Source organism: Deltaproteobacteria bacterium, from assembly GCA_016208165.1.
In the GTDB taxonomy this organism is placed as follows: domain Bacteria; phylum Desulfobacterota; class Desulfarculia; order JACQYL01; family JACQYL01; genus JACQYL01.
This window is the reverse complement of record JACQYL010000015.1, coordinates 1-51,812: the sequence shown is the minus strand read 5'-3', so window position 1 is coordinate 51,812 and position 51,812 is coordinate 1. Positions and strand designations below refer to the sequence as shown.

The 51,812-nt window shown below is 55.3% G+C and carries 40 protein-coding genes and 1 pseudogene; 24 read left to right on the top strand and 17 right to left on the bottom strand.

Annotated elements, in window-relative coordinates; all coding sequences use genetic code 11:
- The 11 genes and pseudogenes from HY788_03250 to HY788_03200 all read right to left on the bottom strand — a co-directional run.
- Positions 1–576, bottom strand: a 576-nt coding sequence (locus HY788_03250; protein ID MBI4773192.1) for a threonine--tRNA ligase, incomplete at its 3' end; no start/stop codon positions are given.
- Positions 577–1,125: 549 nt separating this feature from the next.
- Entirely contained in the window at positions 1,126–2,001 is an 876-nt protein-coding gene (locus tag HY788_03245) for an alpha/beta hydrolase (protein MBI4773191.1), read from the bottom strand.
- Positions 2,002–2,010: 9 nt separating this feature from the next.
- Positions 2,011–2,631, bottom strand: a complete 621-nt coding sequence (locus HY788_03240; protein MBI4773190.1) for a formylmethanofuran dehydrogenase subunit E family protein — start codon at positions 2,629–2,631, stop codon at positions 2,011–2,013.
- A gap of 241 nt (positions 2,632–2,872) precedes the next feature.
- On the bottom strand, positions 2,873–6,811 hold the full coding sequence (locus HY788_03235; protein MBI4773189.1) for an efflux RND transporter permease subunit: 3,939 nt from the start codon (positions 6,809–6,811) through the stop codon (positions 2,873–2,875).
- Between the two features lie 9 nt (positions 6,812–6,820).
- Entirely contained in the window at positions 6,821–7,849 is a 1,029-nt protein-coding gene (locus HY788_03230; GenBank protein ID MBI4773188.1) for an efflux RND transporter periplasmic adaptor subunit, read from the bottom strand.
- Positions 7,846–8,850, bottom strand: coding sequence for a hypothetical protein (locus HY788_03225; GenBank protein ID MBI4773187.1), 1,005 nt, complete (start codon positions 8,848–8,850; stop codon positions 7,846–7,848). The genes HY788_03230 and HY788_03225 overlap by 4 nt, the downstream gene beginning before the upstream one ends.
- Entirely contained in the window at positions 8,847–9,542 is a 696-nt protein-coding gene (locus tag HY788_03220) for an ABC transporter ATP-binding protein (GenBank protein ID MBI4773186.1), read from the bottom strand. Before HY788_03220 ends, HY788_03225 begins: the two co-directional genes overlap by 4 nt.
- Positions 9,539–10,675, bottom strand: a complete 1,137-nt coding sequence (locus tag HY788_03215; protein MBI4773185.1) for an FtsX-like permease family protein — start codon at positions 10,673–10,675, stop codon at positions 9,539–9,541. Before HY788_03215 ends, HY788_03220 begins: the two co-directional genes overlap by 4 nt.
- Before the next feature lie 187 nt (positions 10,676–10,862).
- Positions 10,863–11,135, bottom strand: a pseudogene (locus tag HY788_03210) (hypothetical protein).
- Positions 11,136–11,714: 579 nt separating this feature from the next.
- Positions 11,715–12,539 carry a hypothetical protein gene (locus HY788_03205; GenBank protein ID MBI4773184.1) on the bottom strand — a complete coding sequence of 275 codons (825 nt, stop codon included), beginning with the start codon at positions 12,537–12,539 and terminating at the stop codon, positions 11,715–11,717.
- A 141-nt stretch (positions 12,540–12,680) separates the two neighbouring features.
- Complete coding sequence (locus HY788_03200) at positions 12,681–14,189, bottom strand: multicopper oxidase family protein (protein ID MBI4773183.1); 1,509 nt, start codon at positions 14,187–14,189, stop codon at positions 12,681–12,683.
- A gap of 757 nt (positions 14,190–14,946) precedes the next feature.
- Between HY788_03200 and HY788_03195 the strand changes: the two genes are divergently transcribed.
- The 9 genes from HY788_03195 (at position 14,947) to HY788_03155 (ending at position 27,240) form a co-directional block, all read left to right on the top strand.
- The gene (locus tag HY788_03195) at positions 14,947–16,698 is read left to right on the top strand and encodes a hypothetical protein (GenBank protein ID MBI4773182.1); all 1,752 of its coding nucleotides are present in this window, start codon (positions 14,947–14,949) and stop codon (positions 16,696–16,698) included.
- A 514-nt stretch (positions 16,699–17,212) separates the two neighbouring features.
- Positions 17,213–17,848, top strand: coding sequence for a class I SAM-dependent methyltransferase (locus HY788_03190; protein MBI4773181.1), 636 nt, complete (start codon positions 17,213–17,215; stop codon positions 17,846–17,848).
- 216 nt (positions 17,849–18,064) lie between these two features.
- A complete protein-coding gene (locus tag HY788_03185) occupies positions 18,065–18,718 on the top strand; it encodes a dTMP kinase (protein MBI4773180.1) in 654 nt (217 codons plus the stop codon).
- A 180-nt stretch (positions 18,719–18,898) separates the two neighbouring features.
- Complete coding sequence (gene holB / locus HY788_03180; GenBank protein MBI4773179.1) at positions 18,899–19,897, top strand: DNA polymerase III subunit delta'; 999 nt, start codon at positions 18,899–18,901, stop codon at positions 19,895–19,897.
- 21 nt (positions 19,898–19,918) lie between these two features.
- Positions 19,919–20,749 carry a stage 0 sporulation family protein gene (locus HY788_03175; GenBank protein MBI4773178.1) on the top strand — a complete coding sequence of 277 codons (831 nt, stop codon included), beginning with the start codon at positions 19,919–19,921 and terminating at the stop codon, positions 20,747–20,749.
- A gap of 11 nt (positions 20,750–20,760) precedes the next feature.
- Positions 20,761–22,668 carry a methionine--tRNA ligase gene (gene metG / locus HY788_03170; protein ID MBI4773177.1) on the top strand — a complete coding sequence of 636 codons (1,908 nt, stop codon included), beginning with the start codon at positions 20,761–20,763 and terminating at the stop codon, positions 22,666–22,668.
- A gap of 158 nt (positions 22,669–22,826) precedes the next feature.
- Positions 22,827–25,418, top strand: a complete 2,592-nt coding sequence (gene clpB / locus HY788_03165; protein MBI4773176.1) for an ATP-dependent chaperone ClpB — start codon at positions 22,827–22,829, stop codon at positions 25,416–25,418.
- Positions 25,419–25,705: 287 nt separating this feature from the next.
- Positions 25,706–27,037, top strand: a complete 1,332-nt coding sequence (locus tag HY788_03160; protein MBI4773175.1) for a phenylacetate--CoA ligase family protein — start codon at positions 25,706–25,708, stop codon at positions 27,035–27,037.
- Positions 27,038–27,060: 23 nt separating this feature from the next.
- Positions 27,061–27,240, top strand: a complete 180-nt coding sequence (locus HY788_03155; GenBank protein MBI4773174.1) for a hypothetical protein — start codon at positions 27,061–27,063, stop codon at positions 27,238–27,240.
- A 509-nt stretch (positions 27,241–27,749) separates the two neighbouring features.
- On the opposite strand, the gene HY788_03150 is transcribed toward HY788_03155, so the two are convergent.
- Positions 27,750–28,706, bottom strand: a complete 957-nt coding sequence (locus HY788_03150) for a hypothetical protein (GenBank protein ID MBI4773173.1) — start codon at positions 28,704–28,706, stop codon at positions 27,750–27,752.
- A 364-nt stretch (positions 28,707–29,070) separates the two neighbouring features.
- Between HY788_03150 and HY788_03145 the strand changes: the two genes are divergently transcribed.
- Together HY788_03145 and HY788_03140 are read left to right on the top strand one after the other, a co-directional pair.
- Positions 29,071–29,760, top strand: a complete 690-nt coding sequence (locus tag HY788_03145; protein MBI4773172.1) for a DUF4388 domain-containing protein — start codon at positions 29,071–29,073, stop codon at positions 29,758–29,760.
- A gap of 244 nt (positions 29,761–30,004) precedes the next feature.
- Complete coding sequence (locus HY788_03140; GenBank protein ID MBI4773171.1) at positions 30,005–30,859, top strand: thioredoxin domain-containing protein; 855 nt, start codon at positions 30,005–30,007, stop codon at positions 30,857–30,859.
- 102 nt (positions 30,860–30,961) lie between these two features.
- On the opposite strand, the gene HY788_03135 is transcribed toward HY788_03140, so the two are convergent.
- Both HY788_03135 and murJ read right to left on the bottom strand, forming a co-directional pair.
- Positions 30,962–31,630, bottom strand: coding sequence for a CDP-alcohol phosphatidyltransferase family protein (locus tag HY788_03135; protein ID MBI4773170.1), 669 nt, complete (start codon positions 31,628–31,630; stop codon positions 30,962–30,964).
- Between the two features lie 54 nt (positions 31,631–31,684).
- Positions 31,685–33,286 carry a murein biosynthesis integral membrane protein MurJ gene (gene murJ, locus HY788_03130; protein ID MBI4773169.1) on the bottom strand — a complete coding sequence of 534 codons (1,602 nt, stop codon included), beginning with the start codon at positions 33,284–33,286 and terminating at the stop codon, positions 31,685–31,687.
- Between the two features lie 305 nt (positions 33,287–33,591).
- Between murJ and HY788_03125 the strand changes: the two genes are divergently transcribed.
- On the top strand, positions 33,592–34,008 hold the full coding sequence (locus HY788_03125) for a DUF1178 family protein (protein ID MBI4773168.1): 417 nt from the start codon (positions 33,592–33,594) through the stop codon (positions 34,006–34,008).
- A 384-nt stretch (positions 34,009–34,392) separates the two neighbouring features.
- Here the strand turns inward: HY788_03125 and hisD are convergent, their stop codons facing one another.
- On the bottom strand, positions 34,393–35,700 hold the full coding sequence (gene hisD, locus HY788_03120; protein ID MBI4773167.1) for a histidinol dehydrogenase: 1,308 nt from the start codon (positions 35,698–35,700) through the stop codon (positions 34,393–34,395).
- A gap of 125 nt (positions 35,701–35,825) precedes the next feature.
- Between hisD and HY788_03115 the strand changes: the two genes are divergently transcribed.
- The 11 genes from HY788_03115 (at position 35,826) to HY788_03065 (ending at position 47,615) form a co-directional block, all read left to right on the top strand.
- The gene (locus tag HY788_03115; GenBank protein MBI4773166.1) at positions 35,826–36,221 is read left to right on the top strand and encodes a hypothetical protein; all 396 of its coding nucleotides are present in this window, start codon (positions 35,826–35,828) and stop codon (positions 36,219–36,221) included.
- A gap of 297 nt (positions 36,222–36,518) precedes the next feature.
- Positions 36,519–37,403, top strand: a complete 885-nt coding sequence (locus HY788_03110; protein ID MBI4773165.1) for a hypothetical protein — start codon at positions 36,519–36,521, stop codon at positions 37,401–37,403.
- Between the two features lie 98 nt (positions 37,404–37,501).
- Positions 37,502–38,266, top strand: coding sequence for an outer membrane lipoprotein-sorting protein (locus HY788_03105; GenBank protein ID MBI4773164.1), 765 nt, complete (start codon positions 37,502–37,504; stop codon positions 38,264–38,266).
- 78 nt (positions 38,267–38,344) lie between these two features.
- Positions 38,345–39,505 (top strand): ABC transporter permease, encoded by a 1,161-nt coding sequence (locus HY788_03100; GenBank protein MBI4773163.1) that lies wholly within the window; start codon positions 38,345–38,347, stop codon positions 39,503–39,505.
- Between the two features lie 53 nt (positions 39,506–39,558).
- Entirely contained in the window at positions 39,559–40,782 is a 1,224-nt protein-coding gene (locus HY788_03095; GenBank protein ID MBI4773162.1) for an ABC transporter permease, read from the top strand.
- A 27-nt stretch (positions 40,783–40,809) separates the two neighbouring features.
- Positions 40,810–41,499, top strand: a complete 690-nt coding sequence (locus HY788_03090) for an ABC transporter ATP-binding protein (protein MBI4773161.1) — start codon at positions 40,810–40,812, stop codon at positions 41,497–41,499.
- Between the two features lie 3 nt (positions 41,500–41,502).
- Positions 41,503–42,882, top strand: a complete 1,380-nt coding sequence (locus tag HY788_03085; GenBank protein MBI4773160.1) for a hypothetical protein — start codon at positions 41,503–41,505, stop codon at positions 42,880–42,882.
- 318 nt (positions 42,883–43,200) lie between these two features.
- Positions 43,201–45,141: a PD40 domain-containing protein gene (locus HY788_03080; GenBank protein ID MBI4773159.1), complete on the top strand. Its 1,941-nt coding sequence runs from the start codon at positions 43,201–43,203 to the stop codon at positions 45,139–45,141.
- 197 nt (positions 45,142–45,338) lie between these two features.
- Positions 45,339–45,620 (top strand): hypothetical protein, encoded by a 282-nt coding sequence (locus HY788_03075; GenBank protein ID MBI4773158.1) that lies wholly within the window; start codon positions 45,339–45,341, stop codon positions 45,618–45,620.
- 342 nt (positions 45,621–45,962) lie between these two features.
- Complete coding sequence (locus tag HY788_03070; protein MBI4773157.1) at positions 45,963–46,385, top strand: hypothetical protein; 423 nt, start codon at positions 45,963–45,965, stop codon at positions 46,383–46,385.
- A gap of 348 nt (positions 46,386–46,733) precedes the next feature.
- Entirely contained in the window at positions 46,734–47,615 is an 882-nt protein-coding gene (locus HY788_03065) for an Mrp/NBP35 family ATP-binding protein (GenBank protein ID MBI4773156.1), read from the top strand.
- Here the strand turns inward: HY788_03065 and HY788_03060 are convergent.
- Complete coding sequence (locus HY788_03060) at positions 47,600–49,216, bottom strand: IS1634 family transposase (GenBank protein MBI4773155.1); 1,617 nt, start codon at positions 49,214–49,216, stop codon at positions 47,600–47,602. The two genes, HY788_03065 and HY788_03060, sit on opposite strands and share 16 nt — an antisense overlap.
- Positions 49,217–50,066: 850 nt before the next feature.
- On the opposite strand from HY788_03060, the gene HY788_03055 reads away from it, so the two are divergent.
- Positions 50,067–50,633, top strand: coding sequence for a hypothetical protein (locus HY788_03055; GenBank protein MBI4773154.1), 567 nt, complete (start codon positions 50,067–50,069; stop codon positions 50,631–50,633).
- Between the two features lie 71 nt (positions 50,634–50,704).
- On the opposite strand, the gene HY788_03050 is transcribed toward HY788_03055, so the two are convergent.
- A partial coding sequence (locus HY788_03050; protein MBI4773153.1) for an SUMF1/EgtB/PvdO family nonheme iron enzyme occupies positions 50,705–51,812 on the bottom strand: 1,108 nt, incomplete at its 5' end.

Sequence of the window (51,812 nt, the reverse complement as noted above, 5' to 3'; positions counted from 1 at the left end):
GAATGCGGTTCCATAGATTCGCTGAAGCCGTTGACGGTTTTCGTCCCCTCGCCAGTAAGCCCCGGCCACACTCATAATTTTGAACGCCCGGATCATGCGGGCATTGGGAATATGCGGTCCGCGACACAGGTCTACGAAATCGCCCTGCCGATACACGGACACGTCGTCTTGATCCAAATCCTTCAGCAGTTCGACTTTGTAGGGCTCGCCACGTTCCTCGAAAAGTCGAATAGCGTCCTCCCGTTTCATCTCCGTGCGTTCAAAACGGGCCCCTTTTTTGATGATCTTCTTCATCCGCGCCTCGATCCGCGGAAGGTCTTCGGGTGTGAAGGACTGCTCGTAATCGAAGTCGTAGTAAAACCCGTTCTCGATAGAAGGACCTATGGTGACCTTTACACCGGGGAAAAGCGCCTGAACCGCCTCAGCCATTACATGGGCGGCGCTATGGCGCAGTATGCCCAGCCCTTCGTCCGAATCGATCAAAACGGGAGTCAGTCTGGTATCCTGTTCGAGGCGCCGCGTCAAGTCGACCGGCCGACCGCCGTTTTCCTTCACGGCCACCACTGTGGAGAGCATATCGGCATCGAGGTTCCGCAGCACTTCTTCGGCTGAAACCCCCGGATCCACTTTCCGTGTAGTCTCGCCAACGGTTACCGTAATTTTGTCCACAGGTTCGAACCTCGAAATATGCTTATGGAGAACAAAATAACGGGAGAGGAGAGGTTTGCTCCCGGCCCGAAATCAAGAAACGCGATACGGGGCGCTTGACGTTTCCGAGCCAAATTAAAAAGGCATCCTTTGTCTCGCCTGAACCACCCTTTGGTCTATGGATTCTCCAGGTCAGACAATACCAGACGCCTTAACTGTCTAGAGCCTCACAATCAACACTTTTCCCGCGATAGAAACGGGCCTGGCCGCGTTTTTCTTCTCCACGTTCATTTAATTTCAGTTGAAGCGTGTCATTTCCTTACTGCAGAATGCGGCACCCCGCTATCCCCTTTGGGGGCCCCCTATATGGGCTGAAGCTCCGCTAAGGATCATAAATTTATAAATAATAACCTTTAGGAAGGCAAGAAAAAAATAAACGGAGTCGCTCAAAAGCAACCATATTTGTCCGCACTCGCTTCATCTCGTTGATCGATTGCTTCTCAGGGAAACAATAAACGAACGAATCCGCCTCCAATATTCAGGATGATCCACACGCACCATTCCTCCGTGGGATACGGTCCCGGGCAGTTCAAAGAACTCCGCCCTGCCATCCAACTTGTCGTAGAGTATTTCTTCCGCAACGAACGGCACCACCCGATCACCCCTTGAATGCATGATCAGTATGGGAAACGAGGCGTTCTCGAGGAATCCGGCTGTATTGAAGTTACCATGGAAAAACCATCTTCTTCGCCCTTTCAAAAAGCTAGGTAACAGGTCTTCCACGGAGGGAAGCGTTGATTCGAGTATCAGTCCGTCCGGCGAAAAGACTTGCGAAGCATGGGCGCTGACGGGGCCACCGAGGGAATATCCCCAAAATACCAATGGCAGGTCATCTTCCTTAGCGCGATCCAACAGATAACGGACCGCCGCTTCCCCATCCAAGTAGAATCCCTGCTCCGTGGGATTCCCCGGATTCCGCCCGTATCCGCGGTAATCGAAAAACAGGATATGAGCGGGAACTCCCTTGTAGAAGCGTTCGAAAGCATCTCCCAGAAGGGATACGTTTCCCCCGCCGCCTTTGAAATACACCATGCGAGCCAGGGGAGCGGGATGTTCCATGAACCAACCCGCCAGCGGCACGTGATCCCGAGTGCGGAAGCTCACTTCCTCCAAGTGAGGATAGGGCGGCAAGGGCCGGAGTTCCCGACGGGCGGCATACCTGGGATAGATGAGCACTTCGTCCAGCTTGAAGCACGCGGCGAGAGTCAGCAAGGCCAACAAGGTCAATGGAAACACCAACGCCAGGATCCATGCTGTCCGTTTGATATACTTATGGAACCTCTTCAAGGCCATAGAGCCGACTCACTGTAAAGGCTCCTGTTCCTCTGATGCGCAGTAGTAGGGGCCTTCCGCGCAGGCACGACAGACCGTTCCGTGGTTCACCGGGTAGGATTCTCCGCATGCCGGGCACACACCGACAGCTCCTTTCTTGACGCCCCAGGCCTGGTCGAATACCCGCACGTTTCGATAGGAGAGCATCTCTCTTCCTGCGTGCAGTATGGCAGGCAACAACACATCGAGAGGCAGCTCCTTTTTGGGCGCCCGCTTCAGAAACCAATTGAACACATCCCGAAAGCCTTCGAGCTTGTTCAAATCGACCCAAACGCGAATACCCTTGCCGCTGTCTTTGTTGTATAGGGTTACTGCAAACCGTCCGTAGTCCACCACCTTAAGCCAGTTGTTTCCCATTGTGCACGGAGTGAAAATCTGCACGGCGTCCGGCAGGCAGTAGGGCGTTTCCACAACCGCGTTATATAGTATCGAGTCACCGACCAACTCCTGGGCCAAATCGATCATCAGGCCTCCGATGAGAATGCCGGGAGCCACACTTCCGTGAAAACCTTCGATCTTATCCAAAGCCTCTGAGAGCGTTAGTCCGCTTAGAACCGTTTCTTCAAAATCGTGTAGATACGTAAGCCGCATTGCGCGGTTCCCCTGTTGTTGAAGGGTTTTCCAATGATCCGGGATTCGAAGCCGAAGCAATCGGACCGCTGAGCCCACTGTTTGGAATGGCGCTGGAAAGGGGGGCTCCGGTCACCACCTGACGGAAATTAAAATAGGCGCAGCCATCCAACATTGCAAGAGCTTTATCGGGAAGGCCTTTCCGGGCTTCGGACCGCAGGTTCATCTGTTTTCGCAGCAGCAAACGTACGCACAGGGCGTATCAAACGCTGCTCATCAGATGCTTTTCCGCTTCTTTCTTGAGGATCTTTCGTTCCTGCAGGGCGCAATACAGCACGGGCACAACCAGAATCGTGATCACCCCGAATACCATTCCCCCGAAGGATGGGATGGCCATTGGCACCATAATGTCCGACCCGCGCCCAGTGGATGTCAGCACGGGCAACAAGGCCAGTACGGTGGTTGCCGTGGTCATAAGGCACGGTCGCACGCGTCTGCCCCCGGCCTCGATGGTTGCTTCGCGAACAGCCTGAACGGTGTCCGGCCGCTTCGCGGCGAAGGTGTCGTCCAGATAGGTGGCCATGATCACGCCGTCGTCCGACGCAATTCCGAAGAGGGCGAGGAACCCCACCCATACGGCCACGCTCAGGTTGATGGGATGAACCTGGAAAAGATCCCGCATGTTGTTCCCTAGAATCGTGAAATCCAGGAACCAACTCTGTCCGTAGAGCCAGAGCATGATGAAACCACTGGCCCAAGCCACTCCGATGCTTGTAAACACCAGGGAGGCGGTGATCAGATTGTTGAAATGCAGGTAAAGGATGATGAGGATGACGAACAGGGACAAGGGCAGAATCACCATTAGCTTTTTCTGTGCCCGCACCTGGTTCTCGAAGGATCCCACGAAAGTGTGGCTGACGCCGGCCGGAATGACGAACTCTCCCCTCTCTATCTCATAAGTCAGGTAGGTTCGAGCTTGATCCACCGCCTCCACTTCAGAGTATTCCGGTTTCTTTTCGAACAATACATATCCCGTCAGAAACGTATCCTCGTTCTTGATCATCTGGGGGCCGCGCACGTACTCGATTTTCGTCAGCTGCTTGAGCGGGATCTGGGCGCCGATCGGCGTCGGGACCACAACCTCGCCCAACAGGTCGATTCGATCGCGAAGCTCTCTCAGATATCGGATCCGCACCGGGTAGCGTTCCCGGCCTTCCACGGTGGTCGTGGCCTTCTTGCCGCCGATGGCGGTTTCGATCACGTCCTGAATGTCCTGGATTGAAACACCGTACTGGGCCGCGGCTTTCCGGTCGATGTGGATTTCCAGGTAGGGCTTTCCGATGATTCGTTCCGCGATCACCGTCTGAGGATCGATCGCCGGAACCTGGCGGAGAAGCTTCTCGATCTGGAATCCCACTTCCTGGATGGTTTCCAAGTCGGGGCCGCTCACCTTGACGCCCATGCTGGCGCTGATGCCGCTTTGCAGCATGACGATGCGAGCGGATATCGGCTGGAGCCTCGGTGCTGCTGTTACACCGGGCAGGCGGCCGGCTTCGGAGACGGCGATCCAAATGTCGTCGGGTCGGCGGATGCCCGTCCAGGCCGCCCGGCCCGGGTTGAGGTCGGGCAGTAATGCCGGACGCCAGAGGCGGAAGGGACGTCCCGAGGGATCCGGAATCAAGCGCGCCTCCTTATCGCGGATGAAACGGCCGGGGACTACGTACGGAAATCCATCCGCCGCGTAAGCCAAGGCGCCGTCCGGTTTGCGGAAAAGATCAACTTGCTCCGGATCGTACTGGTAGGTGCCGATTCGGCCGGCATCGTCCCGTAAGTATTCCGGGACGAAATTGACCACGGTCTCTATCATGGACACCGGCGCCGGATCCAAAGGACTGTCCGCTCGTCCCAACTTTCCCACCACGCACTCCACTTCCGGTATAGCTTGAATCCGTATGTCCTGCTTTCTCAGGACGTCCATCACCTCGCCGATGGATGCGTGCGGCAAGGTGACAGGCATATACAGGTACGAACCCTCGTCGAGCGGGGGCATGAACTCTTTTTTCAATCCCGGCAAGGCATGTGAGACCTTGGAGACGTATGGATTGCTCCGGATCGAATTGGGAAGCCAGCCGAAAAGACCGTTAAAGCCAAGCCAAATCAACGCGCCTAACAGGAGCATCGCCACTGGAGCCGACAGAAAGGCCTTCTTATGGTTCAGGCACCATCCGAGTATGCGCGTGTAGAAATAGTGAAAGAGTTGAAACAAGGTCAGGATGGCGCCCAGAAGCAATACGATGAAAATCAGATTCCGCCGGAAGCCTTCGCCCAGGCCGAGGGGCATCCAGGCTTTACCCAGCAGCAAAACCACTGCGGCTGTGGCGAGGATCGAGGTGACGAGAGGGACCCATGGGCCAAATCCCGGAGGAAGCTTGGGCTTGATCAGGTAAAAAGCCCCGACCGCCGCCACGATCACGCCCAGGGTCGTGCTCACCCAGATGGCCAGCACCAGGCCCAGGTACATGATTCCCTCGTAGAACAACCAGGCCTTCTTCCACCTGTTCATGAGATTGCTGCGAAGGAGATAGGCCAGCGGCGGGATGATCGTCAACGCCACCAATATGGAAGCGACGAGTGCGAAGGTTTTGGTGAAGGCAAGAGGGCGGAAGAGCTTCCCCTCGGCCGCTTCCATGGTGAATACGGGCAGAAAACTGACGATGGTCGTGGCCGCTGCGGTGACCACCGAGCTGCCCACTTCGCTTGCAGCCCCGAAAATGACCGACAATAGATTCCTGTTCGGCGTTGCATGTTCCAGATGCCGTGTAACGTTCTCTATAATGATGATGCCCATGTCCACCATGGTGCCGATGGCGATGGCGATGCCGGACAGGGCCACAATGTTTGCGTCGACACCAAATACCTTCATGGCCACGAAAGCCGTCAGGACCGCCAGAGGAAGCAGGCCGGCAATCAGCAGTGAGCTGGACAGGTGGAGCAGCATGACGATCACGACCAGAATCGTCACCAGTATTTCCAGACCGATCGCATCCTGCAGGGTGTTCAGTGTTTCGACGATCAGGCCTGAGCGGTCATAGAACGGAACGATCTGCAGCTTGCTGATCCGTCCGTCGGCCAGTGTCTTCTGCGGCAATCCGGGTGAAATTTCATCGATTTTGGCCCGTATGTTCTTGATCGTCTGTAGAGGGTTCTGTCCGTATCGGGCCACGACCACCCCGCCGACCACCTCGGCCCCGCCCTTATCCAGGGCGCCTCTCCGCACCGCAGGTCCGAGTGTTACCTGGGCCACGTTGCTGAGCAGGACAGGTACTCCATTGTTCAGGGTGATGACGGTCTCGTTCAGATCCTGGAGCGACTTGACGAAGGCCACGCCCCTGATCATATACTCGACTTGGTTCATTTCGACCGTGTTGGCGCTGACGTCTTGATTGGACTTCTGCACGGCCTGAACCACGTCCATGAGGCCGATGTCATATGCCCTCATCAAGTCGGGGTCCACGTCCACCTGGTATTCCTGGACGTACCCGCCGATCGACCCCACTTCACTGACACCGTCGGCGGAGAGAAGAGCATACCGGACGTACCAGTCCTGTAAGCTGCGCAACTCCTGCAGATCCCAGCCTCCCGTCGGACGGCCCTGTTCATCCCGCCCCTCCAAGGTATACCAGAACACTTGTCCCAGTTCGGTGGCGTCGGGGCCCAAGGTCGGTTTCACTCCGGCCGGCAGAGCGTTCGGTGGAAGGCTGTTCAATTTCTCGAGGACACGGGAACGGCTCCAATAGAAATCGACATTCTCGTCGAAAATAATGTAGACGGTCGAGAAGCCGAACATCGAAAAACAGCGCACCGTCTTCGCGTTCGGAACACCCATCAAGGCCACGGCCAGGGGATAGGTCACCTGGTCTTCCACATCCCGGGGCGAGCGTCCCATCCATTCGGTGAACACGATCTGCTGGTTTTCCCCAATATCCGGAATGGCGTCGGACGGTATGGGCGACCTTGGAAAACCGCCCAGGCTCCAGTTGAAGGGCGCCACCATAAGTCCCCACACCACGGCAAGGATCGCAAGCAGCAGAATGATCACCGGCCGGGTCAGACAAAACCGAATGATCCTGTCGATCCAGTTGCGGGCAACCAGTTCTGTTTGTTCCGGGCTCTCGGATTCTTGGCCGGGTGGTCTGGACATGGAAGTCTGCTATTCTCCGAAAGGCCTCTTTTGTGCCGCAGCCGGGTTCATCATACTGGGACGGGCCTGAATCTGAAGAGCGCTGTCGATCTTGAACGCGCCCTTCGCCACCACCATCTCTCCAGGCTCCAGGCCGGAGAAAACGATGTAATAATCTTCGGCACGGGGTCCGAGTACGACTTCCCGGCCTTCGTACGTCCGATCGAGGCCCGGCACGGCCACATAGACCACCGCCCGCTCGCCGGTAATCAGGGGGGCGGAAGACGGGATCACCGTGGGCGCCAGGCTGAGGGGAGCGTTTACGTCCGCTACACCGCCTCGACCGGTCACCACGGTTTTGATGTCGGCGCGGACGATCATGCCGGGAATGAGAAGGTTTTGCGTATCTTCGAAGATGGCGCCCACGTTGAAGGTCCTGGTATAGGCATCGTTCACCAGACCAATAAAAGCGATCGAGCCTTTAAAGGTGACGCCGGGATAGGCGTCCGTCACGAACGTCACCTCTTGGCCGAGCCGGATCTTGGGGAAATCCGATTCATAAACGAACAGCCGCGCCATCAGCCCCTTGGGGTCTCCAGCCACGAAGCTGTCCGGGCTGGCCACGACCTGACCGAACGTTTTCACCCTGACGGATACGAACTTCTTTTCCACCGGCGCCAGTTCCACTTCGGCCATCACGTCTGCCGCTTCGGTCAGTTCGATCCTGGGCGGCTCGCCGTCGTGATCATGGTCGCCCTTGGGCACTGCAAAAAGCTCCATTCCGCACACCGGGCATAAGCCCGGACTTTCCCGCGGTGGAATGCACATCATGGGACAGGCATAGAGGACGTTCTCGTTACCTGGTTGCAGTCCGGACATTTTCGCCAGTTCCTCCGGCGTGGGGGCGGTCAGCTCGGGCCTCGTATCCCCACGAATCCAATACCCTCCCAGGAATGTCAGGACCAAGCAGAGAGCGCCCGCCGCCTTGACGTGCCTCTTAAAAAAAGGACGGATCGTATTCCACGTGTCGGATCTTGCTGTTTTTTGCTGGTCCATCATAAAGACCCTTCCAGGTGAAAATCGGAAAAGATCATCGGGTATAGGGCGATCAGCATGAATGCCAGATAACTCAACATGGCCGCCCAGCACCATCGGACTTGGATCTTGGCAATAATCGATTTGAGCGAATCGATGTCCCGATAGCGGTTCATCAGGCCGACGCTGATCCCGAAAATGCTTCCGGTGAGCAAGGTGATATACATGGGATATCCGATATAGTGGTACTCCTTCTGCAGCACGCAGAAAGGGCAATGATGGGTCGGCAGTTCGTAATAATAAAGAGATATAAATGAAATCAGGGCCACCAGGGCGAATACGAAGAACCAAACGCTCATTCTCGAGAAGGCCTTGGCCCCTTTACCCGTCCAGAGGTAGTACCCTCCCACCCGGATGGTTAGAAGAAAACTGGCAAAAAGGATGATCTGGGATGCTATGCTGGGAATGCCGGCCAGTTCGCCGGTTATGGTCTCACTGCTTTCGCTGAACAGGGTTCCGCAGCAGGAGGTGATCACGTCCGCCCTCATACCGCTGAAATACCGTAACTGTAAATACGTTTCGAGCAACAGCATCCCCGTCAGGAACATCAAGAACTTGTATTTCGGCCGTATGAGCGGATAGTCTTCCGCCTGGTTATCTATGTGATTCATGGACAACCAGACCCCGCACGACACCACGTTGGCGATCTTGACCAGCAGCGCTGGATACCCGTGGGGGTCAACGTTGAGTGTTCCGGCCGCGCACATGGCCCCGATGAATATCTCGTGGAGGACATCCGAGGTATAGATGAAGAGGAAGAAGGAAAAGAGCTGGAAGCCCATCAGGTAAGCCAGCACCGTGGAAATCAGGTACGTCTTGCGCTCCAGGGACACTTGCAGCTCGCTTCCGGATCGGATGTCCCAGCGCCGGATGATACGCCAGCCGATGGCGGACGAATACACGGCGAAAAGGCTTAGCAGCAGCGATCCCAGAATCAAAGCGATGATGGCCGGGTTGAGAATCATTTCAGAAATTTCCGGTCGACGAGCCGGCCGTCCCTCATCTCCACCAGGTGATCCACCACATCCGATTCGCACACGATGGGGTCGTGGCTGGTGATGATGGCGGGCTTACCTTCGGTTTTCAGGGCCCAAAGGATTTCCAGAATGTTCCGGGCCAACTCTGAATCCAGATGAGCCGTAGGCTCGTCAGCGATGATGATTTCCGGGTCGTTGATCAGAGCCCTCGCAATGGCCACCCTCTGCTGCTCTCCTCCTGACAGGTGCTCCACTTTCTGATTGGCCTTGCCCGCGATCTTCAATCGCTCGAGATTCCTAATCGCTGCTTCTTTCACTTCCTTATAGGGCCGTCCCGTGGGGTAAGCCGGTATCATCACATTGTCCAGAACGGTCATTCCCTTGATCAAATTGAAATTCTGAAAAATGAAGCCGTACGTTTGCCTTCGGATCGCGGATAGAAACCGTTCGGGCAGGCTGGTGGTCTCACGATCCTTCAGCCGGATTCGTCCGGAAGTAGGACGGGCCATACAGCCGATGAGGGAAAGAAGGGTGGTTTTGCCCGAACCGCTGGGACCTTTCAACACCGTGATCATGTCGCCCGGAATGGTCAGGGTGATGTTCCTGAGGGCCGTGAACTCGTTCTGACGGCCCGCGTTGAACGTCTTGGTGACATCGTTGACTTCGACAAGGGGATTCATGCCTGCCTCATAACGGCGTCCGGATCCCCCGAAGCTGCACTCCATGTCGGGAAGATCGTGATCAGCGAATAGGGAACTACCGTCAAAAAGAATAGGGTGGCGATCTGAAACGCATTCACTGTCGGTTTCAGGGTGAATTTAGGGTACAGGGCTCCCCATCCCTTCAGAGCGTGCTCGAACAGCGTTGCGTCGGCGAAGAAGACATGCAAATAGGCCAGGATGACTCCCACGAGGAACGAGGTCAGGGAAATCACCGTCCCTTCCCAGAATTTCATGATCAATACGTCCGAAGTATCCCAGCCCAGGGCCTTGAGAATCCCGATCTCGGCCTTCTCCTGCGCGGAAAGACCGGTGGCTTTGTCCCAGGCGAAAATGAAGAACGCCAGAATGGACATGCTCAGAATGACAATGATGTATCCGCTTCGCAGGTCGAACAACGCGGCGTACGTCCGGACGATCTCGCTGCGGGATATGGTTCGGGTGTCCGGAAGTATCTGAGCGATCTTTTCCGCGATGATCGGTGACTCGGTCTCGTTCCGGATGGTCAGGGCCAGATCGGTGGCCACGCCGTCCGGTGTCCCAAACAGCTTCCGAAACGTTGCTTCGGACATTACAATCAGATCCGAAGACACCAACTCGGATTCCGGGTCGATGGCATCGGCAATTTTCATGACCAGAACATCTCCGTTATACGCCTTGAAAAAGAGCCCCTCCGGGCTCATGGATTCCCAAGTGCGCTTGACGCCGGCTCCCACAATCACTTCATCGTCCGCGTATTGGAAGTCAGGCTTGGCGATGATCGTGTAATTCGCCCCTGCGGCCTGATGGTAATAGTAACCCCATAGACGGCTCTCCACATTGCGTACCCCAAGGATGTGATCGATGGCATCCATGTAGGACACGGGGATCATCTCATGCCGACCGGCCGCCATGCGCTGGACCACCATCTGCGGCGCGTCCTGCAAGATCGTTTCAGCTTCCATGCGTATGGCCTGGCTGAAAAAGATGACCGAAGAAAGGACGAATACGACAAGGGTGTAGACCAGAAACAGGGAGAAGTTCTTGCCCTTTCGCCTCAATAACGAAGACAAGGTGAAATTAATATAGTTGCGATTTCGCTCGACCCAGTGCATGGTTTTCGCCGCTACGGAGTGTTACAGGTTAGCGCCCTCATGGAAATGGCCTTTCGTCCAAAATGCCGCGCGGCTCGGTTTGCTTAACATGCCCGGGCGAAGGGTGCATGCTCGGCGTCTCGATCTCACCGGCGCTTTGAACACGAACAGAAACCTCCGATTCCGGGAGGGTGCGGGTCAGGTGTGCCGGAGGCGGAAGGATCGAACCCGACGGGAAGTGCTCGAACGAAAAGGGATGATCCTGAAAAGGGGCGTGCAGATCCGCCTGAGTGATGTTTCTCGTGTACCGCGCTTCAGTGAAAAGGCATAGGTCGGTCAGTTTCAATTCCCGCACCAAACGCCGGGCCGCGGTCGTTACTGCCTCGTGGCCGGTTTGGAATAGCGGGTGAACGAACACCAATCCGACAAACGTCAGGATAAGGCCGCTCGTGACCATCAGAAATACGTCCGCTTTACGCATGAAGGCAGCGTCCTGAATCAACGGCCGACGTTTTCGACGGGATCCGACGGGCTGGAAGTGGGAAAAGAACCGTGGATAAGAATCGTGGTGTGCTCGATGGCCTCAATTGCCAGTTGTTCCTTCATTTCATTGCCTTCGATGAACGGTTTCGATACTCCACATGCGATCGACGTCTAAAACGGTTTGGCTTCCATCTTCTTTTCCGACGGTCTTGCCGTCCCTTCCGCCGGCCAAGCGAATGCGTTCCGTTCTGTAGTCACGGGACCTTCCCCTCATCAAAATAAGGGGCCTTGCTCTAAAACCGCGCTTCACTCGCCGGTTGGGACCCTTCCAAACAGACATCCCGCGTGCGCCGTGCCCGATATCCCGAGAGAAACCGGCGATCCGGGAAACGGGAAAGCCTTGAAGTCCGGAGCGGGACAGACGATGAAGGCGATAGAGAAACGCCTGTTCGCTGTTCCCAAGGTAGCTTGCTACCGCTTTGAAACACATGGTCCGGCGTATGCCGGACCCCTTGTCGTCGCTGCCGGGCCTAATCGGTTTATTTTCGGTCTAGCTGCATTTCCATCTTACACCGAATTATTGACGGGGCATCATATCCAGGTCAGCCTGGAGTTTCTCGATCTCTTTGCTCTTTTCTTGAAGCGCCTTGCGGTCGAGATTTTGCTGGCCCAAAAGATCGGTCATTTCTTTTTGCTTCTGTTCGAGCGTTTTGCGCAGTTCAGCCTTCTTCCCCTCTATGTCGGGAGAAGTCTGCGGATAGTTCTGGTAGTAATCGCGCGGCATGGATTCCATGCCATATCCGGGACCCATCCCGTAACCGCCGTACATACGCGGGTCGTAGCCCCAACGCGACGAGCCGGGGCCCGCCATCGATCCGCGGCCGAACCCGCCGCCCCATCCCCCCCAACGACCCCATCCGGGGGCCCCATAGCCGTAGCCGTAGCCAGGGGGGCCATAGGCGGAAGCGCTTCCGCCGGGCCGAGGTTTAAGGCGTTCTTCGAGTTCCTTTTCCTCCAGCTTGGCTCGAAGCTCGGAAAGCTTCTTCTGCTGAGCCATGACCTTGTCTTTATCCGGCTTTTCAACAGCCAGAAGTTCCTCCAGCTTCCGGGCCTGTTCATCCAGTTCCTTCACCATCCCAAGGGTTTCCTTGTCCATGTCCTCAGACTCATACCCCTCCATGGATGGATATCCATAGCCTTGACCGTATGGGCCGTACATATACCCGCCGGACCCCCAATATCCGGGTCCCATCATACCGCCCGAGCCCCACGCAGGACCCATCATGCCGCCCATGCCCATCATTCCGCGGCCCATCATCATCTGGGCATCGGCCAGGGTCCCAACGAGTATCAAGCCCATAATTGCAGCCAACCCAATTATCATACGTGTACCAAGCCTCATGGTTGTCTCCTCGAAGAAGGTGAGATTTTATGGTTGTACCGGCCGTTTCCAATTCCAATGAACTCGAGACGGGTGACGGCCGGCAACGTCTCCGTTACCAACGTTACATATGCAACATGACGGCAGATTCCTCAGTCCCTACTATCCCAGAACCAGCGCCAGGTTCGCCATCCCGGCCTCCATGTGATACAGGTTGTGGCAATGATGTATCCAATTGCCCGGATTGTCCGCCACGTACTCGATTTCGATATACTGCATCGGGTCGACGATGACTGTATCCTTCATGATCCAGAGTTCCGGTGGAAGCGCCGGGTTGACGATCTTGAAAAAGTGCCCATGCAGATGCATGGGGTGCGGCATCATGCTATGATTTCGGTAACCGAAACGCACCCTTTCGCCGAGACGGGCCGATAATTTCTCGCTGTTGGGATACATCATACCATTGATGGTCCAGTACGGCGAATGCATGCCGCCGGAAAGCATCTGGGGATAAAGACGGTGTACCGGACCCGGCCGCGGGCCTAAGGGATAAGGCGCCTGCATATCCCAGACCGTGATCATGCGGCGGCCGGGACCGAAATCGGGCGGCATCGGTCCTCTATCTCGAATGCCCTTGTAGATGAAGGGGATCCGGACCCGGCTTTCGCCGTAGCCCCTTTCCATAGCGGCCAGCACCCAATGGCCGGGATTGTTGGCGATCACCTCCACGTCGTACCGCTCCCCCATGGCGATCCGCAGGATATCCGTCGCGATGGGTTGCACCGGACGGCTGTCCGTGTGGGTGATGACCATCGGGTGTCCCGACAACTGCAGGTAGTAGATCGTAGCTGAGGAAGGGTTCAGGATGCGGAGTTTGATACGATCCCCTTTATTGACAACGATGGGCTTGATCGCCGCCCCGATGTTCCCGTTCACCGCGTAGCCGTCGTATATGGGTTCCAGCAGAGGCATCATGCCGCCCATGCCCATCGTGCCGCCCATGGCCATCGTGCCTCCCATGCCCATCATATCGCAGCCCATGCCCATCATGTCACCCATGCCCATCATTCCTCCGCCCATGCCCATGCCCATACCCATACCCATCGGCGGGCGGCGGGGAACCGGGGCCGTAGCTCCATCGTCCCTCATCACCACGTCATCCAGAACCACAATTTCTTCCTGGTCGTAACCTCGCTTCTCCTTCCGGGGATCGATGATCAGTCCGCCGATCAATCCCTGGTCCAATTGATACATGACGTGGGAATGGTACATGAACGTTCCGGCCGGTTCCGCCGTGAATTCGTATAAAAACTCGCCTCCCGGAGGCACCGGGTCCTGGGTGACGTTAGGAACGCCGTCCATTCCATTCGGCACCGGAAGACCGTGCCAGTGCACGGTGGTTTCCATGGGCAACCGATTGATCAATTTGACCCGAATGACGTCTCCTTCGGGCACCCGGATCAATGGGCCGGGCGCTTGTCCGTTGTAAGTCCAAGCCTTGAATTCGGGGCCGCCGCCGACTTTGACTTTCTCGATGGAAGCGACAAATTCGAATTCATGCACCTTCCTGTCCGCTGCTGCGAATGCTCGCTGAACCGGAAGCGAAGGCAGACCACTCGCCGCTGCTGCACCTAATGCGGCCTTCAAGAACGCTCGACGAGAGATAGGCATATAGTTCCCCTAAGAAAGAGCCTTTCTGGTTCTGCACAAAATAATGTTTCTGATCCCGTTGTGGTGTTTGTCAATGGATCACGTCATGGATCAGAGTTACTAATCACCAGTTGTCAGAATTAAGTATAGAAGATAAGGGTGTTACCAGAGTAGGATTTTCCGCAACAGGCTTTTCTATCGAAATTATACACGAACTCTTATCGCGAAGACCAACAATTTGTTGGAGTCAAACATATAACCAACGGATATTTTATACGATTTGGGCAATCTTTCTGGTCGCACCGTTACCAACCCGCGAATCGGTTTGGCCGTTCTTTGTACAAGGCCTGATCCGGCGGACGCTGTGGGTGAGGAAAAACATGCTTTTCCCGCCCGACGTGGCCTGCCACGCATCGGAGATCCGGGCGGGTCTTCGTCCACACCCGAATGTCAGAACTGAAACCAATCGAGCCGAGCAAGCAGGAGGCTCCGGCCCGGAGCGCCCTGCTGTTTTCCGAAAAAAGTGAGGCTCCGCCTCGAGCGGCCAAGGGCGCGGGCATGCTCGGGTGTCCGATTAGCTCGCCGATTGGGATAAAAACCGACGGTCGGCCGAGCCGGATCGAGCCCACCGAGGGGCTTGTTTTGCCCGTACGCACGATCTAACCTTGATTTTTCCCAAGGATCTGGTGGATAATAGACTAAAGGGGTGTCTTCCTTCCAACGTTTTCCTTCCTGTTTTTCCCCTCCCCTATCCCTCTTTCTCGCGAGGAGCCTATGTATGAATGATAGGTTGATCATCTTTTTCTGCGCTTTCGTATGCCTTTGCCTTCCTGCCTCCCTTTCTTTTGCACAGGGGTGCGTGTCCATGCAGGGCGCAGGGGGTCCCTTCCCCCTAAGTTGGTCGGGGGCGACGACTTACGTTTCTGAGACCGCCCTATTTGCCCACTCGAGCAATTGCGCTTTTTGCCACGACCGGCTGATGGACGGCAGAGGCTATGATGTCTCATTCTTTACCGACTGGAGCGGCACCATGATGGCAAATGCGGGGAGGGACCCTCTCTGGCAGGCCAAAGTGCATTCCGAGATCCTGAGGAGTCCGCACCTGAAGACGGTCATCGAAGAACGGTGCTCTCGGTGCCATATGCCTATGGCGAATGTGCAAGCGGAGATCGACGGCGGCGGAATAACCCTCGTGGGCGGCGGTCTTTTCAGTCCCGGAAACCAATTCCACGCTCTGGCCGTTGACGGCGTGTCCTGCGCCCTGTGCCATCAGATTCAGCCGGGCAACCTTGGAACCAAATCGAGCTTTTCCGGCAGTTTCAGCATAGACCGTTTCGCCGGAAAACCGTACCGTCTCCTCTTCGGTCCGTTTCCGAATCCGGTTGCCGCCGGGATGATGGGCCGATCGGGTTTCTTGCCTGGCTACGAAGTTCATATGGAGGAATCGGCGCTATGCGGCACTTGCCACACGGTTTACGTGCCCGTGATCGACGCGACCGGCGCCGTGGTGGGCGAGTCGCCGGAGCAGACACCCTATCTGGAATGGCGGAACAGTGCGTTCAGCCTCCGGGGGGGCAAGGAGTACAAGTCATGTCAGAGATGCCATTTGCCGAAGAATGGAGCCGGGGCTTTCATCTCGCTCATGCCGCGTCGCCTCTTGCCGAGAATGAATGTGGGCCGACATCACATGAACGGCGGGAACGCGCTCCTTCTCTCCATTTTGAGAGACAACCCGGTCGAAATGGAGGTGAACGCCTCGTGGGACGCCCTCGAGAGGGCTACGTGGAGAACTTTGGAGCAATTGAGGCGCCGAACCGCGGACATCGCCATAGAGGGCCTCAGTGCCGGTGACGGGACTCTCGAAGTCCGGTTGAGGGTCACCAACGAGACCGGGCATAAGTTCCCCACCGGGGTGCCCTTGAGAAGGGCTTGGATCCATCTGACCGTTAAGGACGGATCCGGAAAGGTGGTTTTCGAGTCCGGGAGGCCCCGCCTTGACGGCTCGATCGACGGCAACGATGCAGACAGCGATCTATCCATGCACGAGCCGCATTATGATCTGATCGACAGTCCGGAAAAGGTGCAGATATACGAAGCGATTACGATGGACACCGAAAATAATGTCACCTACACCTTCCTGAGAGGGAAGGAGCATATAAAGGACAACAGGCTGCTGCCGCGAGGCTTCGACAAGGCCGGCGCCAGCCCGGAAATCCAGGTGCACGGCGAGGCTTCGGAGGACTGGAATTTTGTCGGCGGCTCGGACCGCGTCACTTTCAGAGCGAGCACAGCGGGGCTGCCGGGCCCTTTCAGCGTAAGGGCGGAGATTCTCTACTCGTCTATCTCCCATGCCTTCTTAAAGGACCTCAATTCTCTGCAGGGAAAGAGCGGTCTGATCCGCCGCTTCGGAAGACTGTATGAAAAAGCCGACGCCTTCCCGATCGTCATAGGGGTTGCGGAGGAGCAATATTCCGGATTCACCGCCGGGTACCAGGCGGTTTCATCGGCGTCGATGGGGAGGCTTCCCTAGAACATTGGATTCAAGAAGACCGTGTTTTGTAACGCCCGTTCTCGAGGGACGTCTTACGGAAACCCAGATAACGGACAAGCGAGGTTGAGATCCCGAGAAAGGGGGCCGCTTTCCTCACGGAAAACGCCGGCCTGCGAACCGCCATCCGTCTCTGTCACTCCCCGCCTGCAGCGGGTACTCTGTTTCCGGCCCCCTGATCAGATTCGCCATGCCTGCATGGCCCCCTCCGGAAATGAACTCTTCCAACCGGATCCCATGGTAAAAAAAACATTAAGTGTTTCAATGGAAGATTGACAAAAGTCTCGAGAAAGGCAAAAACGAACTTGGTTTTCCTATCTCTTTCTTTCGGGCAATGCGTACGGCGTTTCACATAAGCGGGTGAGCTCCGGCGCACCCCGTCAGCGGGCTCTTCTCTTCGGGGGTCTTCGAGAGGTCCGTTCGGAGACCTTGGACCCGTATGCATGAAAACGAACCGAGCATTTTGTTATTCGGGGAGTCGACTGGAAACGGAAACATGGAAAGGATGAACACGTTCGTTCGAAGCCTATCCGACATCTTGACCGGCGCCAACTATGACCGAACGGCCGAATTATTGGGGTTCGGACGTTCGTTTTACCGAACCGCCGCTGATCTGATTCCAACCAATCCGTATAGTCGTATCCTGGAACTGGGTTGCGGCACAGCCTCGCTGACCCTGGCCATTGCCGATAAGCACGGGGGCAAAGGGTGGTTTCATGGGATGGACCTCCGCCCGTGGAAACTATCCTTTGCCCAGTTAAAAGCCCGAGAGGCGCGGGTTTCTTTTGAACCATACCGCCGCTCGATGAGGACGCTGCCGTTTGAATCGGCTTCCATGGACATGGTGGTGGCCGGCCCGTCTTTTCACCAAGCCTCCCCGGCCCTTCGGAGAAGGGCCCTCAACGAAACGGGCAGGGTGTTAAAGCCGAAGGGCGTTTTTGCTCTTATCGACTGGAGCAAGCCCAGGTTCGGCTTGATGGCGCTGATCCTCTTTCCGCTGCTCATGTTCAAAACATCCGGAGATCATTGGAACAATACCTACCCGATGTTGTGTCGCGACGAAAACCTCCTCTTGATAATGGATACATACGTGAACTCGGTGATCCGATGTCAGGTTTTTAGAAAAGCCTGAAAAACCTGACGTTGTCCCTGCATCATTGGTATTCACGTAGGGGAGCGTTGAGAAATTTAGCGGAGGATGAGCGGCGCTGCCGCGAGAAGCCTTCTATTTCAGGATGTGTTTTTCAGACATCCCGTTTGTGATACAGTTCGATGTATACGGCTGAATGAAAGAGAAGAAAACGTGGGGGCGTAGCGCATATGCGCCCATGAGCCGGAGACAAGACAGGTGTTCATTACCTTCGAAGGTCTGGACGGTGTTGGAAAAACCACCCAAGTCCGGATGTTGCAGCAGGCGTTAATCGGGTTGCAGCATAACGTTCTGGTTACCCGCGAACCGGGGGGCACTCGCATCGGTGCACGGATTCGGTCTTTGTTGCTCGATGAACGGAATTCGGATCTTACACCCACGGCCGAACTGTTTCTGTACCTCGCGGACAGGTCTCAACATCTTGCCGAAGTGATTCTTCCGGCTCTGAAAAGCGGCAAATGGGTGTTGTGCGACAGGTTCGTCGACGCCACCATCGCGTATCAGGGTTATGCCAGAGGCGGGGATATCGGATGGATCTCAGAGTTGAATGCACGCGCCACCGGATCGCTTTCTCCCGATTTGACATTCCTGCTGGATTGCCCGGTGGAGGTCGCTCTGGGACGCATCCGCCATCGAAATAACGCCGCCTCCGGGCGGCTGTCCGAGAAACGGTTCGATATGGAACGGATCGAGTTCCATAGAAAGGTAAGGGAAGGGTATCTGGCGTTGGCCGGCTCCTCGAACGGGAAAGCGCGTTACCGAGTCGTTGATGCCTCACGATCCGCCGAAGCCATACATCGGGTCCTTCTTCTGGAGGTTTTGGACAGGTTGCGAGTGTACGAGCGAAATTAAGGTTAGCAGGCTGTTGAAAAACGCGATCTGCGGTCACGCCAACGGCGTGACGCTTCATCCCTCGTCACTGCGACGTACTCTATGTACGCCTCATTCCTAGGGATTTGCGCGCCTTGCATCTCATCGTTTTTCAACGGCCTTTAACAACCCGGCTTCTTCAACGGGCTGTTAGGGGTGTTCATGTCTTTTCAAGGCATAGTAGGGCACGCTCGCCAGATCGAACTTCTTCGCCGGGCCATACGAAACGGATCTCTACACCACGCACTATTGATCACCGGAATACGCGGGGTAGGGAAGAAGACGATGGCCAGGGCTCTGGCCCGTGGCCTCGTGTGTCAGGATCCGGCCACAGGGGATGCGTGCGGGCAATGCCCGGCCTGCCGGAAATTCGACCGCGGGGTTCATCCGGACGTGTACGAGGTCCTTCCGGACGGCAAGTTTATGAAGATCGAGCAGATTCGTGAGATCAAACGCAAACTCCTGTTCCATCCCGTGCTCGGGGAACACCGGGTCTTTCTCGTGTTCGAAGCTCAACATATGAATCGGGACGCCGCCAACGCGCTGCTCAAAAGCCTCGAGGAACCTCCTCCCGGAAACTACCTGATCCTGACGTCCCCGGACGACCGAGCTCTCCTGCCCACCATTGTTTCACGGTGTCAAAGGATCGACTTGAGTCCGCTACCGGATCGAACGGTGGAGGACTTCCTGGCAGCAAGAACGGACGTCAGGAAATCGGAGGCAGCCGAAATGGCAAAACTCTGCGGAGGCAGCCTGGGGAGAGCCATGGAAGCCAACGCCGCTGAAAAGGACCCCGCAACCTCCTTTTCCCATCGGCGTAACGAGGTGATCCTGCAGTTGCAGCAGTTGAAAAATAATGGTATTAGAACCAACTTGCTTTTGGCAAAGACTTGGAGCAATGAGCAGAGCGAAGCGGATGAATTGTTCGATATCTTCCGATTTTGGCTTCGAGACCAGTTAGTGTCTCAATATCGGGGCTACCGGGTTCAAACTGGTGGCCCACATCACACTTCCGTTGGATCTAAAGGACAGGAACCGCTCCGTCCGGATCGGATCTACAGGATGATGGATGAAGTGGAGCTTGCTTCGAAAGCCCTGCGGCAAAATGCCAACAAAAGGCTGGTCTTTGAAGTGCTGCTGCTCCGGCTGGCCGAAGCGTAACGAGTATCGAGGACGATTGGAATGCCGAAAATTGCAGGGGTGCGTTTTCGCCCCTATGGGAAAACATACGATTTCGACTGCGGGCATTTTGTGCTCAAGCCGGAAGACCGCGTAATCGTCAAGACGGACTTGGGAATGAGTCTTGGAACCGTGGTCGCGGCCCCTCGCAAAGTCGAGGATGACAAGACCCCCCAGAATCTAAAGCCTGTTTTCAGGCTGGCGACCGCGGAAGACATCGAACAGTATGAACAGAATCTTCAGACCGAAAAAGACGCTCATGCTTTCTGCCAGGAATGCATTCGCAATCGCAAGCTGGATATGAATCTGGTTATGGTCGAGATGCTGTTCGACAACTCGAAGATTATTTTCTATTTCACCGCCGATGGCCGCATCGACTTCCGAGAACTCGTCAAAGATCTGGTTCAAAAGTTCCGCACCCGGATTGAGATGCGCCAGATCGGAGTTCGCAATCAGACCAAAATGGTTGGCGGTCTCGGAGGTTGCGGTCGTGAGTTGTGCTGCACACTATTTATCGAAAAATTTGAGCCGGTTTCCGTCAAGATGGCCAAAGAGCAGCAGCTTTCCTTGAATCCATCGAAAATTTCCGGGCTGTGCGGCCGTCTCATGTGCTGCCTGGCCTTCGAATATCCGCAGTACGTGCAAGCGAGGGAACGCATGCCCGGATGTGGAGAGAATGTGGAATGTCCCTGCTGCAAAGGGCGTGTGGTCCGACAAAACGTTGTGAAAGAGACCATATACGTTGAAACGGAGGATGGGAAGGAAGTTGAAGTCCCGGTTGCAGACCTCACCTTGGAAACACCGCCCGGCAAGAACAAGAAAAAGCAACCATAGGAAGTCAGGCCATGCCAAAGACCTTTTACGTTACTACACCCATCTATTACGTAAATGCTGAACCCCACTTGGGACATGCATATACGACGATCGTTGCAGATGTGGTGACTAGATACCATCGGCTCATTGGAGAAGACGCGTTTTTTCTGACCGGTACGGACGAGCACGGGGATAAGATCATGCAGGCCGCCCAAAGGGCCGGCGAGGACCCGAAGACCTATGTGGATCGCATCAGCAACATTTTTCGCAAGACCTGGCCTGCGCTGAACGTCCAATACTCCAAGTTCATCCGCACTACCGACCCCGAGCACCAGGCCGTGGTGCAACAGATCCTTCAAAACGTCTACGACAAGGGAGACATCTATTTCGGCGAGTACGGAGGCATGTACTGTTTCGGCTGCGAACGCTTCTATACGGAGCGTGAAACGGTGGACGGTATGTGCCCGGACCACAAAGCCCCGCTTCAGCCCATCCGTGAAGAAAACTACTTTTTTCGCATGAGCCGATATCAGGAATGGCTCATCGACAAGATCCAAGGAAATCCAGAGTTCATACAGCCTGAGCGTTACAGAAACGAAGTGCTTTCATTTCTTAAAGAGCCATTGGAAGACCTTTGCATATCCAGGCCCAAGTCCAGGCTCCAGTGGGGCATCTCGCTCCCGTTCGACGACCGGTACGTGACGTATGTCTGGTTCGATGCGCTGATCAACTATATCAGCGCTCTTGGATATCCGGATGGCGAAAACTTCGAGAAGTACTGGAGAGAGAGCCATCACTTGATTGCAAAGGACATCCTTAAGCCGCATGGTATTTACTGGCCCTGCATGTTGAAGGCGGCCGGAATAGAGCCCTACCAAAGTCTGCATGTACACGGCTACTGGAACGTCAACGAGAGTAAAATGAGCAAGTCGGTCGGCAACGTGACTGAGCCGCTGAAACTGAAAGACGTTTACGGATTGGACGCGTTCCGGTATTTCCTCATGCGCGAAATGGTTTTTGGACTGGATTCCAACTTCAGCGAGGACGCACTGATCCAGCGTATCAATTCGGACCTGGCCAACGACCTGGGCAATCTGTTCAGCCGTAGCGCCGGTATGCTGAAAAAATATTTCAAAGCAGTAGTCCCACGTCCATCCCAATTTGATGCGCCCGATGACGACCTGGCTGCGGAGGCTCGAAAGGTCCGGCTGGAATACGTTGAAAGTATGAACCAGTTTGCGTTTCATAAAGCACTCATGGCCGTGTGGGAACTCATCAACCACGTTAACCGCTACATCGATCACGAAGCACCTTGGGTTTTGCACAAGGAAGAGCGTTTAGAGCGGCTTTCCACGGTTATGGCCGCCACGTTCGGGGCCATTCATCTCGTGTCCCTGCTGATCGCCCCGTTCATGCCCGATACGTCCCAAGAGATGCGCAGTCGCATGGGGCTCGATTCGGATTCTACCGTTCCTGTAACGTCTGGAGAGTTGGATTTCGAATCCCTGATTCCCGTAGAGAATTCGGTCAAGAAAGCCGGCGCTTTGTTTCCGCGTATCGAGAAAACGGAGGATACCACTCCTGCGGTCGAGCAGGCCAAACCGTCGATCAAGACCAAGTCTCCCATATCGATCAAGGAATTCATGAAGATCGACTTGCGTACAGGGGTGATCCGGCATGCCGAACCGGTGCCCAATTCGGACAAGCTGTTGAAGCTCGTCGTGGATATCGGTGAGCCGCGGACGGTTGTGTCCGGTATAGCCAAGCATTACGCTCCCACGGATCTCGTCGGTAAACAGGTGGTCCTTGTTGTAAACCTCGATCCCGTCAAGCTCATGGGCATCGAGTCCCAAGGGATGATTCTGGCTTGTGAACACGGAAAAGATCTGTTTTTAACCACCGTGGACGGCAAGATCTCTCCGGGAGATCCCGTGCTTTAACACGCAGTTTCATCTTTCTTTCGGCATGGCCCGTTTCCCCCGAGCCATGCCTCTTCCGTGCCTTTTCCTCCTCGGATACTTCCTTGACAATCCCCTTGAGATGGCTACTCTTTTTTCATGTTGCGCGTATTTTTTCCCAAGGGAGGGATGAAAAGAGAATGCGATTCGAAAAGATGACTTTGAAAGTTCAGGAGAGCATCCGGGCGGCTCAGCAGATGGCGGAAGATCTCGGCCACCAACAGATCGAAGCCGAGCATGCGATCAAAAGCCTGATGAGCGAGTCCGATGCGATTCTCATACCGATATTCCAAAAACTGGGTGTCCAGCCTCAACAGGTGATGGACGGATTGAACGACAACTTGGGCAAGTTGCCTAAAATCGGAGGAGCCGGAGCCGGGCAGACGTACATCTCCCAGAACCTGAAGAAAATGTTGGATGACGCGTTCAAAGAGGCGTCGCAGCTCCACGATGAATACGTGAGCGCCGAGCATATTCTCCTGGCCGCTGTGAGTACGGATGCTCCCATTGGCAGGCTGTTCGCCCGACTGGGGGTTACGCGGGAAAGATTGCTCCAGGCTCTGCAGGACGTAAGGGGAAGCCATCGTGTGACCGATCAGAATCCGGAAGACAAGTATCAGGCTCTGGAACGTTTTTGCCGCGACTTGACCGAACTGGCGCGGCTCGGAAAGCTGGACCCGGTGATCGGCCGCGACGACGAGATCCGACGAATCATTCAGGTGTTGAGCCGACGGACAAAGAACAACCCGGTTCTCATAGGCGAACCCGGCGTCGGAAAGACCGCCATAGTGGAAGGTTTGGCGCAGCGCATTGTGGGAGGGGATATTCCGGAAAGCCTTCGAGACAAACGGGTGCTGGCGCTGGATATGGGTTCTCTGGTGGCCGGCTCGAAGTACCGTGGAGAGTTCGAGGATCGGTTGAAGGCGGTGTTGAAAGAGATTTCTGAAGCGCACGGGTCCATTGTGCTTTTCATCGATGAAATCCATACCATGGTTGGAGCCGGCGCCGCGGAAGGCGCCATGGACGCCTCCAACATGCTGAAACCGGCCCTGGCGCGCGGAGAACTGCGCTGCGTCGGCGCCACGACAATTGACGAATATCGCAAGCGCGTGGAAAAGGATCCGGCTCTGGAGCGGCGTTTTCAGCCCATCATGGTGAACGAGCCTTCTCTCGAAGACACCATTGCCATCCTGCGTGGTCTTAAAGAGCGCTACGAGCTGCACCATGGCGTGCGGATTCAGAATTCGGCCATCGTTGCAGCGGCCGTGTTATCCAACCGTTATATCACGGACCGTTTTCTGCCGGACAAGGCTGTGGATCTGATAGACGAAGCCTCCAGCCGGCTTCGCATCGAAATCGATTCCATGCCGGAAGAGCTGGACCAGATGGAACGGAAAGCCGTTCAGATGGAAATCGAGCGCGAAGCCTTGAAAAAGGAATCGGATCCTGCGTCCAAAAAGCGTCTCGAGAAGCTGGAACAGGAACTGGCCGAGATCCAGGAGAAGAGCCGTGACCTGAAAATGCGTTGGCAGAACGAGAAGGCGGCCTACCAGAAAGTTCAGACCATTAAAGAACAGTTGGATCAGATTCAGAAGGAGGCAGCGGCGGCTCAACGGTCCGGCGATCTGACCCGAGCCTCGGAACTGCTTTACGGGCGGAAACGGGAACTCGAGGCCCAACTGAAAGCCGAGCAACAACGGCTGGGCGAAGTGCAGGAAGGTTGTTCCTTTTTCAAGGAGGAAGTGGACTCCGACGACATCGCCGAATTGGTGTCCAAATGGACGGGAATTCCCGTGTCCAAAATGCTCGAAGGGGACCGGGAAAAAATGATTCACATGGAAAGCAACCTCAAAAAACGGGTAGTGGCCCAAGACGAAGCCATTCAGGCCGTCTCCAATGCCGTGCGGCGAGCCCGGGCCGGTATTCAGGACCCCAATCGCCCCATCGGGTCGTTTATCTTTATGGGGCCTACCGGCGTGGGAAAAACCGAACTGGCTCGCGCCCTGGCGGAATTCATGTTCGATGACGAGCAGGCAATGGTGCGTCTGGATATGAGCGAGTTCATGGAAAAACATTCCGTGGCCCGTCTGATCGGTGCGCCTCCGGGGTACGTGGGTTATGAAGAGGGCGGTTACCTGACGGAAGCTGTTCGCCGCAGGCCCTATACGGTGGTGCTGTTTGACGAAATCGAAAAGGCGCACCCCGAGGTGTTCAACGCGTTGCTGCAGATCCTGGATGACGGTCGCATGACCGATGGCAAGGGACGTACCGTGGACTTCAAAAACACCATCATCATCATGACCTCCAATATCGGCAGCCAGTGGATCACCGAATTGAGAGAGACGGATGAAGAGGAAATGCGCCGCCGTGTCATGGATGCGTTGAATGCACAGTTTAAGCCCGAGTTTCTGAACCGGGTGGACGATATCGTGATCTTCCATAAACTCAAAAAGGAAAACCTGAACAGCATCATCGAAATTCAGCTCGGCCTCCTTCGAAAACGTCTTCAGGATCAGAGGCTTTCGTTGAAGTTGACGGATCGGTCCAAGGAGTTCCTCGCGGAAAAGGGCTACGATCCGGTTTACGGGGCCAGACCGCTCAAACGCGCCATTCAGAAATACATTCTGGACGAGCTGGCCCTGAAGCTGCTGGAAGGCAATTTCAAGGAAGGCGACGAGATTGTAATGGATATTGATGGATCCGGGCAGGTCGAGTTCAGGCACGCGGCCTGACGGGCTGAGTGGAGCCGGCCATAACGGCGCCGAGTCGATTGGTGACGTGAAAGGCGGATTTCAGACGGGGGAATTCGAAATTCGGATTCCCCCGCTGACTTACCGGGGTAAAACGTGGTAGACATTGCCTGACAGCGAAACCGTTGTCATAGAGCCTACATGCATCCGGATGCTTTCTCTTGACAATCTTCGCCCCGTTTGGTCTATGCGGGGAGGAGCGACCGCATGTGCGTGGCTTCGAGTGAATGTGGTTCGACCCGAAGACGAATCGGAAGGAGCTTTCATTAATGATTGAGAATCCGTATTGGAATCCGTTCATGGAGACCCTTTCACCGGAACTGCTCAGGGAACTTCAGCTCAAAAAGTTCAGGCGTATCGTGGCCTGGGCTTACGAGCGCTCGCCTTATTACCGCAGAATATACCGGGAAGCGGGTCTGGAACCCGGTGATATCAGGACGTGGGAAAACGTCCGGCAAGTCCCCCAATTGGACAAATCGCATCTGAAAGTGGCCCAAGGTGAGGAGCCCGTTCCCTACGGCAGCCGTCTGTGCGTTCCGCTGGAGCGCGTCACGGAATTTCATCAGACTTCGGGTACTACGGGCGTACCGGTATATCAGGCCGATTCGTGGGAAGACTGGGAATGGTGGTCGGAATCCTGGGCGTACATTCTCTGGGCGCAAGGCTACCGGCCCCTGGACCGGGTTTTCATTCCCTTCGGCTATAACATCTTCGTGGCTTTCTGGTCCGCTCACTACGGGTGTGAAAAGATAGGGTGCGAGGTGGTGCCGGGCGGCGTATTGGACACAGCTGCCCGTATCCTCAAGGTGAAGGAACTCGGAGCCACGGCCATGATGGGCACGCCCACCTACATGCTGAATATGGCCGATCTGGCGCGCACGCGTGTCGGAATTGACCCGGAAAAGCTGACGGTGAACAAGATCACGTGCGCCGGCGAGCCGGGGGCGTCGATCCGCAGCACAAAGAAACGCCTGGAGGAGGCCTGGGGAGCCAAAGTGTACGATCACGCCGGTGCGACCGAGATCGGGGCCTGGTGCTACGAATGTGTCGAGCAGCCGGGAGCGTTGCATGTGAATGACGGCCTGTTTCTGGTCGAGATCGAAGATCTCGATACCGGCGAGCCGATCACCGAGCCCGGCGTCAGAGGCAAAATGATCATCACCGCTTTTGACCGCCTGGCCCAACCATGCATCCGCTTCGATTCAAAAGACATCATCGAGTGGCATCCGGAGCCTTGCGCGTGTGGCCGCACCTATCGGATGATTACGGGCGGGGTTCAGGGTCGCGCCGACGACATCACCAAAGTGAAGGGGGTGCTGCTTTCTCCGTCGGCCATCGAGGAGATTGTCCGTGGCTTCGAAGGGATCGGCAACGAGTACGAGGTGGTTGTCGAACGCGTGGATGACATGGAAAAGATAACCCTCAAAATCGAGATGACGGCGGAAGGCGAACGCAACCGGGAGGAACTGCTGAATCGGTTGAAAGACGAACTCCGGTTGAAAACAAACCTGGGCTACGCACTCGAAGTGCACCCCTGGGGAAGCCTGACGCGATACGAAGTCAAGGCTCGCCGTTTCAAGGACCTGCGTAAACCTCATTAAAGCCGGGGGAGAATGTGTACAATATGAATTTGGACAAGCTGTTGGACCGCCTTGCGAACCTTCGTCGTGAAGCCGAGGCGCTTGCCGGGGAGGTGGACGGTTTTCCCGCCCTCGCGTGTAACATGGCCAGGTTGCTGGCCGGCCTGCGCGTGATGGAGATCGACCTCGGACTGGTGGGACCGGGTACGGCCAATAACGACTAGGCCGGGTCGAAGCCCACGATCCGGGGGCCATGGGCTTGCTACATGACGTCTCTAATGCCGGTTATTCCGGATAGGGACCCAGCCGTAAAGACGCGGCAGCGACCCACACGGAATCCGATGTGGAGCGCCGGAGCCGTTGTAATGGGAGAAAGATAACCCCGTCCGGCAGCCATCGCCGCTGCGGCGTTGAATACCAAACCGAAGTCAGGATTCAACTTGATTACCATCCGTCCGCGGACATCTTCCGGCGAGGAAAGGGGCGGGCGCGTATCCAGGATTTCCGGATGACCCATACCGATGCTTGATCAAGGCTCATGCTCCAGGCATCGGGTTTTCTATGCAAACTGGTCCAACGCACAGGAAGCTATTGACTTTACTGCGTTAAGAGCGGAGTTGGGTAGTTCAATTAGCCTTGCATCCCGCCCAAAGCCTTACTCGACGGGTCCGCCGTTCCACCTATTGGATGGACCAGCGTGTCGATCGAACGTAGAAGGAGACTCGTTTACCGGTCAGCCTTCGTAGACAGGAGTGAAAGAATCCATGGGTAAAGGGATGGATTCGCCGAACTCGCCTGTAAGCAGCAGGGATATCTGAAGGCCGTCGATGCGATGGTCTGTTGTCTGACGGATGATCACCTTGGCTTCGGGGCATTTCTGGTCCACGATTCTTCCCACATCGGAGCGCAGCGACTGACCATCCGGAGACTTCGACCCTCGTACGGTCACCGCCAAACCTTTGGCGCGGCTGAGGGATATACTTTTTATGAAGGGAGATTCCAGGGCGAAGGTGAGAGCCTCGTCCATACCATCGGGATTATCCGAAAGCCCGTAACCGAAAACGCCTTCCGGAGAAGCGGCAATCAAGGACCTCAAGGCGGTTTCGGCGCTTTCATCCGCTGCGGTTTCCACGCACGCTTGAATTCCCGCGACCACAAACTCATCTACGATATCGATGAGTTCGCGCACGCGGGTGATTCTCTGGGAATAAGGTATGATCACGTCCTGTGGGAAAGATACGATCAGGCTTGCAGCATTGTACACTTTACGAAATCCGATTCGCCCTCGGTTAAGCCTGCTTTCTCCTTCGATCCTGAACGGTTTGGTAACGAACGCTACCACAGGAATCCCGAGCTCTTCACACATGCGGGCTATGGCTTCCGATCCTCCCGGCCCTGTTCCACCGCCTAAGCCGGCTACGAGGATTACGATTCCGGCGCCGCTCAGCCGGGACTTGATGGCGTCCCGATCCTGCATGGCCGCATCGTAGGAGAACGAAATAGTATTACGGATCACTTCCCCCGGCGGAATGCTCGCCCCCAGTCGTAAGCGGCTTTCCTCGGGCCTCAATTCCAGATCGTCCGCGTCCGTATCCGCAAACAGAACGACCGTATCCGCTAGGCCGGTCCTCAGCTGTTTTTGTACAATTTCCGCACCTCGTCTGCCAACTCCGATAATGTATGGTTTCACAACTTCCTCCAAGAGTCTTATTTAACGCCGTCATCAAGGCCGGGCCGGCTGCGCCGCCAATCCGTCGGCGCGGGACAGAGATGAACATATACTTAACCATCACACGGGAGAAAGCAACGGAGAAAGAGCGTAAGACGTCAACCCAACCGGTCCGAAATGAGTCCGTCCGTCTCAGGTCAAACCACGGCATCTTCCATCTTTTCTCGGAAGGCTTCAATCTGAAAAGGTGTTGGATCGCGCCGGGAAGAATCGAGCGTACCGGAGGGGGTGCTTGATCATCCAGCCCGGACTTTGATATGTTAAGAAAAGCCCGCTGGTGAAGAGGTCATACAATACCGGCATCATCCGGATGGATTCATGTGAAATGAAGGAAGCACAAGGAATACAAATTTCGGACATCCTGCAATTGTGCTGTATAAACGGATTGACCGGGACAGCAGAAATTCGGGAGCCGTCCAAAACAGGATGGGTGTACCTTACCGAGGGACAGATCGTGCATGCCGTGTTTGGCAGTCTGTCGGGAGAAAAGGCATTCTACCGATTGGTGAACAGCAGCAGCGGCGACTTTGAATTCCAGGAGGGTCCCCACCGCAACGAACCCTCCATACAAAAAGGCTGGGAATATCTACTGATGGAGGCGGCCCGCATCAGTGACGTTGGAGAGCAACAAGAGTCCAGGGCGGATCGGAAAGCGCAGACCCGTTTGACACTGACATTGAAACGCGTCCAGATTCAACTGGCGCCCGACAGGGCCCCTCACTCGCCCCGCATCATCGAAACGAGCCTGACGGGATCCATCGAGATCGGCGACCAACTCGAGGAGTGCATGATCGATCGAATCGGCATGGATGAATGCTGGCTCCGCTGCTTGACCGTATTTGAACTGGGGGATGAGTTTTTCATGCGGTTCAAACTGAGTCAGGACCGACCGCAGATTCGTGTAAAGGCGGAGGTCTTGTCGGCTCGGGCGGACGATATATCGATGCGTGTTCGATTCCTCTCGCTCGATACGGAATCCCGAAGCGCGCTGGGTTTCTTTGTTTGGAACGCATAGTGCATCGTTCGGGGTTCGTCTCGAGCATCCAGCACCCTGTCCCTCCATGAAGACGCCGAGTCGAGCAGGGTCAAAGAAACCGCTGGAAGCGTCCGATCACCGTTCTCCCGTACCCGATCATTACCGCTTCCTTTTCGCATAAACAGCAGGTCCCACAAATAACACCTTTTTCCATAATTCAATTAAATCAAACGCAGCGCCCCTTAAAGGGATGACAGGCGACAAACACGAGAGGAGACACTCTGTGAAGAAAGTACTCGGGCTGGTCGTGGCCATTGCGACGGTTTGCGCGATGGGTTTTTCCGCCGCGCCGGCGGGAAGTGTCGGTCTGGACTGGCAGATCAGGCAGGAACTGAAACTGGACAAAGAGCCGCTGGATATTGCCTCGTCCGCGGATGGTAAATGGCTGTTCGTGCTGGCTCCGGGCGAAATCCTGGTCTATCCCTTAACGGGGGGCGACTCCATAGCCAAGATACCCGTTGATCCCGCAATGGACAGGCTCTCGTTCTCCCAGCAAGACAATTGTATCGTCATTTTGAGTCGTACGGGGAAGAAGGTCGAGATCATTGAACTTCAGGAGGTCCACGATATAGACGTCTCAGGGCTACCCTTCAAAGGCCCGGAAAACGCTCCGGTGGTCATCACGATTTTCACTGATTATCAGTGCCCGTATTGCGCTCGTCTGGAACCGCTGATCAGCCAGGTGCTGGCAAAGTATCCAAACCAGGTCAAGTACGTAAACAAGAACTTCCCGCTTTCCAACCACAAATTCGCGCGGAACGCGGCTATTGCCGCCCTTGCAGCCGCCAGACAGGACAAGTTCTGGGAGATCCATCATAAGCTTTACGAGAACATGAACGCACTGGGCGACGAAAAGATCCGGCAGATCGCTGTTGAACTAGGAGTCAATATCGAACAGTGGGAGAAGGACATGGCGGATCCGGCCATTGGGAACCTCGTCACCAGAGACATGGTGGACGCCCAGCGCGCCGGAGTTCGGGGTACCCCGAGCATTTACATTAACGGTAAGTTTTTGAAAAATCGAAGCTTGGAAGGCTTCCAGGCAATGATCGAGGAGGAACTCCGGCGAAAGCAATAAAGCCGGTACAACGTGATTTCCTGTCGGATTTCCAGCCTTTGACGGTGTGTCAAAATTCGGCGTTTCTCTCCAAAGCCGGTGGGGATCCGGAATCCTTTACGTTCACTGAATTTTTCTTGATTCCGGGTCCCTCTCCATTAGCCCATCATCCGGCGCGGTTCGGATGAGTCGCGCGATAACGGCCAGATTGGGATGAACGACGAGGTAGACAAGGGCCGCCACGGGGAAGTAGCGCCAGAAGAGGCTTCCCCACGCGCACAGGATCATTACCGACGTTCTTGTGCCTTTACTCGCCAAAGTCGGCTTTCCCAAATCCAGTCCGAGGGTTTCCGCCCGTGCGCTCGAGTAGCTGATCAGATTGCTTCCAATAAGGGCCAAGGCGGCCAATAGCGCCAGCAGCCAGATGGGCATGAGATTTGGAATGCGTGCGAGGTAGATCGCCATTCCGATGACCATGGAACCGTCCGCGTACCGATCGAGTACGGAGTCCCAGAACGCCCCCCCTCTGCTCTGCCTGCCGGTGAGCCTGGCGAGCTGTCCGTCTACTCCGTCCAACACCTGGGCGGCGGCGGCCATGCAACCGGCGAGCCACCCCAGGCCCAGGGCGAAAACCACCCCCGCAAAAAAGCCCAGGATCGCTGAAAACAGGGTGATCATCCAGGGCCTCAGCCACTCAAAATGGACGAGATTAGGCGTTACCCGGGCCGACAGATGGATCTTGATCCACTTAAGCACAAACCGGTCGGTGGGTTTGGTTTGCCATGTGTCCATCCGTATCTCTCCAATTCCTAAACATACGGTTTCGTGCTTCTGCCCTGGTATGGTTCAGGTTTTTCTAGTTATGGCGCGGGTTATCCTGCTGTAAATCGGGGAGAAAAGCGTCTGAACTTCGTCCGAGCGTAGAAGGAAGGCCACCCCCAAATAAACGATAAAACCGATAGCCAGCCGGCTCGTCAAACGAACCGCGATACCGCCGGGCAGGGGCGCGAGACTCGCCACGACCACGGAAAGCGCCATGCAGCAGGTGGCTGCCGTGGTTTTGACAAGAGACGCCAGGATCCTGCGGCCATCCATCCGTCCGGTTTTCTTCCTCAGAAGGAACATCAGGAGACCCAGATTTAGAGCCGAAGACAGGGAGGTGGCCAAGGCCAGACCGTTGTGTCGCATGGGACCCATAAGCACCAAACTGAACAGAATGCCGGCGACGAGAGATAGGATAGCCACTTTGACCGGAGTACTTGTATCCTGAAGGGAGAAAAACGCGGAGAGAACAATACGAATTCCTGAAAAGGCCCATAATCCGACCGCGTAATATAAGAGCGCGGATGACGTTTGGACGGAAGCGTCCGCATCGAAGGCCCCGCGCTGGAACAGCACTGACACAATCGGGTCGCGAAGCACAACCAGGCCGGCCATGGATGGTACGGCAATAAACAGGACAAGTCGCAACGAGTGCGAAAACGTATTGATAAGTCCCTCTATGTCGCCCTTGGCTGCAAACCGCGACATGCTGGGAAGACTGGCCGTACCCAAAGCAATGGCGAATACGCCCAGGGGAAACTGGACCACCCGGTCCGCATAATACAGATAAGATACGCTTCCCGAAGGCAGTAAGGATGCCAGAAGTGTTGACAGCAGAATGCTGACTTGATAGACGGCCGCTCCCAAAGCCGAGGGAAGCATGAGATATAGGATACGCTTCAATGCAGGATTATCGAAGCGGAACAGCGGGACGAGGGAAAATCCCAGTTTGACCATGAACGGAATCTGCAACAGGAGCTGAAGCAGCCCTCCGATCAGAACACCCCAGGCAAGTGCGTAAACCGGTTCTTCCAACCACGAATGAAGCAGAGCCACCGAGCCGATCATCGAAAGGTTGAGCAGCGTGGGAGCCAGAGCGGGAGCTGCAAAATGACGGAGGGAGTTCAGTACTCCCATACAGCCGGCGACCAGTCCGATAAAGAAGATATAGGGGAAGGTGATTCGGGTGAGACTCACGGTGAGGCTCAGTTTTCCGGGGTCCTGGGTGAATCCGGGTGCGATTACGTGAATCACCGCCGGTGCAAACAGGATGCCGAGGAAGGATATCAACACCAGGACCAGGCCAAGAGCCGTAAGGACGGATCGTGCAATTTCCAGAGCGGCTTCTCTACCCTGGTGGGTGAGCGATTCGGTGAACACCGGTATGAACGCCACCGTAAATGAACCCTCCGCGAAAAGGCGACGCAGCAGATTCGGCAGGCGAAAGGCAACGAAAAAGGCATCCGCAGTGGAAGCGGTACCGAAGAAGTAAGCGATCACCATGTCGCGGGCAAAGCCCAGGATCCGGCTCAACAGGGTGGCTCCGCCCACAATACCCGCGGCGCGAGTGACGCTCCTCGCTTCTTCGATCGAGTCGAGCTTTGCTTTTTCATCGGGTCGATTCATAGTCGTGGCCTGAACTTATACCTATAATGTGTTCCTTTTCAAGAGGCTGTTATGTCTTTAAAAGAGGGTCCGCCCATGGAAACGGCGTACCTGGAGAAGAACCGTGGGCCGTTCGGGTGTACTTTACTTTTACGGATTCATAATGATAAGATTTCTTTGACTTACAAGAGCTTGACGTTCCGGGAGAGTGGGTATCCTTTCCGGTACGAATGGTTGGAGGAAATGAGAGGGAAGATTTTCATTCCGCACGCTACCGAGGAGTTGATGGAAATTTACGAGAAACACGTCTTTAGGACCAGGGACTTATGATCGCTTTCGATTTGCAGTGCGACGCCGGACACAAGTTTGAAGGCTGGTTCGACAATGGCGACGATTTCGAGAGGCAAAGGGCGCAGGCATTGATTGAATGTCCTTTTTGCGGCAGCAAAGAAATCGAGAAGCTGTTTTCCCCTTTCACCATAAAGAACGGGGCGCGGACGGAGAAGCCTGCCGGAGAGATGGACGGTCCGACTCCCGAACAGATGATTCGGCATTTTTATGAACATCTCTCGAAAGATTACGAGGACGTTGGCGGGGATTTTGCCAAAGAAGCCTTGAAAATCCACTACGGGGTCTCGGATAAGAAGAAAATTCGAGGCGTCACTACGGAAGCGGAGGAAAAAACGCTCAAGGACGAGGGTGTAGAATATTTGAAAGTGCCTATGCCCCGGTTTGACGCTTAAATGTCACAGGCCGGACCTTTTCGGAGTCACGAATGCCCGCCCGATTCAGGGCGACGCCCCGCCTCGGAGTCACGGACTCGTTAACATCACTGCTTATGTCAGAAGCACCTTGAAAAGCAGACAACCGCCGCACTCAAACTCTGAGCGGGTGAGCCGGGCGAGTTGAAGTTTGGGTCAATTAGGGTCATCCCGCAGGAGTAAGGCTTTGCGGCTCTTGGGAGTTTTCGATCCTGATCTGTTCTCTCCCCCAAAACAGTGGGGCGGGTCTGAAACCCGCCCCAAAATAACCACCCGCATATACCGGATTATCTAAACAGTTCCTTTTGGATTTAGTTCCTCGACCCAACCTCGCGTTCGTATTCCGACCAGGCTTTGGCGCCGGCCCTATTCTTTTTCGTCTTCCTCGAAGCGGACGCGGATGGTCTGCGCGTGCATGGGCAGACCTTCGTATTCAGCCAGGGGAATAATGCTGTCTTTGAGTCCTTTGAGCCCTTGTTTGGACAAGTACTGGAACGTCGGCTTCTTGATGAAATCGTCCACGCTGAGCCCGCTGAACATGCGCGCGCAGCGGCCCGTTGGAAGGACGTGGTTGGTTCCGGAAGCATAATCTCCCGCCGGAATCGGGGCATAAGGGCCCATGAAAATGGACCCTGCGTGCCGAACTCGCATTAATGTCTGCCAAACGTCTCGCGTCCAGATCTGCAGGTGCTCCGCCGCGTACTCGTTGGTAAAGTCGATGGCCTCCTCCATGCTCCCGGCTATGAGGATTGCTGAGTTGTGCTTCAAAGCTTCCTTGATAATGTCCTTGCGGGAGGCCGATTCCAGTATTTTCTCGATGTGATCGGCGGTGTTTCGGGCCAGTTCCTCGGAATCGGTTATGATCACTGCCGCAGCGTCGGGATCGTGTTCCACCTGGCTCAGGAAGTCTATGGCGACCCAGTCCGGCCTTGCCGTATCGTCGGCGAGAATCAATCCTTCGCTGGGACCGGCCGGCGAGTCGATGTCCACCAGGCCGAAAACTGCCATCTTGGCCGCAGTGACGTACTTGTTGCCCGGTCCGACAATCTTGTCAACTTTAGGAACGGTCTCCGTGCCATAGGCCATGCTCCCCACGGCCCACGGTCCTCCCATCTTGAAGAGTGCTTCGGCGCCGGCCAGATGCGCCGCCACGATCGTGGCCGGGTTGACCGACATTCCCGAACGGGGAGGCGTACAAGCCACGATCCGTTTCACTCCGGCGATTTTAGCAGGAACGATGTTCATCAGGACGCTGGAAGGATAGTCCGCCCGGCCTCCGGGCACATACGCACCCACAATGTCCATGGGTGTGGTTTTTCTGCCCGCCAGGATGCCCGGAGCTACCTCGATGGACCACATCTCCCGCTCCAACTGTGCGCGATGGAAACGTTCGAGGTTTTCGAGCGCATGCTTCAGGGCCTTAACGATCGCCGGGTCCAACGCGGCATAGGCCCGTTCGGTTTCTTCCGAAGTGACCTTCAGGTCCTGTTTCGAAATATCCGTTTTCAGTTTCTTATAGTGTTCGAGGGTGACCTGGTCGCCGTTCCCGGCAATGTCCAGCGTGACGCGACGCATGTCTTCTAACACTCCGGACACGTCTTCCATGGAGCGGTGCAGGATCTCGGCCTTTCTCTCAGGTGTTATCCGGCGAAGAAATTCAGGTTCCAGCATGATTCCGATCTTCCAGGGGTTTGAAAGTATGGACTGACTTGGCTACATTCTACCAGAAGGAGGTGAACCTACCAAATTCAATCTTATCGTTCAAGTGAATTCAGGACTTTTGGAGAGGACAGTGCATCATGCTGAATGATTTGATCCAAAAACGATCCGTTGAGACGATAGAACTCATTCCGAAGGGGTACAGGAGTGACCTGTCCATCAAGGAAACGATTCGTTGTGTGGTTTTCCAGCTTCTTCGGGAGGAAGGCTTGGTCGCCGTTCCGGCGTTCAGGAATCCCCGTTTCCCGGAAGGCCCCGTGGACTTGGCCGGAGTGGATCCCGTGGACGACGCCGTGAAAATGGCCTTTTGCGCCAATCCCCTGGTGGAGTTAAGTGACGTGAAAAGCCTCGAGCGGGTAGACGCGGAATACAAATGCATTATCACATTTTCGCGCGCCGGAGCCAAAGTAAAGCAGAGCGCCTTCTTTCTCAAGCCGGGTATCGATCACATCGATCTATACGCCGGGGGGCTATAGAAACGGATTCGCGGATTCGGAGGAATTCGCCCGGCAAAGCAATGGCGGAGATCCGATGCACGCTCGCCGGGACACGGTGCGATATACGGGGGCGTCCTTTTGCGGAAGGATTCCCCCGATCCCTTTTCCCGGCCTGCCGGGGTGGCGCGGAGGAAGTTCCGGGCCGGCGGAGAGGAAATCGCAGGCAGCGCCGAACCGGCGCAACTTAGTCCGGACGGAGCTTCGTCTTCGTGGGGCTGGTTCGGTTTCCGTTGAATTCAGGGGCTGTTTTAAGTATGATCCGCCGCGGATGAGGTAATGTATCGTATGAAGGCTGCCAGGAAAAGCTGTTCCATTCCCGAAATCAAAGAAAGGTTGAAAAAACTCTCTTTCGACTCTTTTCGTGACGATGAGATTCTAGGATATGACAGCTTTCGATTCAAGGCCTTTTCCGAGATTTGCGTGTCCGAATCCGAATATGAAGCTACCGAGGAGAAGCAGGGGTTACTCAGGAGACTCATCGACGAACTCAAGGACATTTTGGACAGCTTGGCTTTAGGTGGGGAAGAGGCAAAAGGCGTCCCTTTCCATGAACTGCTGGATCGGAACTCGGTGGCGGCCAAGATTGCCTACAAACGTGCGCTCTATATGGTTCGCGACGAAAAATTTTGGGAAGCGGCCATGAGCACGGCTTTTGCCGTGGATTACATTGCTGACGCCGACACGTCTTTTAAAGACGACCCTTCCGGACTGGCGGAGCCCCTTCGAACCATGGCCATGGGGTTGTTGGAGGAGACGCTTACTGCATACATGGTTCCAAACAAGTATGTCGCCAGTGACTGTGCGTCGAGCTGCGGGTACTGCCAGGATCCCCTATCGACCGTTGCCAGATATTGCACTCAGGCGCTGGAAAGTATAGGATCTCCGGATACGATCATTAACGAAGTTTGGGAGACCGCGGCAGCCATGCTGGGTGCTTTTCTTCAGTCTAGAGGCGCCGATTTGAAAGAGATGCGATTCCCGTCCCATATACCCCGCCAGGCTTCAGCTTCATTTAAGCTGATGATTTACCACCAGAAAGCCGACAGGAACATGATTATGAGAGGTATTGACCACTATGTGGAAGAACTCAGGCTCTGTCGGGTGAATCTGTTCGTCAGCCAATATGTGGAGGAGCAGCCCATCATCCCGCCGGATTTTTAAACGTCGGTGTCACAGGCCGTAAGGCGTCGCGATTCCGGGAAGAGACCTCCGCGGCGGAGCCGGAGTTCGAATCCGTTTGCCCGTATAAGGATCAACGCATGCAGAAACACCTGCTATTGTGCATTCTCGTTATCGTGACGTTATCGACTCAGGCCCTCGGCGAAGGTCCGGAGCCCACTGCCATGGAAATCCTGGACTCGGCTTGGCAGTACTACCGCGGTGACACGTCTCGAGTCGAAGTGGAGATGACCATCCACAGACCTGATTGGGAACGGACGATGACCATCCTTGCCTGGACCCGTGGAATGGAAGAAAGCATCTTCAGGATTGTAGCCCCCCCAAAAGACCAGGGTAACGGCACGTTGAAGAAAGGCACGGAGATGTGGACCTACAATCCGAAAGTCGACCGGATCATCAAATTGCCTCCGTCACTCATGTCACAGTCCTGGATGGGGTCCGACTTTTCCAATAACGATCTGTCAAAGGCGAACAGTATACTCAAAGATTATACCCATGAGATCGTTGGCACCGAAAAGAATGAAGGACACGAAGTCTATGTGATCAAGGCTGTTGCGAAAACGGATGCGCCCGTGGTCTGGGGGATGCAGATGCTCAAGATTCGCGACGACCACATCATACTTCAGCAGAGTTTCCTCGATGAAAACGGTGTGCTGGTAAAGGAGATGACTTCGGAGAACATCGAGCCGGTGGGGGGAAGGCTGTTTCCGAGCATCTGGTACATGCGCAAAGCAGAGGCGAAAGGCGAATACACCCGGCTCCATTACCTGAAGGCGGAATTCGACGTGCCGGTGCCGGACAGCTATTTCACGGTTTCCTATTTGAGAAGCGCCAGAGAATTTTAGCACGACAAGTCGTTAAGGTGACAACCTCTGGGGTGGTTTCGGAAACGAGATCCCCGGCCGAAGCGGAATGAGCCATGTATGGGTGTAAGCAATAAAGTCGCTTGGAGGAACATCTGGCGTAATCCGCGTCGATCCTTGCTAACCACCTCAGCGGTGGTTTTCGCGTGCGTGCTGCTGATTTTCATGGTCTCTCTCCAGGCCGGGTCCTACGATGCGATCATCAATACCGCCGTGCGCCTTCAAGCCGGCCATATCCAGGTACAAGCCGAAGGGTACAACGACAAGCCGGAAATTCGCAAGGTGGTCCGGCAACCACGCGCCGTCGCCGAACTAATCGACAAGAATCCTCGGATCGAAGCCATTGCCTTTCGGGCCAATGCGTTCTCACTGGTTTCCTCCACGATGCAACGGGCTGAGTACCTGACTGAAAAAGACGGGAACGCGACCGTAGTCGGAAATTTGTTGGCCAAGAATCTATCCGTCGACGTGGGTGACGAGTTGGTGATCCTCGGCCAGGGCTACGACGGCTCCGTAGCGGCGAATGCGCTTACCGTCAAAGGCGTTTTCCGGACAGGGCAACCGGATTTCGACAGAAGCGCTCTGCAGATACCCCTGGCGACCTTTCAAAGCACATACGATATGGACGACGCTGTTCATAAGATCGTAGTGATGGGAAAGGATCTGGAGGAAGTGGGCTCTCTGGCGGAGTCCATTCGCGCCGAGCTGGGGAGGCGCCGGACATCACAGAACCTGGCGGTGTTGACGTGGAACGAATTGATGCCCGGACTGGAACAGGCGATCCAGGTGGATATGATGAGCGCATGGATATTTTACGGTATTCTGATCGTGGTCGTGGCCTTCAGTATTATGAACACGTTTGTTATGGCGGTCTTCGAGCGCACACATGAGTTCGGGGTGTTGATTGCCATAGGCATGAAACGGATTCGCTTGATCGGCATGGTCTTGCTGGAATCGGCCTACCTTACCATCTGGGGTGTCATTTTGGGCATTCTCGTGGGAGTGGCGGTGACCTACTACTTCCAGATCCACGGCATTGACATTTCCGGCACTGAAGACCTGTTCGCCCAATACGGACTCCCTTCCGTACTGAGACCGAAGCTAACCGTCGGCTCCGTTCTGTCCGGGCCTTTGATCATTTTCGCCGTGACCCTGCTTACGGCGGCGTTCCCGACATTTCGAATACTCAAGTTGAAGTTGGTCCGCGCCATGCGGGATTAGAAAACCCCGAACCTGTATTCTGACGTGTCTCCTTCAACAGATCGGAATCGTGTATGTTGACCTTGTTGAGCATGGCCTGGAAGAACATCTGGCGCGTTCCGCGCCGCACGATCGTTATACTCCTAGCCGTATCGATCGGCGTTTTTGCCATGCTGAGTCTGGGATCCCTCAATCGGGGCATGCTGGATCAGATGGTGAACAATTCCATCAAGACGCTGACTGGCCATATCCAGATCACGGCCAAAGGGTATTTCGAGGACCCCGTGATCGAGCACACCGTCCGGAATCCTGAAACCTTGTATAAACAGGTTGAAGGTTTTTCGGAACCCTTCCGTTGGGCTCCGCGCGTTCGGGTTCCCGGAGTGGTGAGTAATGCCAGAAATTCAACGGGCATTGTGATTGTAGGTATTGATCCGGAGAAGGAGGCGAAGGTTTCATTTATTGGCTCCGCTGTGGTCGAAGGACGCTATCTGAACTCCGGGGACGAACACGGGATCATTGTCGGCCGTGGGTTGGCGGAGAAGTTCGATACCGGACTTGGCAAGAAGCTCGTATTGATGTCCCAGGACACCCAGAATCAAGTGGCGTCCGCGGGCTTTCGCATTGTGGGCGTATACGCGGCGGAAATCGAACTTATCGAGGAGCAATTTGCTTTCATCCTGCTGTCCGAAGCCCAACGTATGCTGAGAATCGGCGATGGGATCTCCGAAATTTGTATCATGGCCGAGAACCGCGATCTGGTAGAGCCTCTATACCGGAAGATTTCGTCCGAGCTGCCGCCGGAATTTGAAGCAAAGGCCTGGTGGCAATTGGCGCCGCTGATCAAGGCCCAGTTGGATCTCTGGGAGCGTTTCATGTATCTGTGGTTCGTAGTGGTGTTTGTGGCGGTCGGCTTCGGATTGGTCAATACCATGTTGATGGCTGTTTTCGATCGAATCCGGGAGTTTGGAATGCTCAGGGCCATCGGAATGAAACCGCGACTCATCGTGACGGGAATCATGTTCGAGTCCTTGTGTCTTCTTCTGCTTGGAATTCTGATTGGAAACGTCCTGAGTTGGGTCACAGTGGGATGGCTTTCTCACGTGGGCATCGATTTGAGCGCGTTCTCCGAAGGCCTGGAGGAACTCGGAATACCGCACATTATCATACCCGTGCTTCATTCTCAGGACTATATAGGCGCCAACGCGACGGTGATCATTCTAGGACTGATCGTGTGCCTGTATCCGGCTTTGAAGGGGGCGCGTATATCTCCGGTAAAGGCGTTGGCTCATATATAACGGCCTGTTGAACAGAGGGATTCCGTGATGCCGATGGTTCAGTGCAGAGAGGTTACCAAGGTATACCGTCAAGGCGAAGTGGAAGTGAAGGCGTTAAGGGGCGTTGACCTGGACGTGGAAGCGGCCGAGTTTATGGCGTTGGCAGGTCCTTCGGGATCGGGCAAAACCACTCTGCTGAACATGATCGGCGGCCTGGACCGGGTGACATCGGGCACTATCCGTATGAACGGAAACGAAATCACCTCTATGAGCCAGACGGAATTGAGCGAAATGCGCTTGCGTAAGATCGGCTTCGTGTTCCAGGCGTACAACCTGATCCCCGTTCTGACGGCCATCGAGAATGTCGAATTTGTGCTCATGCTGCAAGGGATGGGGCGGAACGAACGCGTCGAGAGGGCGGAGCAAATGCTCAAAGAGGTCGGATTGGAGGAGGAACTGCATCGAAGGCCGGCTGAGCTGTCCGGCGGACAGCAGCAACGGGTCGCCGTCGCAAGAGCGATCGTCTCCCGACCGGCCGTGGTACTGGCGGATGAACCCACCGCCAACCTGGACTCGAAAAACGGGGAACGATTGCTGGACATCATGGAAGCGCTCAACGATCGACACAAAGTCACCTTCGTGTTTTCAACCCATGATAAGATGGTCATGGAACGGGCCCGCCGAGTTGTCCGCCTCAGGGACGGCGCGGTATCCGACGATGTCTTGAAGAGCCATTAAGTCATGGGCAACGTCCCGATACTGCGCGTGTTCCTGTTTCTCTGGACCTGCCTGTTCGCGTTCTTGTGCCTGGCGCCTGAAATCCGAGGCGTCGAAGCGCCTTCCAAAGAGAACCCCCCCTCGAATACCGGACTCCTGAATCGGATACTTGATCCGGAGAAGTTCTCCTTCGGCGGACATTTCAAAAACCGTGTCGCCGCCTCGTGGCCGGATTCAGACAGCCTTTTCCGGCTCGTCGGCCTGGAAACCCTATGGGACTATCAGTCCGTACTGCGGCTGAAGGGACAATACAGATTTGCGGATTGGGCCCAGTTCGAGGCGCACAACGAAACGTTCTATCTGGTCAGTGATACCCGGCGCGCCACCCGCCGACTGGAGGAGATCCTGGGGGTGGAGTTCCCCCAGTTTCTCGGCATCGGAGCCGGTCTCGATGACGACAGACGCTTGATGGATCTCACCTGGACCCTGGACGAAGGCGATGGGCATCTGCTCGTCAATCGCTTCGACCGGCTTTTTTTCACGGTTTTTTATGAAGACACGGTATTTAAGCTCGGACGTCAGGCTGTGACCTGGGGACACGGGCTCATTTTTAACCCCATGGACGTATTCAGCCCTTTTGCTCCCACCACGCTGGACCGTGAATACAAACAAGGGGACGATGCGGCCCTGTTAAATGTCCCTCTCGACGAACGATACGGGGATATGACATTGCTCTACGTGGCCAGGAAGGATTTCGAAACGGGTAATCCGGCATGGGAAGCATCTTCTCTGGCCGGAAAATATCATTGGTTCGTTCCCGGTTCGCAGACCGAACTGACTTTCATTCTGGGGAAGCACTATGAGGACTTGGTTTCCGGCCTCGGAGCCGTCGGGTACCTTGGCGGGGCGGCATGTAGAATGGACACCACCTGGACGTACCTGGACGAGGAGAACACGTCGTTTTTCAGCTTTGTGGCCAATCTGGACTACGCCTGGAACTGGTGGGGATACAACATGTATGGCTGGGTCGAATACTATTTTAATGGGCTGGGCGAGGAGCGCAAGAAGTATGTCGATGCGTTTTTTAACGAAGCCCTTTTGGATCGCCTGGAACGGGGTGAACTGTTCGTGGTCGGTCGTCATTATGTGGACACCCAGATCCGTATCGAATTGCATCCTCTGGTAAACGTGTATTTCAACACCATCACCAACGTGGTGGACCCGAGTGGCATTCTCCAACCGTATCTGGTGTGGGACGTGAGTACGAACCTTCAGTTCACTCTGGCTTCCACCGTCTTCTGGGGGGGGAACAACACCGAATACGGAGGCGTTGAAATCCCCCCGCTCGGAGTCACGGACCAGCAGCCCAACCGGGTTTTCTCCTGGCTGACCTGGTATTTTTGAAACCGGGGCTTGGACTCCTGTTTCCCTCCGGCCCGTTTCCTATCTTCTCGGAATTTTCCGCCGTTCAACTCCACTGTTCCGGTTTCCTGTCCTACGATGGACTCGAAACGCTCGTGTTGATCGCTCGCGGGAATGCGGATAGAATTATAACAAAGGCGCGTTGAAAACGTGCTTTTGGCGTAAACGGTTATCTGGATAGACGTTCGAGTCCAACGGGAACGACGAACCGGGAGAATCAGCATGTGTCCGAGTATAAGCAGAAGGAATTGCCTTCGAGGGTGGGCCGTCGCTTGCTTTGCTCTTTGGGCCTGGAGTTGCATGAGTCCAGCCGCCATCGCCGGGGTGGACGGGATCTGGAAAGACGCCCCGGGCGGACAGACGGCCACCCTGAGCGCGTACATACAGACTTACGCCGAAGGGTCCGCCATTGCCATCGTCACTCCGGATCTCCAGAGCGTATACGTGTTTCAGGAATCCGACTTCGAGTCGGAAATCGACGCCCCTGATCTGGCCGGGGAAAACCACCGGCTTCGCATGACTTTTCAGGCGGATGGTACGGCGCAGACGACGCTGACGCTGAGCGGCCAGGCGGAGCGATCCCTGACGTTTTATCGGCTGCATGAAGCGCCCGGCGACTTCGCGAACGTGTACGATGGAATCTGGAAAGACGCGCCTTTCGCCGGAGCGGCCACCACCAACTTGTATTTGCAGAGTTATGCCAGTGGGGACGGGATCTTCGTCATTACGGAGGACTTGAACCGTTTCCTGGTCTTTCTGGCATCTCCGTTTGCTGAAGATCTGGATCTGGGGGATCTTACAGGCCGTCATCAGCTTCAAATCCACTTCACCGGTCCTTCCACTGCAACAGCCGTATTGACCGAGGACGAAGCGACCTCACTTGCTCCTCAAGCCGTCCATAACTACCAGTTGAATCGCTGGTATCCACATCAGGCTCCGCCTCCGGCATATGGAAAGATCGCATTCACACGCGCGTCCACAAGTCAAATGATTTCCATTTCGGACATATACATCATGAATGCGGACGGGAGCGATGTACGAAATCTGACGAACCTCAACGCCGTCGACGCGGTCTATCAAGCGGGAACGCCCATGTGGACGTGGGACGGCGCCAAGGTCCTGTTCTCTTCCAACTATCAGATGTGGAAGAGCTTTAATTACCGCGATGTATTCGAGATCAACCCGGATGGGAGCCGGCTGCGGAGAATCACGGGAAGTGAACGGATCACCCCGGTGGGCTACGGTTCTTTGACCGTGAACGTGGACACCCAGGAGCAGACCCTTCATCCCTCTCAGGTGGTGGTTTCCTTCCAGGGTTCCGACCAGCCCTGGACCGTGGATTCTCCCGGGGTAACCAGCCAGATATCGGGCCAAAACTTTTCCATCACGTTTCCGAAAGTTCCGTCCGGCAAAATCTGGGTCAAATGCAATAAGGACGGGCACAGAGGGGACGTGAACCTGAGTGTGGACGTGCCTGACGGAGGGTCGGGCTCCGTCTCCTTTCACTTGGTGAACGGCACGGTCCTGTCTTGTTCGTCGCCTTCCGCTGCGCCGGAGATGGCCAAGGTGGCCTACGATTCGCTCATTTCAAGCTTCACGATCGAGGATAAGGACGGACAGAAGCAGGATAAGCTCCTCGATTTTCTGAGTCTCTCGTGGTCGAATGCGGACGGCGCTTTCCCCGACGTGCGAAGCGACATCTATCACACCTACTGTTCCACGGGCCGGTTCGCGCCCACGGGCAACCGGATGGCCTTTGTCTTGGGACCGTACCTAGCCGACAGCATCGTCATCATACCGACGGACACGGCTAAAGGACTTCAAGCGCCGGAGGAACTGCTGGTTGCCGGAACTCAGGCGATCGGGGCTTATTACGGCTGCGCGTCACCCGCCTGGAGTCCCGACGGAAAGAAGATCGCATATGTGGCATCCTACACCGATTGGAACTTGAACATTACTGGAGATGTTTTTGTGATTCCCGCGGACGGCTCCTCCACGCCCGTTCAGGTTACTCAGGTGAATTACGATCAGTTGGCGTCGCATCCCAGCTTCAGTCCGGACGGGTCCAAATTGGCCTTCGCCCTGTTGACGGGAGGCCCGCAAGGTCTCAACGTTCTGGACATCGGAACATACAAGTTTACCGTGGACATCTGCACCATGGGCGTAGCCGGTTCCGGCTTTACGCAGATTACGCACGACGGGGCTTCTCTTGAACCGACCTGGAATCCGGTGATGCAGTAAACGCCATAGGCAGGAGGAAGGACGTACACCGGAAACGAGGGGTTTAAGAAGTAAGGATGATGATTAATGTAATCGTATTAGGGATAAATATTGACTTCCAAGGCGAAAAGAGGCGGGGGGTTCGATCGTCGTGGGAGTACACCTGAAGGCAAAAACGGATAATAAGGTCAGGATATTCCTGGAGAGGTAAACGCGGTATGCGAAAGACGTTGTTGGTGATAATAGGGTTACTCTTTGCATTGTCGGGCACGGTGTCCTGGGCGGAGAACGGCGGACAGGGGACGGACGTTGTTGATTTTTATACGGGGCAGGTGATTCATCACAGACCGTTCCCACGTAAATCTTCCGTCAAGACTCTGAAGGACCCGCAGACCGGTGTCGAGGTCACCCATGAAGAGGTGAAGACACACGAAACCAATGGGGAGTGGAGGGACCCCGAGACCGGACAGACAATCCGGGAAAAAGCCATAGATCGGTAGATCTTTCATTTTCAGTACAGGGCAGGGGGAGACCTTGTAAGGATTCTCCCCGTATTTTTTCTCTTTGTTCCTCTCAGACAAGGGTGTGCTTCATGTCAGGCGACTTCCATAACGAGCGCCTGTGGGGGGTCTATTTGACCGTGTGAACGGATACGCCCCCCGTGACGGCTGTATTCTGCATCTTAGAGAGCCCGTCCAAACATTGTTTTTTGCAACGCCCCTCCCGTGCTCGATCGATCCTGTCAATGGATCATAGACTGAACCCATTGAAAAAACAAAGAAACCTTCGCACCCCATTTTAGGCATGCAAGTTGCTTTCAGGGAAGTCAGGAGGTTTCGCTTATGCTGGCCGTGCCCGAACACCGGGGGCGTATTTCTCCGGTATTTGATACCTGCCGGACAGTGCTCATCTTTGACGCCTCCACGCAAGCAGATCGAGCGTGTCTGCGCATGTGCTGGAAGAACGTTCCTTGCGACAGGCGTCCCAGGGAATTGAAATCGCTCGGCGTCGGTGTCTTGATTTGCGGCGGGATCAGCCGTTGGATGGCGCATCAGGTGGAGTCGCAGAGTATTGACGTCATCCCGTGGCGTTCCGGAGAAATACTCGAAATCGTCCGAGCATACCACGATGGCGAAATCATGCAGGCGCGGTTCAGCATGCCCGGTTGTTCTCGATTTCGGAGGCGCCTGGGATACGGGAACCATCTTTCGAGTTACATATGGAGCCCCTGCGGCCATGATGACGCGGAAGAGGGGACGAGTTGAACGTATGTAGCGAAAATCGGCTGAATCTATCCTGTGTCCGGGATGGAGAGGCGACACACTGACCAATGTCGGAAAGCATCGGAGCTCCAAGCGCCGAATACATCCGTTGAAAGTTGAATATTACGCGGGTCGGGGGAAGGACCCCTTACACGAGATCTCCCCATGCAAACACCCCCTAACCCGGTAAGCCCCGGCCCGCATTTATACGCGAACGAGCAGCGGAATATTCCAACAGTTCCGTCTCTTCTCGAAAAAGACGGAACGATAGGGTTTCCCGTTCGAGGACCCCTTGAAAAGAACCTCTTTTCGATCCATATTATCCCATTATCTAGAAGGAGGAATCATCGAATGTCAGCCCAACAGTGCGCATCAACGAAAGCGCAGCAAAAACAAACGGAGCAGGACGAGGCTCTCAAAGATAGATTATCGAAAATCAAGCATAAGATCATCGTCATGAGCGGAAAAGGAGGCGTGGGCAAGAGCAGTGTCGCCGCGTATTTGGCCGTCTCGCTGGCCCAGCACGGGTATCAGGTAGGCCTTATGGATGTGGATCTTCACGGTCCGAGTATTCCCCGATTGCTTGGCATAACGGGCCTCATCGGGGTCGGAGATTCACAGAAGGGCATACCCATGGAATTTGACAAAAATCTTCAGGTTGTTTCCATTGACAGCCTGCTGGCGGATCGTGACTCGGCGGTCATCTGGCGCGGACCGTTGAAGATCGGAGTCATCAAACAGTTCATTAGCGACATCGAATGGAACCCGCTGGACTATTTGATCATCGATTCACCGCCGGGCACGGGCGACGAACCCCTGACCGTCGCTCAGACCATACCCGATGCCATGGCCATCATAGTGACGACGCCTCAGGAAGTGTCCCTTGCGGACGTTCGTAAATCCATCAATTTCTGTAAGCAGGTGAATATGACCGTGCTCGGGGTTGTGGAAAACATGAGCGGACTCATCTGCCCTCACTGCGGTCGGGAAATCCCTCTGTTCAGCAAAGGCGGCGGAGAACGTACGGCCCGGGAGACCGGCCTGCGCTTTCTGGGAAGACTGCCTCTTGAGCCACGCCTGGTGGACGCCGGGGATTCGGGAATTACCGGATTTCTGAAAGACCCGGACCTTGTTTTTTCGAAGGAGTTCACGAAGCTCGTGGATATGGTCGAGCAGGTGGTGCACGCTTTTGAAGCAGGGCAAGCGCCGGCCCCAGTTCAAAGTTCCGAATAACCTCCAATGAAACTGAGCACATGCCGTAGTTGTAGAACCGAACCGTCTTTTATTGTATATCCAAGGGCGGTCAATACCTTGGTCTGGATCTCGTTGGGTTCCTCGATTTGAACGATGGGGAGGGCGGCGCCCTTGTACCAGCTCAAGGCGGAGTTCAGGCCGGTCATTTCCTCCATGAGCGTTTTGGCGGTTTCGGGCCCGCCTACCTTGAGTTCGAGAAGTCTCAGGCAAGAGAGGGCGATGATACACGTCAGAAGATGGCAGCGGATTTTGCTGTCGGTCCAGTGAAACATCGGGTTGATTCTGACGTGGCATGGAGCCTTGCTCACCCGAAACTGCTGCTCGATGCGATATCTATCGAGGGAGGCCAGGACGATGGCCTCGGTAATCCAATCGTGATGGTCGGTAACGATGAGGTTTTTCCCCATGACGGCCTTTGCCGCCTCGATCTCCGCATAATCCCTACGGAAGCTCATGGTGTTTTCCGTGAAAGCCAGGCGATAGAATTTGTGACTGATATGGAGCTGTTCACAGACCTTGTGATAACGGGTGGCGATGGTCTTGGGGCTTCGCCATTGAGGCTCCTGGTCCCGGAACTTTTGCCGGAATTGGACGAGTTCCGTTTTCAGTTGGTCCAGTTTCCTGGTCATGTCGTGAAGTTTTTTGCGCTTGGTAACCGGGTTGAAGGTGACGACCACGGTGCGCTCCCGGCCCCAAAGGGTCAGCTTGGTCCGGTAAGCGGTGAGTCTGTCGTCGGGGCGTTCTTGGTCCTCGAGCCCATGGTTTTTGGGGATATCGAGAACGAGGAAGTGCTCGGGATTCAGCGCGGCCAGATGGTCGGCAAAATAGGTGGAATAGGTTGTGACGAAATAGATCCGGCTTTGGGCGTCGATGAGGGCGAGGTTTTCTTTTGAGTTCATGCCCTTGTCGAAGACCACGGTAAGGGTTTTGTCTCCTTCCGTAAAGCCCAGGATCACGCCGAACAGCTCGTCGAGAATCTGCTCGAACAGCTTGGAATCATGGAGGTTGCCGGGGTAGACCTTGTAATGGATGGGCAGCGAGGTGGCTCGATCCGCCAATAATCCGAGACCGACTTGCCGCAGGTGGTGTTTTCCGCTCTTGCTGTAACCCCTTACCGCCAGATGGGAACCGGTCTTGGTGGCCATGTAGGTGAAATAGTTGGTGGTGTCGAACAGCACGGTGTCGGGGCTCGGTCGGCGGCCGGCCCAGAGCCTTTCGAGGAAGAGCCGACCGGCTTTCTCGACCTGCTCCTTGGAAACGCGATCCCACTTCTCCCAGTAGCGCTCGGAGGTCAGTTGAGTCAAATTTTCCTTGCGCCCCCTTGGGACGATACTGTCGACGATGCCTATGGTATCCAGTTCTTGTTCAAGGGCCTGGGCTACGAAGAGGGCTCCAAAGGATTCGGTTTTGAGCCTGCAAGGCCTGCCGAGACTCTCGGCTTCTTCGAATTTGGCGAGGATGGTTTCCGGCGTTCCGAGATACTTCTGCCACTTCAGTCGGACCTTACCGCCGACGCGATGGACCTCCCGAAGGTACCAGTAGGTTCTACCCTTGAAGGTCTTCTTGTACAAATGGGGCATGATTGGATTATAAAACATAGGTTCTACATGTCAAGCTAAAAATCGATTATGATAACAAAAATAAGGCAGTTAGGTCATGTAGAGAGGGGTAACAAGGTAGGTTCTACGGGTACATATTATGTAACCGATTGAAACTATTATTAATTTCCGTATCGCGAAGGCTTATCTCTGAAACTCCTGTCCGAAAGATTCATGACAAATACCGCCGGATGTAGTAGGAAAATACCCCCTCTATACCTCATCCGGCGGCTTATGTCCAGATCTTAATGCAACTATTTGACGGATCTTAGATAATCGGGATGAATCAATTCACCCTGAAGAGAAAGGGAAAATGAGTATAAAAACTACGACAAGTGTATTAATAGACATGGGTCATAGGGTACAAAACCAGGCATTGGCTATTGAGTGCCGAACGATAATTACTTTATAACACGAGGGGGCCGGACAAGTCCAGCAAGGGCCGACTTCCGGATTCCAAGGTCGGTCCGGCCGGTGTTGGAGGCCGGCTTGGAAATATTGAATCGCAAAAAAAGGATGACCCAAAGGAAGCGACAGGCGTCCGGGGGACGAGGTTCGATACTTCACTTCCCCTTGATTGGTGTGCGGTTTTTTTATAAAATCGGTCAAAACTGCCTAAAATCAGCAAAGGTTGTGAATGATAAAATTACCTAAAGTCAATAACTTAGAACAAGATGAGGGGGTTCGTAAGCTCAAGTTTACTGTATACGAATCCGTAGGCCGCAGGTTCAAATCCTGCTGGGCGCACCAATAGAATCAACTACTCAGAGGGCTATCGAGCCCTCTTCTTTTTGGCTTGCTTCTCCGGGCGTGTCACTTTTTGAGGCAAGTGATGAACAACGTCAGAGACGAGATATTCATCTATAAGGCCATGGCGTCCGGGCTGATTTTGTTCGTTCTTGGGCTTTTTTCGGTAATCCTGGCGACTCTGGTGCTATTTGTGGCAAAATCTCCCTGGCCGGCTTTCTTATTGATGAGCCTGCCCCTCGCTCTGGTAGGTCTAACGGCCCTTCTGAACGGGATCGCGGCAATAGGGACCAGAATAGACATCATGCCTACCGGCCTGAACGCCATTATCCCAAGATGGCGGGCCTGCCCACTGCCTCCGTTCCACCGTTTTCACCTCGGTTGGGATGAAGTTCGCGCGGTCAGGCATCGAAAGGAGATATACCACATCTTCCTCGCATCTCCTTCTATTGCGCCTTTTCCAGTCGACGTGTACGCCATCGAGACCGAAGGGAGACGAATCGTGGTTGGAGGCAGGACCATTCCGCGCCTTGCCGAGGCCGTGCACCTCATCGCGGATCGATCCGGCCTGGCGGTCGTTGAAGAGAAGGAAGTCGAGGCGAGTCTCATTAGAACCTTGTTTAAGGGCGCTCCCGGTTGGGATAGTATATAAACCCGCCCGTTCACAAGGTCTCTCCTGATATCCCGCGAACGGATACAAGCAAAGACCGTCAGACCCAAAACCTAATCCGTCCTTAGGAGGCGGAACCCGAGGTAGTTGCTCCCGAAGCCCGGCGTGCTGTAGGAGCGAACGGCGCACCGAACGTGCCTCGGGTCGTCGGACCAGCCGGCCCCTCGGATCACGCGGTCGGAGCCGCCCGTGTCAACTATGGGATTGTCGCGCGTGTACTTGGAATAGGCATCGCTCGAATACCAGTCCTCGCACCATTCCCAGACATTCCCAAGCATATCGTATAGGCCGAAGGGGTTGGACTTATATGTCCCGACCGGGGCGGTTGTGACGTATCGGTCATCGCAATCAAAGTAGTATGAGGAATCCCAGGTCTTCTTGAAAGCCGTGTCCACGGCGTTCACATACCGGCAGGCCCTATCCGGATCATCCCCCCAGAACCAAATCGTGCTCGTTCCCGCCCTCGCCGCGTACTCCCACTCGGCCTCGCCGGGCAGCCGGATGTCCTTGCCCGACTCCCTGCTCAACCATTTGGCGAACGCCTTGGCGTCGTTCCAGGAAACACACACAACGGCATGGTTCGTCTGCTGCTGCACGGTCGGTGGATTCCGCCAACTCGTCCCCTCTTTCTTCTTCCATTCGCCTTCGTACGCATAGCACCCGCCGTCTCGCTCGGCTTCCGTCTTATAACCCGCGGCATCCACGAACTTCCCAAACTGGTCCACCGTCACTTCGTGTTTGGCCATCCAGAACCCGTCCACGCATACCTCGTGTCGCGGCAACTCGTGGCTATACCACTCCTTGTATTTCTCTTCGCCCACTTCTTTGATCAAATACCGTTTTTCAGCGTCCGTCTGCCCCATCCGGTAGCAGTCGCCGGACACCCGGACAAACTCCATGCCCGTAGCGGGTTCCGTCCAGGTCTCACCGGATGCGGCCTCTTTCCGGACGGGAGTCAATTCCGCCGCCACCGTCTCCCGGCCGCCCGCATTCACGGTGACCGTCTTCTCCCAATCCCGGTATCGATCGATTTTGACCGTCACCTTGTGGCTCCCGGCGGCCACGTTGCTCATGTCACCGGGGGTGGCGCCCACGTAGGCCCCGTCCAGGTACCACCGGGCTCCGGAAGGATCGCTGGTCACCTGGAGGCTCCCCGTGGTG

What these genes read in the sequence shown, in the direction of transcription:
- HY788_03245 (MBI4773191.1), bottom strand. Translation starts at nt 2,001, where the DNA reads ATGGCCTTGAAGAGGTTCCATAAGTATATCAAACGGACAGCATGGATC.
- HY788_03240 (MBI4773190.1), bottom strand. Translation starts at nt 2,631, where the DNA reads ATGCGGCTTACGTATCTACACGATTTTGAAGAAACGGTTCTAAGCGGA.
- HY788_03235 (MBI4773189.1), bottom strand. Translation starts at nt 6,811, where the DNA reads ATGTCCAGACCACCCGGCCAAGAATCCGAGAGCCCGGAACAAACAGAA.
- HY788_03230 (MBI4773188.1), bottom strand. Translation starts at nt 7,849, where the DNA reads ATGATGGACCAGCAAAAAACAGCAAGATCCGACACGTGGAATACGATC.
- HY788_03225 (MBI4773187.1), bottom strand. Translation starts at nt 8,850, where the DNA reads ATGATTCTCAACCCGGCCATCATCGCTTTGATTCTGGGATCGCTGCTG.
- HY788_03220 (MBI4773186.1), bottom strand. Translation starts at nt 9,542, where the DNA reads ATGAATCCCCTTGTCGAAGTCAACGATGTCACCAAGACGTTCAACGCG.
- HY788_03215 (MBI4773185.1), bottom strand. Translation starts at nt 10,675, where the DNA reads ATGCACTGGGTCGAGCGAAATCGCAACTATATTAATTTCACCTTGTCT.
- HY788_03205 (MBI4773184.1), bottom strand. Translation starts at nt 12,539, where the DNA reads ATGAGGCTTGGTACACGTATGATAATTGGGTTGGCTGCAATTATGGGC.
- HY788_03200 (MBI4773183.1), bottom strand. Translation starts at nt 14,189, where the DNA reads ATGCCTATCTCTCGTCGAGCGTTCTTGAAGGCCGCATTAGGTGCAGCA.
- HY788_03195 (MBI4773182.1), top strand. Translation starts at nt 14,947, where the DNA reads ATGAATGATAGGTTGATCATCTTTTTCTGCGCTTTCGTATGCCTTTGC.
- HY788_03190 (MBI4773181.1), top strand. Translation starts at nt 17,213, where the DNA reads ATGGAAAGGATGAACACGTTCGTTCGAAGCCTATCCGACATCTTGACC.
- holB (MBI4773179.1), top strand. Translation starts at nt 18,899, where the DNA reads ATGTCTTTTCAAGGCATAGTAGGGCACGCTCGCCAGATCGAACTTCTT.
- HY788_03175 (MBI4773178.1), top strand. Translation starts at nt 19,919, where the DNA reads ATGCCGAAAATTGCAGGGGTGCGTTTTCGCCCCTATGGGAAAACATAC.
- metG (MBI4773177.1), top strand. Translation starts at nt 20,761, where the DNA reads ATGCCAAAGACCTTTTACGTTACTACACCCATCTATTACGTAAATGCT.
- clpB (MBI4773176.1), top strand. Translation starts at nt 22,827, where the DNA reads ATGCGATTCGAAAAGATGACTTTGAAAGTTCAGGAGAGCATCCGGGCG.
- HY788_03160 (MBI4773175.1), top strand. Translation starts at nt 25,706, where the DNA reads ATGATTGAGAATCCGTATTGGAATCCGTTCATGGAGACCCTTTCACCG.
- HY788_03155 (MBI4773174.1), top strand. Translation starts at nt 27,061, where the DNA reads ATGAATTTGGACAAGCTGTTGGACCGCCTTGCGAACCTTCGTCGTGAA.
- HY788_03145 (MBI4773172.1), top strand. Translation starts at nt 29,071, where the DNA reads ATGAAGGAAGCACAAGGAATACAAATTTCGGACATCCTGCAATTGTGC.
- HY788_03135 (MBI4773170.1), bottom strand. Translation starts at nt 31,630, where the DNA reads ATGGACACATGGCAAACCAAACCCACCGACCGGTTTGTGCTTAAGTGG.
- murJ (MBI4773169.1), bottom strand. Translation starts at nt 33,286, where the DNA reads ATGAATCGACCCGATGAAAAAGCAAAGCTCGACTCGATCGAAGAAGCG.
- HY788_03125 (MBI4773168.1), top strand. Translation starts at nt 33,592, where the DNA reads ATGATCGCTTTCGATTTGCAGTGCGACGCCGGACACAAGTTTGAAGGC.
- HY788_03115 (MBI4773166.1), top strand. Translation starts at nt 35,826, where the DNA reads ATGCTGAATGATTTGATCCAAAAACGATCCGTTGAGACGATAGAACTC.
- HY788_03110 (MBI4773165.1), top strand. Translation starts at nt 36,519, where the DNA reads ATGTATCGTATGAAGGCTGCCAGGAAAAGCTGTTCCATTCCCGAAATC.
- HY788_03105 (MBI4773164.1), top strand. Translation starts at nt 37,502, where the DNA reads ATGCAGAAACACCTGCTATTGTGCATTCTCGTTATCGTGACGTTATCG.
- HY788_03100 (MBI4773163.1), top strand. Translation starts at nt 38,345, where the DNA reads ATGGGTGTAAGCAATAAAGTCGCTTGGAGGAACATCTGGCGTAATCCG.
- HY788_03095 (MBI4773162.1), top strand. Translation starts at nt 39,559, where the DNA reads ATGTTGACCTTGTTGAGCATGGCCTGGAAGAACATCTGGCGCGTTCCG.
- HY788_03090 (MBI4773161.1), top strand. Translation starts at nt 40,810, where the DNA reads ATGCCGATGGTTCAGTGCAGAGAGGTTACCAAGGTATACCGTCAAGGC.
- HY788_03085 (MBI4773160.1), top strand. Translation starts at nt 41,503, where the DNA reads ATGGGCAACGTCCCGATACTGCGCGTGTTCCTGTTTCTCTGGACCTGC.
- HY788_03080 (MBI4773159.1), top strand. Translation starts at nt 43,201, where the DNA reads ATGAGTCCAGCCGCCATCGCCGGGGTGGACGGGATCTGGAAAGACGCC.
- HY788_03075 (MBI4773158.1), top strand. Translation starts at nt 45,339, where the DNA reads ATGCGAAAGACGTTGTTGGTGATAATAGGGTTACTCTTTGCATTGTCG.
- HY788_03070 (MBI4773157.1), top strand. Translation starts at nt 45,963, where the DNA reads ATGCTGGCCGTGCCCGAACACCGGGGGCGTATTTCTCCGGTATTTGAT.
- HY788_03065 (MBI4773156.1), top strand. Translation starts at nt 46,734, where the DNA reads ATGTCAGCCCAACAGTGCGCATCAACGAAAGCGCAGCAAAAACAAACG.
- HY788_03060 (MBI4773155.1), bottom strand. Translation starts at nt 49,216, where the DNA reads ATGCCCCATTTGTACAAGAAGACCTTCAAGGGTAGAACCTACTGGTAC.
- HY788_03055 (MBI4773154.1), top strand. Translation starts at nt 50,067, where the DNA reads ATGAACAACGTCAGAGACGAGATATTCATCTATAAGGCCATGGCGTCC.